The following is a 57,671-nucleotide window of genomic DNA, read 5'->3' on the forward strand; positions in this document are numbered from 1 at the left end:
GCGGACGGCGGTGCGCACTACGACCCGTACGAGGTCACGACCAGGACGATCCTGAGGCACATACGGGAGCGGGAACTGCCCGCCGACACGGCCTTGTTGTTCACGGGTACGGGGATGGGCACCCTCGCCACGCTCGACGAGCTGGCGCGGCAGGATCCGGGGCGCACGCTGCTGACCTCGAACCTCGCGTCGGCCTGGTGGGCGCGGCGGGTGGCGGGAGTCACCGAGGAGGCAGGCCACCCACTGCTGCGGAGGCTGGAGCGTACGTCGGTCCGCCCGGCGTGACGGTGGGGGCCCGGGAACGCGCCGCACGCGTTCCCGGGCCCCCACTCGGCAGCTCTCAGCCGGCGGACGCCTCGGCCATGCGCCAGGCGTACCCCATGCGGTAACCGACACCCCGGACCGTGATGATCCAGCCGCTGGAGCCGAGTTTCGCCCGGAGACTGCTCACGTGCGTGTCGATCGTACGGCTGGTGTGCCCCCAGTTGCTTCCCCAGACCCGGGCCATGAGCTCCTTTCGCGTCACGACGGTTTCAGGGGTGGCCGCCAACGTGTAGAGCAGCTCGAATTCCTTCGACGTGACGCCGACGAGCCGGTTGTGCAGACGCACTTCACGCAGGCCGGGATCGATATGCAGATGGCGAAGTGAAATGGCGTCGGGAAGTACCTGCCGGGGTTGGGAACGGCGCAGCACCGCCTCGATGCGGGCCCCGATCTCACGGAATCCCCAGGATTTCACCACGCAGTCGTCCGCACCCGCGTTCAGGGCGAGAACACGGCCCAGTGCGTCGTCGGCATCGGTGACGGCTATGAGCGCGGTCTCACCGCTGTTCCGCAGTTCTCTGCACAATTCCAGTCCGTCGATATCAGGCAACTCCAGGGCGAAGAGCAGCAGATCGGCGTCACCGGACGCGCGCAGGGCCCGCTCTCCGGTGCCGACGCTGCGGGCTGTGAATCCCTGGCGCCGGAGATCGCTCACCATGGTCGCGGCGCTCTCGGCGTTCTGCTCCACCACGAGTACTTGTCGCACGTGCTCACCCCTGTTCCTCGGCTTCACGTCAGTTCGAGGCGCCGGCGAGTGCGCCGGCCGGTGCGCGGGGCGGGTCGGGTGGTACGGCCTGTCCGCCGCGGGCGGTGGACAGCCGCTGGTAGATGTAGGCGGCCGAGGCCATGGTCATGTGATGGTGCCAGCCGGGGAAGGAACGGCCCTCGAAGTCGAGGGCGCCGAACCGCTGCCCGAGCGTGGTCACGGCGGAGAGCGCAGCGGCGTGGCTCCGGGCCAGGCGGAGGTTCTCCTCCATCCGACGGTCCGTGAGTGTCGTGAGCCAGTACCGGGCGGGGTGCCGGCCTTCCGGGTCGGGCCGTTCCAGGGTGCGGTACGGACGGGACCCGGCCTCGTCAGCGCCACCGGGTCCGGGGAGCCCCACCGTGTCCGCGTGCGTGTGGACCGGCACGGCCCTGACGGGGCCGTCGGGGGTCTGCCGCAGGAGCACGTGCGTCTGCCGGCCGTGCCGCACCTCCATGAGGGCGCTCACCGTCGTCACCACTCGGTTGTGTCGTCCCGTGACCACTTGCTGGTCCGGGGAGACCTCGCACACGACGTCGGCCCGCAGTCGGGCGAGACCCGCGAGGACCCCGGCCACGTCGTCGCACCGGGTGAGGTCCAGTACCCATGGCAGGCGCGGGAGTTGCGGCTGTTCGGCCATCTCGGTGGCGTACCGGACGACGTGATCGGCAGCGGTGCGTCCCGCCTCGGCCCCCGGGATGCGCGCACGACGCCTGCGCTCGCGGTCCGAGTCCCACGCTCCCCCGAGCACAAGGCTCCAGTCCACCGGGTAGGAGTGGGTACCCGAGGTGAGGAACAGGCCCAGTGCCCGCTGGCAGTTGACACTGCGGCCGGTTGCCGAGTCGACGCGCCGGTGCACGCCCGCCGAGTGCTCGCCCCGCTTGGGGATGACGAGTTCGGCGACGGTCCAGGCGTGCGGAGTGGTCCGCGCTGCCACCAGTCGGGCGAGCCGCCGGCGCACCGGAACCCAGTCCCACGGACTGGCGTTGATGAACTGGTGCAGACCCCGTGCGGCAGCCGTGGGTAAGGGGCTGGCCCGCGCGATGCGCCGCAGCGTCTTCTTGCCGGACACATGGATCAGGGCCCACAGATACGCCCGGGCCCAACGCCGCTGATCGGAACGCTGGTTCACCCCGAAGATCTCGTCCATGAACCTCTGCATGCGTGCGCCGTCGCCCGGCGCCCCCGCGCGTACCTCACTCGACGACATCCGACGCCACGCCCCCTCGATACCGGTCACCGCCCGCACCCCGACTGGATGCATGGCACATACGTACGAGGTGAAAGTACCGTCCGGGCCAGGCTTTGCCCGGGTCCGCCGTCTACTTTGCGAAGTCGCGGGCCGACCTGCGAAAACGCCTCTCGCGGGACCCGCGGTACGTGACCCGCGCGAACCAGAAAACGGGCTCCACCAGGGGTGAAGCGGTGCGACGGACATGTCAGGTGAAATATTAACAAGTCATGAACTTGCCTCAAGTGCCGTGCTGAGACACCCATTTCGGCGACCTTGCCCCGGTGGCCGCGAGGGTGTGTGGCACCCGCGCACCGGTGTGATCACGGCTGCACGACGACCGCCGCAGGAGCGCCGATGGCTCCGGCGGCCGGTCGTCGTGCCTCGGCGCGTCAGGCCGCCGGCTCCGTCACCGCCACCTCGGCAGGAGACACGGGCCGCCGGGCGGGGAAGCCCGCCCGACGGGCGTACAGGACGACCGCGATCACCGGCAGCAGGAGCAGCAGCACCGTCCAGGGGAAGGACTCGCTGCCGACCACGTCGAGCAGGATGCCTCCGGCAATGCCTCCGCCCGCCATCGCCACGTTCCACAGGGTGACGAGCATCGCCTGGGCCGAGTCGGCGGACTCGCCTCCCGCGTCACCGACGGCGGTCTGCAGCAGCGTGGGCACACCACCCCAGCCCAGCCCCCACAGCACCGCGGCGACGTAGACCAGGGCGGTGGTGTCGGAGAGGACGGCCAGGAGCGCGGCGGCGAGGGCGACCAGCAGCGCACCGCCGATGGTGAGGCCGCGCAGCCGTCGGTTGATCTGGGCGCCGACGATCCAGATGCTCGCCAGGGACGCGGCGCCGAAGACGAGGAGCACCAGGCCGGTGCTGCCGCCCAGTCCCAGGTCGTCGAGGTAGGTGGCGATGTAGGCGTACAGGATGGTGTGGGCCAGAACGAAGACGAGGGTGACGAAGAGGACCGGAGTCACTCCCGGGATGCGCAGGGTGGGCAGCATCTTGGGCCGTTCGCCGCGCTCCTGTCCGGGGAAGTCCGGGACGGCCGCGGTGATCCACGCCAGGAGCAGCAGCGTGAGCACCGTCATCCCGAGGAACGCCACGCGCCAGCCGAGCCAGTCGCCGAGGAAGGTACCGGCGGGCACACCGAGGGCGAGCGCTACGGGGATGCCCGCCATGGCGACGGCCATCGCCTTGCCCTGGAGGTGGGCCGGGGCCATGCGCCGCGCGTAGCCGGCGAGCAGGGCCCAGGCGAGACCGGCCGCGACACCGGCGACGAACCGCGCCGCCATGGTCAGTTCGTAGACGGACGACACGGCCGTGACCGTGTTGGCGAGGGCGAAACCACCCATGGCGGTGAGCAGCAGCTTCTTGCGCCGCCAGCCCGCCGTGGCCGCGGTGAGCGGGATCGCGGTCAGGGCGGTGCCGATCGCGTAGACGGTGACGGTCTGACCCGTCGCGGACTCGCTCACGTCGAGGTCCTGGCTCATCGCGGGCAGCAGACCGGCGGGGAGGGTCTCGGTCAGGCTGGTGATGAAGACGGCCGTGGCGAGGGCGAGCAGGGCGAACAGCGGCAGCTTCCGCTGTTCCTCGCTCTCGCGCTTCGGATCCGATTCCGCGGCGGCGGGCGCCGTGTCGGGTGCGGTGCTCATGGGGTGTGCTCCAGGTCTTCCGGAAGGAGGGTGTTGAGAGGCGAAGGGCGCGGGGACGGAGGTGGAGGCGGAGGGGCGGACGTAGTCGACGGTGGCCGGTTCACGGGAAGGCGAGGCCGCCGTCGACCGGCAGCCGCACCCCCGTGGTGAACGTCGCCTCCGTGGCCAGGAAGAGCGCGGCGCGAGCCACCTCCTCGGCGGCACCGAGACGGCCCAGCGGAGGCAGCGGGACGGCACCGGCGCCCGGCGCCTCGATACAGCCCGGGGCCACCGCGTTGACGCGGATGCCCCGGGTGACGAGTTCGGCGGCGAGCGCCCGTACGACGTCGGGGCAGGGAGTCGGGGCCGTGAGCACGATCGCGCTGCCGTCCTTGAGAAGGGGCAGCAGGGGCCGCGCGGTGGCCACGGCGTCGGAGAACAGGAGATCGAGGCTGCCTTCCGCGGTGGCTTCGGGACCGGTGCCGGCCTGGGCGACGAGGGCTGCTTCGACGGTGGACGGGGTGACGACGCGGGCGGCGGAGCCCAGTTCGGCGACCGCGTGGGCTCGTTCAGGCGCGGTGCGGACGGTCAGCAGGACCGTGGCCCCGCCCTCCACGAGACGTTTCGCGATGGCCAGGCCGATGCCGGTGACCTCGCCGACGACGAGGGCCTTCCTGCCCGCGTACCTCGTCATGGGTGCCGCTCCCTCCGGGGGTGCCCGTTCCTCGCCGGTGCGTGGTGCCTCCCCGAGGACGACTCTGCGCCGAGGCGCTTCGGGGAACCTTCCGGAAAACTTCGGGTCCGCAGGCGCCCCGACGGACGGTGGAGCCGGCGCCGTCGAGAGCCTGCCGGTGCCGGTTCCCCTGCCATGTACGGTGGTGACCATGCGGTTTGGGGTGCTCGGGCCACTGGTGGTGTGGGACGGCGAGGGCCGGGAGGTCAAGGTCCCCGAGGCCAAGGTCCGGGCCCTGCTGGCGGACCTTCTCGCGAACGACGAAGGGCCGGTGTCCGCCGACCGGCTCATCGAGGACCTGTGGGGCGACGCGCCTCCGGGCAATCCCCGCGCCGCCCTCCAGGCCAAGATCTCCCAGCTGCGCCGCGTCGTAGGCCGGGACCGCGTGGTGCGGCAGCCGCCGGGCTACGGGCTGCGACTCGACGGCGCCGACGAGGTGGACGCCGTACGGTTCCGCGCTCTGGTGACCGACGCCCGCCCCGTCCAGGACCCGCGCACCCGGGCGGCCCTGCTCACCGAGGCGCTCGATCTGTGGCGGGGCCCGGCGTACGCGGACTTCGCGGACGACGGGTTCGTGCAGGGGGCCTCGCAACGCCTGGCGGAGCAGCGGCTGTCCGTGCTGGAGGATCAGGCGGAGGCGCGTCTGGAGGCACAGGACCACGCGCTTCTCGCCGGGGAGCTCGCCGACCTCGTGGCGCGCCACCCCCTGCGGGAGCGTCTGCGCGCCGTCCAGATGAGGGCGCTGTACGCGGCGGGTCGGCAGAGCGAGGCGCTCGCCTCCTACGACGACCTGAGGTGCCGCCTCGTCGAGGAACTGGGGGTCGACCCGAGCCCCGAACTGGCCGCCCTGCACGGGGCGGTGCTCCGGCAGGACCCCGGACTGAGCGCGGGGACTTCCCCGAGGGAGCCGCAGGGCCAGGCAGCCGGGGTGGACACCGGCGCGACGAGCACCACGGCCGCGCCACCCGGCAGGGGCACAGTCGTCGCCACGGAAGCTCCCGGACCAAGCTCCCATTCGAATCTTCCCGTCCCCCTCACTCCCCTGATCGGCCGCCACCAGGCCCTCGCCCAGTTGTCCCGGCTCCTCGCCGAGAAGCGTCTGGTGACGCTCACCGGCCCCGGCGGCGTCGGCAAGACCCGGCTCGCCGTGGCAGCGGCCACCGCCGAGCGGGAGAACACCGAGGCCGGTGAACCGGCCGACGGGGTTTGGCTCGTGGAGTTCTCCGGCATTCGCGCGGGCACCGCGGCGGATCTGGCCCAGGTACTCGCCGCCACCCTCGGCATCCGGGACGACACCCCTCGCTCGCTGCCGGGCACCGGCACCTCGTCCGCTTCCCTGCCGCACCGGCTCGCCGCCGCCCTGCGCGACCGGCGCACCCTGCTCGTCCTGGACAACTGCGAGCACGTCGTCGACGCGGCCGCCGAACTCACCGAGCTGCTTCTGAGCACCGCTCCCGGCCTGCGTGTCCTGGCCACCGGGCAGCAGCCACTGGGCCTGGCCGGCGAGGCGGTGTTCCTCGTCGACCCCCTGCCGTCGGTCGACGCCGTCCGTATGTTCATGGAGCGTGCGGCCGCCGCGACGCCCGGATTCCCGCGCGACCCGCACGCCCCGGACGAGACCGACCGGCAGGCCGTCGCCGAGATCTGCGGCCGCCTCGACGGCATCCCGCTCGCCCTGGAACTCGCCGCCACCCGCGTACGGGCCCTCGGAGTGAAAGGGCTGGCCGCCCGGCTCAACGACCGCTTCCGGGTACTGACCTTCGGACAGCGCGGCGCGCCGGCCCGCCAGCAGACCCTGCGGGCGGTCATCGACTGGAGCTGGGAGCTGCTCAGCGCGCCCGAACGCATCGTCCTGCGACGCCTCGGCGCGCACAGCGACGGCTGCGACCTGGACGCCGCCGAAGCGGTCTGCGCGGGTGACGGCGTCACCCGGGACGAGGTGCTCGACCTCGTCACCCGGCTGGTCGACCGGTCCCTGGTCGTCGTGGTGGACGGGCCCACCGGCCCCCGCTACCGCCTGTTGGAGTCCGTCGCCGCCTACGCGACCGAACAGCTCCACGAGATGGAGGACTTCACCGCCGTACGGGACCGTCAGCTGCGCCACTACCGGGCCCTTGCCGAACACGCCGAGCCACACCTGCGAGGCGCCGCTCAGCAGTCCTGGCTGACCCGGCTGGACGCCGAGGCCGGCAACCTGCGTACGGCGCTCGACGAAGCGCTGCGCCGCGCGGGCACGGGGGACCCGGAGGAAGCCGTGCGGCTGACCACGGCTCTGGCCTGGTGGTGGCTGTTGCGTGGCCGCCTCAACGAGGCCCGCCGCAACCTCGGTTCGGTGCTGGCCACCATGCCCACCCCCTCCGTCCCCGCCGAACTGGCCCTGCTCCACGCCGCGTTCGCCTTGCTCACTGGAGACCCGACAGCGGTCGCCGCCCCGTCCGCGAGCAGGTGCACCGCCACGGAAGGCAGCCTCGACGCCAAGAACGATCTCGCCGCCGGCGCCGAGGCGATCCCCGACCCCGCCCGACGCGCCCGCGCGCTCTGGCTCTGCGCGTACGGGCTGTTCAGCGCGGGTGACACAGCCGAGGGCAATGAACTGAACAGCCGTGCCCTCGTGCTGTCCACCACCGCCGGGGACCCATGGGGCATCGCCGCCGCGCTGGGCCTGCGCGCGACCCTCGCTCTGGTCCGCGGCGATCTCGCGGGGCTGGGCCGTGATGGACTGCGAAGCGCCCAGCTTTTTCGCGAACTGGGCGACTGTTGGGGCGAGTTGCAGACCGTGTCGCCGCTCGCCGCACTGGCCGAGATCAAGGGCGCGTACACCGACGCGGAACGCCGTCAGTACGAAGGCCTGCGGATGGCCCGGGAGTTGGGCCTGGAGGCGGAGGTGTCCGCGCGACTCTCCGGTCTCGGGCGCCTCGCGTTGCTCGCCCGCGACTGGGACCGCGCCCGCGACCTGCACGAACAGGCACGTCGGATCGCCGCCGAGCAGGGCTACAAGTACGGTGAGATCCACTCGGGGATGGGCCTCGCCCTCGGCGCACGCCGCTCCGGTGACCTCGACGAGGCCGAGAGGCACCTGCTGCAGATCCGCGACGGCTACGCCGACGTGTCCTCCCAGGCGGGTGACCACCTGCTCCTCGCCGAACTCGGTTTCATCGCCGAACTCCGCGGCGACGCGAAGGGTGCTGCGACGCACCATCTGGAGGGGTTGGAGATCGCCCGCCTCCTCGCCGAACCCCGTGCCCTGGCACTCTCCCTGGAAGGTCTCGCCGGTGCGGCGACCCTGCCCGGCCAGGCGCCCACCGCCGCTTGCGCGGCAGAGCTTCTGGGCGCGGCGGCAGCCGCCCGCTCCCGGGCCGGGGCCCCGCTGCCGCCTGCCGAGCGCGCTGATGTCGACCGCATCACCGCTGCGGCGCGGACAGCCCTGGGCACTCCCGCGTTCACGGAGGCGTACGAGCGGGGCGCCCTGCTGACGGCCGAGGAGGCAATGCACCACGCCTGCACGGCACTTGACCGGTCCGGGCGGGTATCGGATTGACCGCGGGGAGCTCCTAGCCCTGCCAGGCCGGTGGGCGCTTCTCGGTGAACGCGTTTGCCCCCTCGGTGGCAGCGGTGGTGGTGAAGACCGGGGCGCTGAGGGGGTCCTGGACGGTGTACGCGGTCCGGTCGTCCAGTCCGCGGGTGTCCTGGACGATCTGCTTCGTGACCAGGACCGCTTCGCCGGAGTTGGCTTGGACACGGTCGGCCAGGGCGAGCGCAGCCTGTAGGGCTTCGCCTTCGGGGGTGAGCCGGTTGACGAGTCCGTAGCGAGCCGCGTCCGAGGCGGGGAGCGGCGCGGCCGTCAGGAGCATCTCCATGGCCACGTGGTACGGAAGGCGGCCCGGGAGGCGGACGGCTCCGCCTTCGGCGGCGATGAGCCCGCGGGCGACCTCAGGCAGGGCGAAGAACGCCGTGTCGGCGGCGGTGATGAGGTCACAGGCGAGGGCGAGTTCGAAGCCGCCGGCGACGGCCGCACCCTCGACGGCGGCAATGAGCGGCTTCCGGAGTCGCGCGCGGGTGAGCCCTGCGAGCCCACGGTCGGCGACAAGGGGGACGCCGTCGGTGGGGAAGGCCTTGAGGTCCATACCCGAGCAGAAATGCCCGCCCGCGCCGGCGAGGATGCCGACAGCCAGGGAGGGATCGGTCTCCAGCCGGGTCAGGGCCGCGTCCATCGCCTTGGCCAGCCGGTGGTCGATGGCGTTACGGACATGCGGCCTGTTGAGGGTGACGAGCAGGACGCCGGGGCCTGGCTCGGTCACCACCACGGGGTCTTGACTGCCCATTCGGTGTGCTCCTCCTGCTGGGGGTGTTTCCGCGGGGTGGGCGGCGGACGTGGTCAGTTCCGTACGACAGGCAGCGCGGCCAGTCCGCGCATCACCCGGGCCGGCCGCCAGGGGAGCTCGTCGACCGGTTTGGCCAGTTGCACGGATCCCAGGCGTTGGAGCAGCAGGGGGAAGGCGACCGTGCCTTCGAGGCGGGCCAGGGCGGCGCCGATGCAGAAGTGGGGCCCATAGCCGAAGGCGAGGTGCTCATTGGGCGTCCGGCCGACATCGAGCCGGTCCGCGTCCGCGAAGCGTGTCTCGTCCCGGTTGGCGGAACCGATCAGAAGGCTGACGATGTCCCCCTCGTCGATCAGCTGCCCGTGGAGGCTGATCCGTTGCGCGGCGCACCGGAACGTCGCGTCCCGTACCGGGGAGTCGTAGCGCAGCAGTTCTTCCACGGCGGTGCCGACCAGACTCGGCCCGGCCTCCGGTCCGGTGAGACGCGCGGCCTGGCCGGGGTGGCGGAGCAGGGCGAGCGTGCCGTTGCCGATGAGGTTCATGGTGGTGTCGTGTCCGACCAGGAGCAGGAGGTAGGCGGTCGAGCGCAGTTCCTCCTCGCTCATCGCCCCGCTGTCGTCGCTGGCCTCTACGAGAGCGCCCAGCAGATCCACTCCCCCGCGCTCGCCACCTGCACGTTTCCCGGCGATCAGGACATCCAGAAGAGCGTGCAGATCGCCTTCGACCCGGGCCGGGTCCATGCCCTGGGCCGGCGCGATGGTGGCCATCAGGGTGTCCCGGGTGACAGCGTTGTCCAGCTCTCGGGGGACGCCGAGGATCCCGCAGATCATCCGGAACGTCAGCGGCGCCGCGAACGCCGCGATCACATCCACGTGAGTGTGCTGCTCGACCCGGTCCAGCAACCGGTTCGCGACCTCCTCGATGAAAGGTTCCAGCTGCGCGATACGGCGGGGTACGAACGCCGCGTTCACCAGGGTCCGCAGCCGGGTGTGGTCCGGAGGATCGGCATGGACCAGATGCCGGTTCAGCCCGGCCGGTCCCGGGACGTAGCCGGGCACCCTGCCGGGGTCCTTGCTCAGCCGCCCGTCGGTCAGCAGAGCGCGGACATCGTCGTAGCGCGCGATCTGCCACACGGTGGGCCGCCCGGCTCTGCGGTCCGGGTGGGCAGGCGCATGCTCACGCAGCCACGCGAAGTAGGGGTACGGATCCTGTACCCGAAGGGCCAGTAGTTCTGAAGGCGGGGACGGCACAGCAGGAGCGGGCACTGCGACTCCGGGATCGAGAACCGGCACGGACACCGCACCAACGACCAGTGGCAATCGAAGGATGCGGAACCCCTGGTTCCAACCTGGGGAAACAGCCTTCAGGATCGGAACGGCCGTCGCGCACCCAGGGTCCGAGAAGGGCGGCTACGCGCTCAGGCGCCGGAGCCCGCTGACGGCGTGACGGACGCGCCCACGACACCGTAGGCACGATCGCCGATGGTGAACTCTCCCATCGGGGACATACCGAAGCCGTCGACGTGCACTCTCCACGACGGCTGGTTGGCCAGTTCGATGAAGGCCACCATCACGTCGGCCCGCCCTGATGCCGCGTGGAGGGCCGCCGTGAACAACCCGCGGGCCACGCCCTTCCCGCGATAGGCGGCGGCGACCACCACAGGCCCGTAGAACAGCCACGGCGTGGCGCGGAGCGGCTGCCCCTGCCACCGCAGCGAATCCTGTGCGTCCAGGACCGCCTTGGCCGGTGGCGGTGGACCGGTCATGTTCTCCGGGGAGACCAGACCGAGCAGGCCGGCCAAGCGACCGTCGTCGTCCGCGACGAGAAAGCTCCGTTCCTCGGCCATCGAACGCAGCGTGCCGGCATCGAGGCCGCCCTGGACAAAGCCCTGTTGAGCCCGCTCCCGCTCAGTGAGCGCGTCGTGGTGATTGGCCTCGAAGAGTTCGGCCATGGCCGGGGCATCAGCCGTGGCGGCGAAGCGGTAGTCCACGGCACCGGCCTTTCAGCGCGGGGCGAGTCGAGTCCCGCCGCGTTCAGTGGGGGCTGCCCATCGATGAGTTGTCGTAGGTGCCGTTCCGCTTGGCACGGTATTGATAGCGGCCGAGCTTCCGGCCACGCCGTACTCGGCGCCCGCACAGTACGAGCACGAGAGAGATGACCAGGATGAGCAGCGCGACTCCACTGCCGCCGAGTATCAGTGCCGTCTCCACCGACTGAGCATATGGGGCCGGAGCGCGTCACGACAGCGGGATCGGCGGACCCTGGGCTGCGTCAGGAGAGCCAGTCGGTGTAGCGAGTGGCGGCCAGGTGAGCGTTCTTGTCGGTGAGGACGTCGCCCTCGACGGCGGCGAACATGCCGGCGGTGGGGTCGGTGACGACGGTCCTCGGGTCGCCCTGGTGGGACAGCGTGATCCGGCCCAGCTCGTCCAGGTTGAACACCTCGGGCCCGCCGATGTTGCGGATGGCGTTCAGCGGCGTGCCCACGGCGACCTCGGCCACGGCCTCGGCCACGTCCTTGGCGGCGATCGGCTGGATGGGCGTGGCGGGCAGACGGACGGTGTCCTTGTCCGCGGTCCAGGACAGGACGGCGTCCATGAACTCCATGAACTGCGTGGCCCGGACGATCGAGTAGGGAATCGGGCCGGCTTTGAGGACCTCCTCCTGGAGGACCTTCGCGCGGTAGTAGTCCAGCTGCGGCACTCGGTCCACACCGACGATCGAGAGGATCACGAAGTGACGGGCGCCGCCCTTCTGGGACGCGGTCAGGAGGTTGTCCATCGAGGTCTGGAAGAAGGCCGGTGAGGCCTCGTCGAACGTCGGCGAGTTGGTCAGGTTGACGACGGCATCGGCTCCCGCGACCGCCTGATCGAGTCCGTGGCCGCTGATCACGTCGATGCCGGTGGACTGCGAGTGAGGCACCGCCTCATGTCCGGCGGCCTTGAGCTTCGTGACGACCTGCGAGCCGATCAGCCCGGTTCCGCCGATGACTGCGATCTGCATAGCGCGCCTTTCGTCGATGGATGGCACAAAACGAGACATAGTATGCATCCGCGATGGGGCCCAGAAGCGGTGCCACCCTCGACGGAGACGCATCAGCGGGACGAATCGTGGACCGGCGGCCATTCCGGGTACGGAAGCGATGCCGCCGTTCCCGCCCGCCGCTCAGCAGCGGGGAGTGCCGGCGAGAGGCGGTGCGAACCTCCGTCGGCCGACTGCGAGCATCTCCCCAGTTGTGGGTACTCGCCCACCATGACGTTCGAAGCGCGACGCGCACTGTCCTCCGAGACCGGCACGGCCGCAGGCGCCGCCGTATCCGCGGCCACTCCCCCGTCCCGGATCGCCGCGCTGGAGGAGGAGCCGCACGCCTTGGCGGTGACCGGGACGTACCGCGCCCTTCCAGCACCGGCACGGTGAGCGGACCGGTGCGCCCCCTCCGGCCCGGACCGGCGACGGCTGCGCGAGCCGACGGAACCGGCGTGAGACCGCGGCCACCAGGCGAGTGCATTTTGAGCGACACCGGCACCCGGCGGGCATCCCTCTAGAGATCGGCCCGCGGGGTCCGTCCGTACCGACGATGAAGGAGCAACAGCATGGCAAGCGAGCAGTCCGGCACGACGAATCGGCGCACCAGGTCCGTGGCGAGTCCGGTGGCTCAGCGTGCGGGATGGGACGACGTCGACGTACGGGCGGTGGACACCGTGCGGCTCCTGGCAGCCGACGCGGTGCAGAAGGTCGGCAACGGCCACCCCGGAACGGCCATGAGCCTGGCCCCTCTGGCGTACCTGCTGTTCCAGCACGTCATGCGCCATGACCCGAGCGACGACCAGTGGCTCGGGCGGGACCGCTTCGTCCTTTCCTGCGGGCACTCCAGCCTGACCCTCTACATCCAGCTCTACCTGGCCGGGTACGGGCTGGAGCTGTCCGACCTGGAGGCGTACCGGACCTGGGACTCGGCCACTCCCGGTCATCCCGAACACCGGCACACCCGCGGGGTGGAGATCACCACCGGGCCGCTGGGACAGGGCCTGGCGAGCGCGGTGGGCATGGCGATGGCGGCGCGCCGCGAACGCGGCCTGCTGGACCCGGACGCGGAGCCGGGCAGCAGCCCCTTCGACCACCACGTCTTCGTCGTCGCTTCCGACGGCGACATGATGGAAGGGGTCACGAGTGAGGCCTCATCGCTGGCCGGACACCAACGGCTCGGCAACCTCACGGTGTTCTACGACTCGAACCACATCTCGATCGAGGACGACACGGACATCGCCTTCAGCGAGGACGTCCCCGCCCGCTACGCCGCCTACGGCTGGCACGTGCAGACCGTCGACTGGACGGTCACGGGCGAGTACGTCGAGGACATCGACGCGCTCCTGGCTGCCGTTCGCGCCGCGCGGGAGGAGAGCGACCGCCCCTCGCTGATCATGCTGCGCACGCTGATCGGCTGGCCCGCGCCCACGAAGCAGAACACCGGCAAGGCCCACGGCTCCGCGCTGGGGGACGAAGAGGTCGCCGCGACGAAGGACGTGCTCGGGTTCGATCCCGACGAGGCCTTCGTCGTCGAGCCGGAGGTCCTGGAACGGACCCGTGGGATCTCCGAGCGCGCCTCCCGGACGCGCGCCGAGTGGGACGAGCAGTTCGCGGCCTGGCAGGCGGCGAATCCCGACCGCGCGAAGCTGCTGGAGCGCCTGCGGGCGCAGCGTCTGCCCGACGGCTGGACCGATGTCCTGCCCGTCTTCCCGGCTGACGAGAAGGGCATGGCCACCCGAGCCGCCTCCGGTGAGGTCCTCAGCGCGCTGGCACCCTGTCTGCCCGAACTGTGGGGCGGCTCGGCCGACTTGGCCGGCAGCAACAACACCACCATGAGCGGGGAACCGTCCTTCGTCCCGGCCGACCGGCAGACCAAGGACTTCAAGGGCGGCCCTTACGGACGCACTCTGCACTTCGGTATTCGGGAACACGCCATGGGGGCGATCCTCAACGGAATCGCCCTGCAGAGCCTCACCCGCCCCTACGGCGGAACCTTCCTGACCTTCTCGGACTACATGCGCCCCGCGGTGCGGCTGGCCGCGCTGATGAAGCTCCCCGTCACGTACGTGTGGACGCACGACTCCATCGGCCTCGGCGAGGACGGACCCACGCACCAGCCTGTCGAGCACCTCGCCGCGCTGCGCGCCATCCCGGGCCTGGACGTGGTGCGTCCTGGTGACGCGAACGAGACCACAGCGTGCTGGGCGGCCGTCCTCGAACACAAGGACCGCCCCGCCGCGCTGGTCCTGACCCGGCAGAACGTGCCCGTGCTGGATCGCGACAGTGACGCCTACGCCGCAGCGGGTGAGGCCGCCCGGGGTGCGTACGTCCTCACCGACACGGCCGACGGCGGCTCGGAGCCGGACGTCATCCTCATCGCCACGGGGTCCGAGGTGCAGATCGCGCTGGACGCCCACGCGCTGCTGACGGCCGACGGTCTGGCCGTGCGGGTCGTCTCGATGCCCTGTCAGGAGTGGTTCGCCGCCCAGCCCGTGGCCTACCAGGACGAGGTCCTTCCTCCTGCCGTACGAGCCCGGGTCAGCGTGGAAGCCGCGGTGGGCCAGGGCTGGCGCGAGGTGGTGGGCGACGCCGGACGCATCGTGAGCCTGGAACACTATGGGGCGTCCGCCGACTACCAGCGCCTGTACTCCGAGTTCGGCATCACGCCCGAGGCGGTTGCCGCCGCCGCCCGCGACAGCATCCAGGACGCCGACCGCACCCCGCGACCCGGTGGCCACCGACAGACCTCCGCTCCCACGAGCGGCGGCACAGGCGACCGCCCCTGACTCCTCCTTCAGGGCTCGCGCGGGAGGGGGCTCGCTTGCCGGATCGGGCCCCTGTTCGCGATCGGGGACGGGGGATTGCTGCCACGCGCGACGGGCAGTGGGTGTCAGGGCGCCATGCGACGTCCGGACACCCACTGCCGCGGAGGAGCGGTCAGCGTCCGCGGAACGTGTTGTGGACGGCCACCGTGGACCGGTTGTCCTGCTGGTCGACCACCTCGGCGCGGAGCGCGACACCCTTGCCGTTTGCGGGAGCCTTCAGTGACGCCTCTCCGTGCTTCACGATCAGCTTCTGCCAGGTGGCGCCGTCGTCGTACGAGGCCTCGACGGAAAGGGACTTGAGGTTGTCGCCGGCGGCGGCCCCCTGCACCTCGACCGGCATCCTCAGCTTCTTGCCGGCCCTGGCCCGGGACTCCAGGTCGAGTTCCGGGTGGAAGCGGCCCGATCCAGCGGATGGACAACGTCCCCATCGTCGTCGAAGACCTTGACGCCGTCATTGCGTTCCTCGTCGAACTCGGCAGGGAACTCGAGGGCAAGGGGCCACTCGAATGGCGTGGGGCGGAGCGTGTCATCGGACTCGATGACGTCCGGCAGGACATCGCCATGCTGCGGGTCCCGAACGGCCACGGGCGAGTGGAGCTGGCACATCGTCGTCGGACTCGCCGAGGAGCTCGGCTGAAACCGCCGAAAGAGCCATGCACACTCAAGGCGAGCACCCTCAGCGCCGCCTGGGCACATGCTGCTTCGCGCGTGTCGGCGCGGCCTGGAGGGCGCTCTTCGATCAGAGTCTTAGTAAGCGCCACGTCACAGGCGGGAGCACGATCACCCGGCCTCTCTGGCGTCCGAGTGCTTCTGCGTGAGGGAAGGGTGCGGGGATGAAGCGTGGTGACGTCGACAACCTCCGCTGCTCGACCCACCGGGTGACGGGGAGGTGGACCTGATGGGCTTCAGCCGTGCCGAGCTCGAGCGATTCCGAGGCGGATCCTTGCCCGACCTCCTCGGCCCGCGTACGAAGCTGCTGTTCGTGGGCGTCAACCCTGGGCTGTCGGCCGTGGCCTTGCAGGCACACTTTCCCGGGCGCACCAACCGCTTCTACCCGGCCTTGTTCAGGGCGGGCATCACCGATCGACTGATCGACGCCTCCTCCGGTTTCGCGCCGGGCGACCGGGAATACCTCGCCGGGCGGGGCATCGGGATCACGGCACTTGTCCCGAAGGCCACTGCGCGTGCCGACGAACTGGCGCCGGCCGAACTGGTGGCGGGAGCAGAGGCTCTGACCGGGGCAGTCGGGCGCGTCAGGCCACACGTGGTCGCCATGCTCGGGATCACCGCCTACCGCATCGCGTTCGCGATGCCCAAGGCCCACGTCGGACGGCAGCCGAGTCTGTTCGCCGGAGCACAGCTGTGGGTTGTGCCCAACCCGAGTGGTCTCAACGCCCACTCCTCACTCGCGGACCTGGCCGTCGCCTACCGCGAGGTCGCTGTCGCCGCTGGACTCGAACTCTCACCTCCACCAGCGTAGAAGCCCTCCGTCCAGCAGGGTGGAAGCACCTCGTCGTCGCTCTGCATCGCCTGCGCGAAGCCCTCGACTTCGGGGCGCCGCCCACTCACGTCGGCACAGTGGACGTGCCGCGACGCGGATCGAGTCGCCGCGGGCTTCGCAGATCGGGAGCGATGCGAGGACACGAGACGCGATCCTGCGCGCGGCGCTGGAGCGAGGGTGAACTCGGGCCTCTGCCGAGGACCTTGCGCAGGCCCTTCCATTCTATGTATCGTTTTTCGATAACATCGATAATCGATACGGGGGCTGTCATGGCGAGGGTGAGTAACCCACTGGAGCCGATCTCGAGCGCGATCAAGGTCGTCGTTACGGTGATCGCTGCGCTGTTGGTCGCAGGCGTACTCGGCGCGATGACTCTGGACGGTGTGCACCTGCGCGTTCTTGGCGTCGGCGACAAGAACTTCTGCGCCACGGACACGTCCACGACGGTGGGTGGCGGCGAGGTGCCGGATCCGGAGTTCAAGCCCGCACCAGGCGCGACGGTCGAGATGGATGCCCATCCGAGCTACTGCACCGAGGACCCCACTGCGACCCAGAGCCTGCTCAACATCGCCAAACAGATCCCTTCATCCGTCTTCACCGTCGGGGCGCTCCTGCTGGTCCTCTGGTTGATCCGCGGGGCGGAGGGCGACGGCCTGTTCACCGCGCGAACCGCGCACCGCCTGCGCACGCTCGGCTGGTGGCTGCTGGCCGGCGGCGTACTCAGCGCGGTGGCCACATCCGTGGCGGAACAAGCCCTCGTCGGCTCCCTGAGCCGGAGCGGCGACGCCAGTGCCCTGACCGGCCTGCTGTCGTGGGACATGCCCTATATGGCGCTCCTCACCGGCCTCGGCGTCCTGTCCTTCGCCCGTGTCATGCGCATCGGTATCACCATGCGCGAAGAGCTCGACGGAACGGTCTGATGTCCGAGGACAAAGAAGAGCACGCGATCGAGGTCCATCTCGACCGCCTGCTCGAAGAACGAGGGATGACCCTGGCCGAGCTCGCCGATCGTGTCGGCGTCACTCATGTCAACCTGTCCATCCTCAAGAACGGCCGAGCGCGTGCCGTACGGTTCACCACCCTGACGCGGCTCTGCGAGGTACTGGAGTGCCAGCCCGGGGATCTCCTCAGCCACCGCACACAGGCGGAACCGCCTTCGAGTGATCTCGCGTAGCCAGTCTGCGTTCGTGATGTCGGGCTCGGCTGAAGACACGCGATGGCCGGTCAGACGAGGTACGGCGGCGTGGTCCTCAGTGGACGACGGACACGATCCGACAGCCGGCTTCGGCCAGCACACGGCGTCCCTCGATCCGGGCGCGCGCGAGGGCAGTCGTGGGCTCGATGCCGCGGGTGCACAAACGCCAGGCAGTCGGAGCAGCTCCAGGAGCGACGCCAGCTCCCGCCGGAAGAGAGGCCGGGCGTCGATGGGTTGGCCGAGCCAGGAGGCGTCGGACACGCCGTAGGTCTGCGGACTCATAGGCTGAGCCTGGCAGTTGGTGGGCCAAGCCTGCCGACGAATACGTCGATGCGGACAGTGTCACGCTCCGCAGCCGAGTACGAAGGTGACGGCGGCGCCCTCCCGGTCCGGCACAGGGCCGACTCACGGTTGATCACGCCGGCCGACCTCCCGGCCGGAGTGCGGAGGCGCCCCGCCGCAACGACGACAAGGGATACAGCTCCGCACTTCGCCGGTTCGGGAGATGTTCAGTCGACGCAGAACTCGTTGCCCTCGACGTCCTGCATCACGATGCAGGAATCGTTGCCGTCATAGAGGAGGCGCACCCGCACCGCACCGAGCGGAAGCAGCCGCGCGCACTCGGCTTCGAGCACGGCAAGGCGTTCCTCACCCACGAGCCCGGTGCCGACCCGCACGTCGAGGTGCACCCGGTTCTTGACGACCTTGCCTTCAGGGACGCGCTGGAAGAACAGCCGCGGGCCCACACCCGAGGGATCGCTGCACGCACACCAGGAACCCTGCTCCTCAGCGGACTGGGAGCGGTCGAACTCCTCCCACGTGTCGAACCCCGCCGGTGGCAGGATGACGTACCCCAACACCTCGCACCAGAAGCGAGCGACGCGCTCCGGCTCAGCACAGTCAAAGGTGACTTGGAACTGCTTGATCGATGACATCGGCGCACCATAACAGGGGAGCCTCCAGCTCGTTCAGCGGTTCCGAGTCCCCGTCACCTGCGGGTTCTTGTCGGCTGGAGAGTGCCGAGGGGAGGCAGCGGACGATCGCGAAGAGTCTCTCGCCCGCGAGGGCCCTCTCCATGCTGCCCAGGGCCGACATCCCGCCGGCCAGGCGCATTTGGGCTTCAGCAGCGCGGAAGCGGATTGGTCTCGTCAATGACGTCGCTGTCCTTCACGAAGCCCCAGCCGCCATGACTGAGGTGCGGAGTGTCGGCGAGCGTATAGAGCCAGCGGTTGGGATGCGGACCGCCGCCGCCTGTGGGATCACCCTCGTATCGGCAGGTGAACCAGTTGGTGTCGGAGTTGAGGTAGCCGACGGTCTGCCCGGCCCACTGGACGCGGATCCCCGGCTTGTTCTCGCACCACCAGTGGCCGTTGAGGGCATCACCCACACAGGTGGACACTACGGCGCTCCCCGAAGGCTGGGCGACCGCCACGCTCGACACGGTGCTGACAAGGATGAACGCGCAGGCTACAGAACCCGCGAGACGGCCGACGCGCGGCGAGGTCTTCTTCATGAGCACATCCCGGAAGTCGGTGACCTTGAGTGCTCCAAACCTCACAGGCCCGGGGACGAGGTGCCATCAATTCCATCACCATCGAAACGCCGGAGGCCGCCGGGCCTGGCCCACCCGGGACCCGGAGAGGACGTCAGGAACGCCGGGTCGGCAACCAAGCCCGCCTCCCGCATCGCCCCGATCCCCCGGCGGCACCCGCCACCGTGAGCCGGCAGCCGGCCTCGCGCTGCCTACGGCACCGGCCTTGCCCCCGTGCCCCCGGCACTCACCCTGCCCTACACAGGGTGCACAACGTACAAGGCCAGGTGAGACAACGCCTGACGGTCGCTCACCCGGGAGTCGCATGACCGCTCCCCCGGCGGACCGCCTGCACGGCGTCCGACACGCCCACTCTGTTCGAATAGTGTTCGCGCGCTGTACGTTTTCTGCGTGTGTCATGGCGGATGGTCGTGAACGCGGCGGGTGCAATCTGATGATCAGGTGCAATCCTGGGTGCTCACTTCCGTCTCACTCTGGGTTGCACGCCCGGCGGCCCGGACTGACAACGTTGTCTAAGGACGGGGCCGAACGGTGCGTGCGTATAGCGACGCTGGAGAAGTCACGTGCCGATCAGATCCCATCCCCCCTTCGCCCGGGTGGTCCTTGCGAGAACCGCCCGGCGGCGTCGCCGACCGTTGCGCGCGACGGTCGCCCTGCTGCTCACGGGAGCCCTAGGTGTCGCCGCGCTGGCGGGTGGCGGTGCGGCCGCAGCGGTGCCCGCCTCTGCCCCGTCCGCAGGATCCGGAGCCACGGACTACACACAGCTCGTCGACCCGTTCGTGTCGACCGCCGGCGACGACGGCAACGACCTGCCGGGAGCCCAGGCGCCGCACAGTCTGGCCAAGGTCAACCCGCTGACCACGCCGGACCGCAACCACACCGGGTACGACCACAACGAGGACCACATCGCCGGGTTCACCGCGACGAACCTCGACGGGGTCGGCGGCTCGGGAGGCGGTGGCGACCTGCTCGTCGTGCCGACCTCCGTGCGGTACGACAAGCGCCCCGCCCCGAGCACGTACGCCCACGCGTACAGCCACGACGACGAGAATTCGACGCCCGGCTCCTACCAGGTGGGCCTCGGGGCCGTCTCCGGTACCGGGTCGTCGGTGCAGCAGGACTCCGGCACCATCAAGGCCGAGATGACCGCGACGACGCGAACGGCGCTCGAGCGGTACAGTTTCCCCGCCGGGTCGGAACCCGAGCTCGTCCTGGACCTGGCGAACAACTTCACCAGCCGCACCCGCTCGACGATGAAGGCGACGCAGCTCCCGGACGGGACCACCTCGATCGCCGGGCTCGTCGCCGGATCGTTCAACGGCGCCTCGTACCAGCTGTATTACAACGCCACCACGAATGTCCCCGTGACCTCCCTGAAGAGCTGGGGCAGCGACGGCAAGCTCGGTGACGCGACCACGCAGGACGGGTCCGACACCGGCGCCGTCCTCGGGTTCGACAAGTCCTCGGGGAACGACGTCGAGTTGCGCATCACGCTGTCGCCGATCAGCGCCGAACAGGCCGCGACCGACCAGCGGAACGAGGTGGGCCACCTCACCTTCGACCAGGCGCGCGCACAGACGAAGGCGGACTGGAACAGGGCGCTCGGCGCCGTCGACGTCCGCTCCTCGGCGAAGTCCGACCCCGGGTCGACGCTCACCAAGGAGTTCTACACGCACCTGTACCGCATGTACGCGCTGCCGGTGAACGCCACCAGTACCAGCGGGACGTACCGCGGTGCCGACGGGGCGGTGCACAAGGCCAACGGCTTCACGTACTACGACGGCTGGTCCACCTGGGACGACTTCCGCAAGTACTCCGTCGAGGCGTACATCGACCCGTCCACCTACCGGGACATGGTGCAGTCGCTGATCGAGCTGTTCGCCGACGCGCGCGCCTCGGGCAAGAGCCTGGGCAGCCTCACCCACTCGGTCCCGACGGTGCGCTGGGAGCGCTCGGCCGTGCTGGTCGCCGACGCGCTGTCGAAGGGCTACAAGAACTTCGACCGGCTCGACGAGGCGTACCCGGCGCTGCTGTCGTACTCCGGTTACTACACGGGGGCCCAGCTGCGGCAGGGATACGTCACGGGAGATCCCGGCACGACGGTTCAACGCGGCTACGACCAGTGGGCGTTGTCCGTCATCGCCGGCGCCCTCGACAAAGAGGAGGACGCGAAGAAGCTGCGTACCCAGTCGACCATGGCGATCGACAACCTCGTGAAGTCGGGCGCCTGGACCGCGGCCGACGGAACGAAGGTCGGTCTGCTCACCCCGCGTGCCACGGGCGGTGAATGGCAGAGCGCCGACTACGAGAAGTTCGAGGCGGCCGGTCTCTACCAGGGCACGCTCTGGCAGTACCACTGGTACGACGCGTACGACATGGGCGGGCTCATCAAGGCCATGGGCGGCGACAAGGCCGGCAAGGCCGCGGTCAAGCACATGTTCGGTGAGGACTCCAGTGTCGACGACGGCTCGACGATGCTGCACTCCAACGCGAACGAGATCGACCTGCAGGCCCCGTACCTCTTCAACTACGTCGGTGAGCCCAGCCTGACGCAGAAGTGGGTGCGCGCCATCTACACCGGCACGACCTGGAACCGCTACATCGCGACGGGCTCAACGAACGAGGCGCCCAGCTCGGGCGGCCAGTTCACTCCGCCGGTCAGGACACAGGTCTACAAGCTGTCCCCGAACGGCTTCCTGCCGACGATGGACAACGACGCCGGCACCATGTCGACGATGTTCGTCGGCGCCGCCCTGGGTCTGTTCCCGGTGACCGCCGGTTCCAGCCAGTTCCAGATCGGCAGCCCGTTCTTCGACTCCACGACGATCACCTACGGCAACGGCAAGCAGTTCACGGTGAAGGCCGACGGGGTGTCGCCCAGCAACTACTACGTGCAGAACGCGACCCTCAACGGCAAGCGGTTCGACAACACGTGGCTCGACTACTCCCAGATCATCTCCGGCGGAACGCTGGACTTCACCATGGGCTCCAAGCCCTCGCAGTGGGGCGCCCGCACGGAGGCGGCGTACTCGCTGAACACCGACTCGGGCGACGCCGGTGACGGCGACATGGGAGCCGGCCGGGGCGACACCGTCGTCTCCGCCCGCCCGGGCACCGTCGACACCGACGCGGACGGGGCCGTCGACGCCAGTGTGAAGCTCACCCTGTCCGGCCCGGCGTCGTTCGCCGCCCGCAAAGGAACCAGCCTGACCAGGACCGGGGCAGCGACCGTGACCGGGCTTCCGGGCGGTGTCACCGCGGATCTGCGCGTCACCGGCTCACGCACGGCGACGCTGTCGCTCACCGGCAGCACGCGGGTCGACGCGCGCTTCGGCATCACGTTCCAGGACGCGGCCTTCGCCCACGGTGTGCCTGCCTCGACGGTGCGCGGCACCGGGATATCCCCGACCGACCCACTCGTCGTCTCCGCGGCCGCGGTGCAGCGCAAATCCCTTGGCGCGCTCGTCGACCAGGCGTCCCTGGTGCGCAGCGGCAACTACGCGGACGGCTCCTGGACTCTGTTCCGTGCGGCGCTCGAACGCGCGCGGACCGTCCTCGCGGACACCGCTTCCGCGACGGGCACCATCATGGCCGCCGACGACGCGCTGCGGTCCGCCATCGACGCACTCACCATCGACGAGGGCGGCTACGCCGTCCTGCAGGCCGAGTCGCCCGACCAGAAGGAAGGCCCCAGCCTCACCAGCGAGAAGAACAACTCGGACGGCAACCTCGGCGGCGTCACCGAAGGATCGTGGGAGCGGTTCACCAAGCTGGACTTCGGAGGCGTCTCGCCCCGAAGCATCTCGGTCCGGTACGCCAACTCGCAGGCGACGAACGCGAAACCGAGCAGCGTCGACATCCACGCCGGCGCTGCCGACGGCCCTGTCGTCGCCACCGTCCAGCTCCCCGGAACCGGCGGCTGGCAGTACTACTCAACGGTGCAGGCGGCCGTCACCGACCCGACCGCCCTGCTGGACGCGTCGAGTGCGACGTTCGTGTTCCATGCCCCGTCCGGCCAGCAGTGGGTGTCGAACTTCGACTGGTACCAGGTCTCGCCGTACGAGGTCTCCTCGTCGCCCTCGACCACGCTCGCCACGCTGACCGCGGTGAACAGCACCACGACCGGCGGCGGCGCCTCCCCGCTCAGCCTTTCGAACGGCATCTTCGAGAACGTGACGAACGGCGCGTGGGCCGAGTGGAAGGACACCGACCTCGGCGACGGCGCCGACACCGTCACCGTCCGCTATGACAAGCCCCAGTCGCGCGCCGCGTCGGACTCGCACATCGAGCTGCACCTCGGCTCGAAGGACGGAACGAAGAACGTCGACATCCCCCTCGACTACAGCGGATCGGGCTGGGGAACGATCGCCACCACCAGCGTGCACCTCGACCCGGGTGTCTTCACCGGTGTCCAGGACATGTACGTCGACTTCGTCTCCAGCACGCAGTCCGCGTCCCAGCCGTACGTGGGCAATGTCTACTCGCTGAGTCTAACGCGGGACACCGACGCCCCCGTGGGCTTCGACGCGACCGCGTTCCACTCGAACAGCGGCGGCGGGCTGAAGAACGAGCCGGTCGGCTGGACCGGCGCGGGTTCCACCACCGACCTCGGGGGCACCTACAACGGAGCCTGGCTCACCTACGGGGACATCGACTTCGGCAACTCCCCCAAGAGCACCGTCACGGTCACCTACGCCAACAACTCCGCTCGCTGCGGCACCGGTTCGGCCGTGCAGCTCTACCTGGACTCCTTCGACGCGGCCGCCCCGGGAACGCCGGACGCGACTGTCCCGCTGCCGGTCACGGGAGCCGCATGGTCGTCAGGAGGCACGACAAGTCTGACTCTGCCCAAGGCGATCACCGGCACGCACGCCGTCGCCCTGCGACTGACGACGAACCCGGACTCCTCGCACCCCTACGTCGCGAACATGGGCCGGATCACCTTCAACCACGTCGACACGCCCGCCGTCACGGACAAGTCCGCCCTGCGCAAGGCGATCGACCAGTATGCGGGGCTCTCCGACGACGCGGCACGCTACGACACGATCGACTTCGGTGTGTACCGGCGCGAACTCGCCGCCGCCCGCGCCCTCGTCGACTCCGACAGCGCGTCCCAGATCGAAGTCGACACCCGGACCCGCAGCCTCACCCTCGCCGCCAAGCAGTTGATCCCGGTTCCGAGGCTGCGCCTGGAGGACCTGGTCACGACCGCGTCGGCCCTCCAGGACGCGCGCTACACGGACAGCTCGTGGAAGACGTTCACCACGGCACTCGCCGAGGCGAAGACCGCGATCGCGAGCGACACGGCCACGGACGAGACCCTCTCGGCGCGGTACGACACCCTCCACCACGCCAGGTCCGCGCTCACCACGAAGCCCAGGACGGTACCGGCCGCGCCTGACGCGGTGTCGACGACGTCGTCCGGAACGAGCGTGACCGTCGCCTGGGCCGCGCCCAAGGACACCGGCGGCGCACCGGTCACCGGCTACAGGATCACTCTGAACGACGGCCACCAGGTCGAGATCCACGATGCCGACAGCCGCAGCACGACCTTCACCTGGCTGCGACCGGGCACGTACACCGCGCGCGTACGGGCGGTGAACGCCGTCGGCACCTCGCACCCGAGTACGGCCACGGCACCCGTGGTGACCGGCGGCGGCAAGCCGCAGCGGCCGACCGTGACGGGTGTGATCACCGACGGCAAGCAGGTCCGCGTGACCTGGCGGCCGGCCGGCGACGGCGGGCTCCCGATCCTCGGCTACACCGTGGCCCTCGGCGACGGCACTGTCACGCACGTCTCCGCCACGACCGACACGGCACTGCTCACCACCGCGGGCAAGGCGAAGGCTCACACCGCCACCGTCACCGCGGTCACCCTGGCCGGAACCTCCGACGACTCCACCACGACCACGTCGGCGAGCAGCCCGGCGAGTGAGTCCGACCCGACGTACGTGCCGTCACCCTTCCCGGACGAGACACTCAACGCTACCTACCCGTCGGACAGTTGGCCGGGGACCGGCGACGGGACCGACTACTTCTACAACCTGCTCAACGGCATCGAGGACCTCGACTCCGACATCCTCGGCGCCAACACCAAGGTGCCCCAGAGCACCGCGCCGACCGCCGAGAACGACCAGATCGCCGTACGCATCAACAACGCCGCGACGCAGAAGGAGGTGGACCGCGCCGAGGTCGACGCGACCAACAGCTCCACCGTCACGATGGCCGACGGCCTGGGCTCCCAGCTCGGCAAGATCTACAGCGACGCCCTCAACGGCGGCCAACTGCCCAAGACGAGCGCACTGTTCTCCCGCGTCACCAAGAGTCTCGACAAGGTCGACGCGGCGAAGAACCACTACGGCTACCAACGTCCGTACGTGCGACTCGGGTTCGTCGGCGACGGCGGCCGGATCTACGAGTCGCAGGACGGCTCGTACGGCAGTCTCACCACCAGCGGTTCATACCCCAGCGGCCACACCTACGGCGGCTACGAGGCCGGGACCATCCTCGCCACGCTCCTGCCGGAGCTGGCACCGTCGATCCTGGCACGCACCTCGGAATACGGGGACAACCGCATCGTCCTCGGGTTCCACTACCCGCTCGACGTCATGGGCGGCCGGATCTCCGGGCAGGCCACCGTGGCACACCGGTGGGCCGACCCCGACTTCGCGAAGCTGCTGACGCAGGCCCACACCGAGATGGAGAACGTACTGCTCGACCAGTGCGAGGGGCAGGGATACGGGGACACGCTCGCGTCCTGCCAGGGTGCCGCGTACGCCGGTCTGAGCACGGCGCAGGACGTCGATCTGTACACGCGGCGCCTGACCTACGGGTTCTCCCAGGTGGGCAAGGCAGGGCAGGCCGTCGAGACGCCGTCGGACGCGGCAGCGCTGCTGATCACGGCCTTCCCGGATCTCACCACCGAGCAGCGCACTCAGGTCCTGGAACAGACCGCGACGGACTCCGGGTACCCGCTCGACCTCACCGCTGACGGGCAGGCGAGCTGGCAGCGGATCAACCTGGCGGCGGCGATGGCGGCGCGTGTCGTCGTGGGCGCCGACGGGTCGGTCACGGTGCAGAACTTCTCGGACGCCACCAAGGCCAGTGTCGCCGACGCGAAGGCGATCACTGTCGGAGGTGTCGCGGTCGACGGGTTCGACGCGGACGTGTCCACGTACGTCGTCGACTGGCCGAAGAACGCGAGGATCCCGGCCGTCTCCGCCGCACCGGCCCAGTCCGGCGCGCGGGTGAAGGTCACCGACGGCAGTTCCATCCTCTCGTCGACCGGGTCCCGGTTCACCACCCGCACCATCAGGGTGACCTCGGCCAACGGCTCGGTAACCCGTACCTACACGGTCGGGTTCCAGTCCACGGACCGCGACGACCGACCGGTCGCGGCCGGCGGAAACGGCGGTGACCGCGCTGCCGGTGCGGCCAACCTGTGGGACCCCGCGGGCAGTGGACCTGGCTCCCCCGGCGGCGCCGGACTCTGGTCCCCGGCGGCGGAGTGGGCGCAGCCGGTGAGGACCGCCGTGGCCGAGGGAAGGCAGTGATCGGTGACCGCTGACACGTCGCTGCCGAGTCGGCGCCAGGATCCTTTCAGGTAATCCTCGCGAGGCAGGACGGGCAGCGGTCGGCCCCTCTGGATGAACCATCACGGTCCGTCCAGAGGGGCCGTCGGCGTCACGGCACAGCTGTGCACGGCGGCTGCGCGGCAACGGTGCACCCCTGGCTGTGCTGTTGCGGGGCGGGACGTGAGTCTGCCCGGCCGCAGAATGTTCGCGACCCTGGACGAACGCCTCTAGCCTGCGTCAGGTGATGACAGCTGAGGACGTGGTGTCCGTCCTGGCCCTGCTGCGACAGGCTGAGGTGGACGTCTGGGTCGGTGGAGGGTGGGGAGTCGACGCGCTGATCGGCGAACAGACCCGCGACCACCGGGACCTGGACCTGATGCACCGGCAGGAGCACGAAGGCGCTGTGTTGGCCGTGCTCCACACGGCCGGATTCGTCGAGACCCTGAACTGGCGACCGGTCCGATTCGTCGTGACGGCACCGGACGGACGGGAGATCGACCTTCACCCCCTCGTCTTCGCCGACGACGGCTCAGCACTGCAGGCGTCACCCGAACCCGGGCGTCCCTTCACGTACCCGCCCTCGTGCTTCGAGACGGGCACCGTCCGGGGCACGCCGGTCCCGTGCCTGTCCGCCGAACAGCAAGTCTCCTTCCACCAGGGCTACGAGCCCTCGGAACGCGATCGGCACGACATGGCAGAACTCCGGCGTGTCTTCGGTATCGCGACACACTTTTGATCGGCGTCGGCACGCACATCGCCGTAGCCTCGACCGGAGTTGGAGGGGTCAGCCCTTCCGCAACGCCCGGGATCCCGGCGGACACGCGGCGCGCACGCCTTGGCGTGTTGCCTCGACGAGTGAAGCCCCCTCCTCCTTCTCGGTCTTGACGTCGAGCGTCTCGGTGCAGTCCAGAGTGCTGCCGGCGTAATCGCCGATGCCGACGGCATGCCCCCGGGACGCCGGGACGCCTCCGCGACAGGTTCGCCTGAAATCGGCTTCCACCAACTGCCCGAACTTCAGTTGCACGAAAATCCCGGACTCGCGTACCTCGTACGACAAGGTCGATCCGTCCGACCTCCCGGGCTCGATCTCGCCCGGCCCGTACAGGAAACCCCAGCTGCTGTGGCGTCGAGCTCCTGCACGACCAGCCGTCCCCCAGAGAAGTGCGCAGACGGACAGCGCGACAAGCGCCGGCTGCTTGCAGGTCATACTCGGCCCCCCGGTAAAGAGCATGGCTGCGGCGGTACTGGTCCCAGCGAGCTTCATTGGTCGTTGAGTTGACAGCACTCTGCCTGCGCAAAACTCGGCCGCGCAACGGACTTGAGCCACCTCTGATGTTCACGGCAGCGACGCCACGGAGGTGGATGTCCGCGGCGCCACCGAGCTGATACACCCCGGCCATGCGGTCCAGCGTTTCCCGCGTTCAGATCGCGCAGTTGGGCTCCGGCGCCTCGACGTTGTCCGGCTCCGGTGACCGGCCCGCGCTGCACCGCCGGGCGGTCGTGACAGCCGTCGGAGTGGTCACCGCACCGTGAGGTACGTCAGGCGGCCTGCGGTCAGCCCGAAGCAAGGCGGTTGATGTCGGGGTTGCGCAGCACCGTGGGACCGGTGCCGTGCTGCCGGGCGACGGCGAGCATGGCGCGTCCGACGGCGTCGGTATTGGTGACGTACCGGGGGAAGGCGCGCCGCAGGAGGGGGTACGGGGCGGCAGTGACGCGGTACATGACGCGGTAGAGCCGGGTGCGTGAGCTGGCACCGTCGACGGGCTGGATGTAGCCGGGGCGGAACATGTACGCCGCCATCGGCATGGCCAGCAGTTCGTTCTCGGTACGGCCCTTGACGCGGGCCCACATCTGGCGGCTCTTGCCGGTGCTGTCCGTGCCCTCGCCGGAGACGTAGACGAACGTCATGGAGGGGCTCGCAGCATGGAGGGCGCGGGCGGCGGCAAGCGTGTAGTCGTGCGTGACGCGCGTGTACTCCTTCTCGCCGCGTCCGACGGCGGAGACGCCGAGGCAGAAGAAGCAGGCGTCCAGATCCTTCAACTGGTCCTGCACGGCCGCGTAGTCGGTGAAGTCGGTGTGGACGATCTGTCGCAGCTTGGCGTGGGTCGGAGCGAGCGGGCTGCGGACGACGGCGAGGACTTCGGTGACGGTGTCGTCGCGGAGGCAGGCATGCAGTGCTCCGTGTCCGACCATTCCGGACGCTCCGAAGATGATGACGCGCACAGTTCTCCAAGGGGTGAGGTTGTGGGGCCGGGACCGGCGCGGTCAGGATGAAGGGCGGGCGAGCGTGCCCGCGGTGAGGGTGGCCAGCGTCTGGCGAAGTGACACGGCGAAGTCCATCTTGAACACGGCGAGCGTGGGATCGACGTCGTACGCGGCGAGCATCGCCTGCGAGGGACGGGCGTGGGTCCACACGGCGCCGATCACCATGACTGCGGCAGCGGCGAGTTGGCCGGCTCGCTCACCCAGCTCGGGCAGGTGGAGGCGTGCGAGTGCGGCGAGCTCGCCGACGTTGCCGACGGCGGCCCTTTTGTAGCGGGCGGCCACCTCCGGCGACACGTTGTGCTCCAGCACCCCGGCCTGCGCGCTGAGCAGGTCGCACAGCACCTGGCGTTCGGCCAGTGATGCGGTGAGAGTCGCAGCCAACTGGTCGCCGCGCACGTCCACCGTTTCCTCGGCGTCGACGCCCGAGGCCAGTTGGTCCGGCAGGTCGGCCGACCACTCCTTCCATGCCTGGTCGAGCAGTTCCAGCAGGATCGCCTCGCGGGAGTCGAAGTACCGCAGTACGTTCGACTTGGCGAGCCCGACGCGGCGGCTCAGCTCGTTGAGGCTGACCGCACTCACCGGCATTTCGTCGAGCATGGCCGCGGCGGTGTCGAGGATTGCCCGGCGCCGCGATTCCCGTTGCTCCTCGCTGCGAGCGCGCTGGAAGGTAGTCATACGGCCATCGTACAGACTTGCGGTCTTTTGACATCAGACCAGTGGTGCCTTACGTTGGGACGGAAATAACGGACTGGCGGTCTGAAATGGCGGGTCCGTATCGATGCGGCCTGCGCGGGACCTCGCGCCGCTGCCGCCGACAGGAATCGAGCAGCCTCATGTCCAAGGTCTGGTTCGTCACCGGAAGCTCCCGCGGCCTGGGCCGCGCCATCGTCGAGAACGCCCTGGAAGCAGATGACCGGGTGGTCGCCACGGCCCGCAACACGGTGACGCTCGACGACCTCTCCGCGCGCTACGGCGACAAGATCCTCGCCCTGCCGCTCGACGTCACGGACGTCGACGCCGTACAGAAGACGGTCCAGGAGGGCCTGAAGGCGTTCGGCCGCTACGACATCGTCGTCAACAACGCCGGCTACGCCGATCTCGCCTCCGTCGAAGACATCTCCCTGGACGACTTCCGTCGCCAGGTCGACACCCTCTTCTACGGCACCGTCTAGGTCACCAAGGCCGTCCTGCCGGCGATGTGGGAGCAGGGCTCCGGGCACATCTTCCAGATCTCCTCCCTCGACAGCCGGCTCGCCGGCCCCGGCCTGGCCGCTTACCAGGCGTCGAAGTGGGCGGTCAGCGCCTTCTCCGTCGGACTCGCCCAGGAAGTCGCCCCGCTCGGCATCCAGGTCACCTCGGTCGAGCCGGGCGGCATGCGCACCGACTGGGCCGGATCCTCCATGGCCATCCCGCCGATCAGCGAGCCGTACCAACAGACCGTCGGACAGTTCGGCGACATGCTCCGCAAGGCGTCCGGCCGGGAACCCGCGATCCCGGCCAAGGTCGCCCAGGTCATCACCGACCTCGCCGGCCACAAGGACGCTCCCCGGCGTCTCCTGATCGGCAAGGACGCGGTCCAGTACGCCGCCGCGGCAGCCGGCGCCCTCGCCGAGTCCGACGCCGCGTGGCGCGAGGTCTCGGAATCCGTCACGGAGTAGCCCGTGACCGGTCGAGTCCGTCGGCCGCGTTCAGCTCCGCGAGCGAGACTCGATGCGGGTGACCGAAGACCTCTGCCTTTGCCCCCGGTCCAGACGGTGACACCAACAAGATCGCGTCACGAACTCGAGGCGACCGTGAGCACGATCTTGCCCTGGATGTGCCCTTGGGCGGCGCGCTCGTGGGCCGCGCGGGCGTCCGCGAGGTCGAAGGTGCTGTCGATCGCGACACGGACCGTGCCGGCGTCGAGGAGCCGTCCCAGTTGGGCGAGTTGTGCGCCGCTGGAGCGGACCTGGGCGCTCGAGACCGTCACGCCCAGCTTCGCGGTCTCTTCCTCGTCGAATTCCCCGGGCAGCACCGCGAACTGGGCGCCACCCCGCTTGAGCGTACGCAGGAAGCGCCTGCTCTCGGGGCCACCGACGGTGTCGAGTACCAGGTCGATGTCGTGGGCGAGTTCCTCGGCGCGACTCCTGGTGTAGTCGATGAACCGGTCGGCGCCGAGCCGGCTCAGGAACGCCTCGTGCGCGCCCGACGCCACCGCGATGACGCGGGCACCCTTCCACTTGGCCAGCTGCAGCGCGAAGTGCCCCACACCGCCCGCGGCGCCGTTGACGAGCACCGTCGTGTCCGCGTCGAGCGCCGTCGGGCGGTGCCCCGCCTTCTGGAAGGGCGAGGGGTGGTCGTGTCCGACGTCGATCAGGAACTGCCACGCCGTCAGCCCCGCCATGGGCGCCCCGGCGGCGTGCACGTGATCGATGCCGGCGGGCTTGAGGGCGAGGTCCGACGCCGGCGCGGCCACGTACTCGGCGTACGCCCTGCCCTGGAAGCTGGGGAACCGCAGAAGACCGAAGACTTCGTCACCGACCGAGAAGCCCTCCACGTCCGCGGCGACGGCCTCGACGACACCTGAGACATCCGTCCCCGGAATCACCGGCAGACTCACCGTCGACTCCGTCTCTCCGGGCATCGTGGTCAGCCCGCCCCGCAGGTACCAGTCCGGAGGATTGACGCCGACCGCGCGCACGCGAACGAGCACCTCACCGAGCCCCGGTTCGGGAACGGGCACCTGCTCGTACCGCAGAACCTCCGGACCGCCGTGCTCATGGAGCCGGACCGCCCTCATCGTGTCTGTCGACATCTCTCTCCTGCCCGAGTCGCGGGATACACTCATCCGGATCGGCGATCCACATAAATGGACCACTGGTCCGAATATATGGACCACCGATCCGGATAGTCAAGGAGGACAGATGCGCGCCGACGCCAGGAAGAACCGCGATCACCTGCTCGCAGTAGCGGGCGCCGCCATCGCCGAGCAGGGCGTCGACGCATCGATGCGCGACATCGCACGCCGGGCCGATGTCGGGCTCGCGACTCTGCTGCGGCACTACCCGACCCGAGAGGCACTGCTCGAGGCCCTGCTCCACACGAGCTTCGCCGAGCTGACGGCAAAGGCGGGCGAGCTCGAGACCTCGAACTCGCCCGCGGATGCCCTCGTTTCGTGGTTGCGCGACTGCGTCACATGGACGACGGAGTACCGGGGCGTGACCGTGCTGATGGCGGCCGCCATCGAGGACACCGAGTCCGCACTGCACACGTCATGCGTCACCCTGCGGGCAGCCGGAGCGCGGCTCCTCACCCGGGCCCAGGAGGCGGGCGTGGCGCGGACCGGCATGGACGGCACAGATCTGTTCGCGCTGGTGGCCGCGCTCGCGTGGCTCGGCGACCAGCCCTCGCTCGCGCCGCGCGCCGATCACCTCTTCGGTTTCGTCGCGAGTGCCCTCCTGACGGATGCGGCGGGCACCGCTTCCGGGCAGGCGCCGCCCCTGGGTTAAGGGATCGCCATTCCGGGGCCGTTGTCGCCGCTCAGGTTCAAGCCGAACAGCGCCCTGGATGCCGGCGCCCCGATGTCCGTCGGGTTCTCCGCGACCGACTTCGAGGCCGTCAGGCCGGAGGCGATGCCGCGCAGCAGCCACACGGCGCCACCGTTCACGACGGTGCCCAGGTCCTCGCCCGGCGCGCCCGCGACCAGGTCTGCCTTGCCGTCGCCCGTCACGTCGAGCAGTCGGGTCGAACCGCCGAACAGGTCGCCGGCCTCGGCGACACCCGGTACGCCCGTCGTGTCCTGGTGGAAGGCCTGCGCTCCCGTGCCGGTGAGCCCGCCCCTGCCTCCCTTGAGCAGCACCACGGCGCCCGCCTTCTTCTTCGAGCCGATCGCCTCGCCGGGGACGCCGACGACCAGGTCGGGGTATCCGTCACCGTTCACGTCGCCCGCGCTCAGCCGCCCGCCGAACTGATCGCTCTTCTCGCTCACCCCGGGCACGCCCGACGTGTTCTGTGTGATCGTCTTCGTCCGGGTCTGACTGGGGCCGGCGGGTGAGCCGTAGTAGATCTTGACGGTGCCGGGGTCTTCCTCGGTCTCGGTGTCGCCGTCGGGGAAGATCCGGGTGGCGAGGTCGGCGTAGCCGTCCTGGTCGAAGTCGGCGACGGCGGTGCTGGACGCGGAGGTCAGCCGCTGCGGGACGGTGGACAGGCCGTCCTTGGTGCCGAGCCAGAGCTTGCCGCCCTCGGCGTGGTTCTCGTAGACGTAGAAGGTCGCGAGGTCCTCGATGCCGTCGCCGTCGAAGTCGCCCGTGGCCGTGGAGTCGATGGTGTTGTCCGTGCTGTACACCTGCAGGCGCTGCTCGCGGGCGGGAGCGCCGTCCCGGCCGAGGGGCCCGTAGAGCACGTCGTGGTAGTCGTAGGAGTCTTCACTGTTGCCCATGAACAGGTCGACGTGGCCGTCGCTGTCGAAGTCGCCCGCGGTGATGTCTTCGCCGACCTGTGCGTTCGCCGGGGCGCTGACGCGGACCGCGCCGTCGCCGGAGAGGCCGGTCCTGCGGCCCCACAGGACGATCACCGAGCCGCTGACGTTGTTCTCCGGCTGGTAGTCGCGGGTGACGACGGCCAGGTCGGTCAGGCCGTCGCCGTCCAGGTCGCGCGGGATCATCGCGTAGCCGAAGACCTCGTTGTCCCCGGATTCACCGGGCACGCCGGGGGTGTCCTGGTCGATGACCGTGGTACGCGCCGGGTCGAGGCCCTTCGCCGATCCGTAGTTGATGGTGATGTAGCCGGCCCACGTATGGCCGCCGACCTTGGCGCCGGGGGCGGCGACGGCGACGTCCTGATAGCCGTCGCCGTCGAAGTCCTCGCGCACGGTGGTGGTGGCGCGGTCCTTCGCGGATGCGGTGCCCGCGACGATCGGCACGCCGAACGACCCGATCAGGGCGGCGGCTACGGCGGTCGATATGGCGGGTCGGCGGATGCCCACGGTTCCTCCTAGAAGCGCGAGCGACGTCGAGACGCGTGCGCGCGGCGGTGATTCACCTCTGAGACACGCGGAAACGGCTGATGGTTGTGCGCTGAACGGCACTTGAACGGGCGGAGGGCGGAATGCGGATCCGACCCGACGTGTCGCACGGGAACCAGGCGCGCCAGGTGCGGAACCGTTTCCACGGTCACCTTGACCGTCGAGACCGGGCGCGGCGCCTCGGGCAGGACGGCGGAGTGGGTTCTCGGGCGCCGGTGTCGTCGGTACTCGACCGAAAGGGAGAGGGCATATGCCTGTCTATATTTACCCCTTATGAGAGCTATCGGTTTCGGTGTCAGTCGCTCATTGAGCCGCGCGCGCAACGAGCCCGTGCTGGTCTCGCCGCTGCTCCTGACCGTTCTCCTCGGTGCGCTCGCCCTGCTGACGCCGCCCGAGGTACCCATCACCCAACTGCTCCCGACCGCGCCCGCACTCGCGGCTGCCCTGTGGCCGGTCGGGCCGACCTTGATCCTCGGTCTGGTCTGCCTGCTCGGGGTCACCGCTCACTCCCTTCTGTCGTCAGACCATTCGGTCATGTTCACCGCGGGAGCGATCGGCGCAGTCGCCGTGACCGCTGCCTACGCGAGTCACGTGCGCCTGCAGCGCGAGGCCACGCTCACCGAAGTCCGCACCGTGGCGGACGCCACGCAGCAGGTTCTCCTTCGCCCCGTCCCACGACGCCTCGGGCCCCTGAAGATCGAGAGCCTCTATCTGACCGCCACACCGCACGCACGGGTGGGCGGTGACTTCTACGCCCTGGCCGACACCCGATTCGGAATCCGTCTGATCCTCGGCGATGTCCGCGGAAAGGGACTCCCCGCCCTGGCCGTGGCCGGAGCCATCCTCGGCTCGTTCCGGGAGGCGGCCTACGAGAGCACGGATCTCGCCCAGCTCGCCGGGCGCCTCGAGGCCACTCTGCTGCGTGAGGATGCGGCTTCTCTGGCCCAGGGAGATCCCGCGGAACTCTTCGCCACCGCCGTCCTGGCGGAAATCCCCCACCAGGGGAACGCCGCCAGCATCCTCAGCTGCGGGCATCCCCCGCCCCTTCTCGACCGACAGGGCGACATCGGCTTCCTGTCGACAGCGGATCCCGCCCCGCCCCTCAACCTCGGCGGCCTGCTCACCACCACCTGCCGTCCCAGCCGATTCGTTTTCCGGCCCGGCGACCAACTGCTCTTCTACACCGACGGCGTCAGTGAGACCCGCGACGCGACGGGCGCGTTCTTCCCTCTCCTTGCCTGGGCCCGGAACCAGATGACCGCTCCGCCCCAGCCACCGCTCGACGGCCTCCATCGCGCCCTGCTCAAGCACAGCGGGAACAACCTGAACGACGACATCGCGGCCATCGCCATCCTGAAGACGAGCTGACGGCATGGATCAGTCGTGAGGTCCGACAACCCGCTCGCAGTTCGCATCGATGTGCCGCGCCCTCACGTCGCTCGCGGCAGCGCCGTGGGCCGGAGCGGTGGCACAAGGACGACCTTGCCGAGGTTGCGCCGCAGTTCGATGAGGGCGTGGGCTCGGGCGGCTTCGGCGAGGGGAATCACCTCGTGCACGGCGACGCGCAGGGTGCCCGCCTCATGCAGTTGCCACAGTTCACGCAGCCAGCGGTCGTACAGCTCGGGCTTGCCGACGGCGACGGCACGCATCTGGAATCCGATCAACGAGGCACCACGGACGAGGAGTTCGTGCGCCTCCACCGTGCCGCCACCGGAGCTGAAGGCCACCAGCCGCCCACCCGTGGCCAGGGCCCGCACGGCGGGGCCGAGGAGGTCGCCGCCGACTCCGTCGAGTATCACGTCGTACCGGGCACCCCAGTCGGCGTCCTTGTACAGAACGACCTCGTCGGCTCCCAAGCCCCGGAGGAAATCGGCCTTGTCGGCGCTGCTCACAGCGGCCACGACGCGTCCGGCAGCGCCGGCCTTGGCGTACTGGACGGCGAGCGTGCCCACCGCACTGGCGGCTGCCGTGACGAGGACCGACTCTCCGGGCCGCACGCGCGCGGCCTCGTAGACACCGCGCGCCACCATCCCGCTGCGGACCAGGGCCACCGCCTCCACGTCACTGACGCCGTCCGGGATCCGGGTGATCATCGCGGCGTTCAGGACCGCGAACTCCGCGTAGGCGTCGGCGAAGCACAGGCCGGTGACGCGGTCTCCGATGCCGAACGCAACAATCCCGTCACCGAGGCCGGCGATCTCCCCGGCGACTTCGCCGCCGAGCGTGACCGGTTCTCCGGCGTCCCGGAGCTTGCGCACGGCGGGAAGGGTCACGCCGACCGCCCGGGTCCGGATCAGCACTTCACCGGCTCCAGGCCCGGGACGATCGGCCTCCTCGGCGACCAACATGGTGGGCTGTCCGACCTGGTGGCGGATCCGCAGCACAAGGACCTCCCTGTCCAATCTCATTGGGGAGCCCAACGGTAACGGACATTCGTAGGGAGGTCCCATGACTTTCGGGATAGGTTGAGCACATGACCGCAGCCCTTCAGCGCATCCAGTCCCTGCCGAGTTGGCTCGTCGGCCGCGTCGCGGCGCGCGCCCGCGGTCTGGTCGCCCAGGCGCTCACCGCGGAAGGGCTCAAGCTCATGCATCACGCGGTGCTCGCCGCGACGTCCGAGTACGGGCCGGTCGCCCAGGCCGAGTTGGGCCGTCGGGTCGCCGTCGACCCCAAGGACATGGTCGGCATCCTCAACGACCTCCAACAGGCTGGACTTGTCCTGCGCGCCCCGGACCCGGACGACCGCCGCAAGAACGCCATCACGGTCACACCGGAAGGCACAGCCGTCCTCACCCGCTGCGCGGCGCTGGCCGAAGCAGCCAACGCCGAGCTGCTGGCACCGCTCACTCCGGACGAGCAGAGCCAGCTCATGGCTCTCCTGACGAAGGTCCACGAGGCCCCGTAGACAGGGCCCGTTGGGATCATGCGGCCCGGCCCGCGCGGACCCCGCACCCCTCCCCGACGACAGCGTCGACAGAGTGCCGCATCAGGCAACGTTCGCCCTGTCGATGGCTACTCTGACGACGTGGCCGATGAGAAGAACAGTGGGAGCGGCTCGATCCGACGCCCCTCGTGGAACCACCCGGTAGTGTCCACCGTCGCCCTGGAACTGGGCGGCCTCACTTTCTCCGGGTTGGTCGCTCTGGTGGGGTGGCCGTTCGGGTGGCTGCCCGACACTGATTTCGTCGTCCTCGTGACGGGCCTGATCGCGATCGGGCCTGCGGCTGAGTTGTACAGCGGGGCGGGCCCGCCCCGTCGGCTTGCTGTTGTTGCCGCTCTCCTTGCGCTGGCAACGGTGAGACTGCTCGTGGCTGCAGCAGTGAACTGGGCCCTTCCTGCGCTGGCTGATCCGGGCATCGGCGTCCTCGTCGGCTACCTTGTTGCGTTACCCATCGGCGTGGCCGTGTTGGCTTGGTTCCTCACCAGGGCGAACGTCGCCTGATCCGGCACCAGAGCCGTGCATCAGGCGTCGCAGCCGGCACTTCCGTAGGCCACGGCGCCTGGATCCGCGTCGGGGTCCGGTCGATCGCCCCCCCATGCGGCGATCGACCGGCAGTCCCACTCGTCCCTTCGGCGACGGGTGTCAGCCCCGTGCCACGGCGATCGAACCCTGGAGCCTTTCACCTGCCTCGTAGATCATGTAGGGCACGCCGTGGTCGGTCCCGAACGTCGGTGACGCGCTGCGGCCGTTGTCCGGAGCGGTGTCGGCCGAGTCGTGGAAGAGCCCGAGGTGGTTGCGTCTGGTGAAGTCGTTGCCCACCTCGGTGATCAGGAGATTGCCGCCGTTCTCTTTGCTGGTGTTGTAGACGACGTAGGTGCTGTTGTCGCGGGTCAGCAGGTGCGGGCCGCCGATGTTGTTCGCGCCGACGTCGGAGTGCCGGACGAGGGGTTGTTGGTCGAACGTCCAGGCGCGCCCGTCCGCCGACCAACCCCAGGCGATGCCACGGTGGTTGGACTGGTTGTTGAGCATGAAGAGCATGACGTAACGGGCGCCGCGCGACGGCAGGTCGTGCCGGAAGACCCGGGCGTACGAGGTCTCGGTGCTGCCCGCGGGCATCATCGCGGTGGTGAGCACCACCTTGTCGTAGGTGAAGGTGATGCCGTCCTTGGACCGGGCGAGGCGGGTCGTGCCGTTCTCGCCGTGGAAGTAGAGCCACAGCTCCTTGACGTCCTCGTTCCACAGGACGTGCGGTGAGGCGACGTGACTGACGCTGTAGTGCGGCTGCCAGTTGTTGGAGACGATCGGGTTGGCGGTGTACTCGGTGAAGGGCCCCTCCAGCGAGTCGCCGTAGGCCAGGCAGATGCCGCCGGGTGCGTCGTGCGGCCCGTAGTAGAGGTAGTAGCGGCCCAGCGGGTTCGCCAACTTGTCGTAGACGCCGCGGATGCACGGGAAGATGATCTCGCCGGTGGGGTTGTACTTGAGCTGGGAAGGCGTCAGGAGGGTCTTGAGGTAGCGGTAGTCGGGGAAGCCACCGGGTATCGCGGCCGCGACCGGAGCCGCTTGCTGGGCAGCGCCGGCTGCCGCCCCGGTGGTGATCACGCCGGTTGCCGCCGCGGCGGTCGCGGCCGCGGCGCGCAGGAACATGCGGCGGCCGGGGTGGCGCGGGTCATCGACCGAAGGCCGGTGGGCGCTGCTGTCGTGCTGTGTCATGTCGTACTCCGTCCCGGGAGTTGAGAGATCACAGGTAGGTGGCGGCGGTGACGCAGAATCCGCCCAGGGCTACGGCCCAGACGTAGGGCAGGGTGCGCAGCATCACCTGTTGCGGTGCGACCCCGGCGTACTGCGAACTCCACACCGTCTGGGTGCTGGTCGGGTCCGCCACGCCGAAGACCTGGTTGTACGAGGTGGCGATGCCCAGCACGGCGACTGCGGGGTAGATGCCCGCGGCGATGAGGACACCCGCGATGCCGGCGCCGAGGCCGTAGACGTTCAGCGGTCCCCGGTAGAGGCACAGCGGTACGAGGACGGTGAAGACGACCACGAACAGCACCGGGTTGTGGGGGCTGACGGCCTTGACCAGCGGTTCGAGGGCGTCCACCGCGCCGGGCAGCTTCACCGCGGCGAGGAGGATGCCGATGGCGATGAACAGCACGATCGGTGCCGCCGCGACCTCGAAGCCGGCGTAGAGGGTGCGCAGGAGTCGCTTGTTCATCTCGCCGGGCCGGGTGGTGGTGACGAGCGCGTACAGGACGCCGGCGAGCATCGACGGCAGGATCGCGATGTCGAATCCGAGGGCGAGGACCAGCGGCACGATCGGGGTCAGGAGGGCGTACCAGGGGGCGTCGCCCAGTTGCTTGCGGCGTGAATCGTGCTTCGTGGCAGGGGACTTGAGGGACCATGTGTGCTCGACGCCGCGTCGCCGGGTCTCGATGACGACGAAGAGGACGGCGGCGGCCAGCGCGAGCGGGAACAGTTTCATCATGAAGCCGCGCACGGTGTCGACCGGCAGTTCCAGCGCGGTGGAGAAGAACTGCCAGATGGGCAGTTCGAAGGGCATTCCGGCGGCGATGCCCATCAAGATGGTGCCGGCCGCGGTGACCTTGGGGATCCCGACCGCGATCATCGCGGGGATACCGATGATGCCGGCGAGCATCGCGGCGGGAGCGGAGCCGGTGACCGTCCCGACGAGAGTGGAGACGAGCAGGACGCCGAGGGCGACGACGACGGGGCGGTCGCCCCCGAACTCGACGATCTTACGTACGAGGGTTCCGGCTATGCCGGTCTCGTCGAGGAGTTTGCCGAGCCAGGAGCCCAGCAGGATCGCGATCATCGTGGAGGCGAGGGCGGGTGCGCCCATCTGGATGACCGTGTCCAGGACGCTGTTCTCGCCGGTCAGCGGGGCCCCGGCGAGCAGGGCGATGACGACGCCCAGGATGACGAGGGCGAAGGCGGTGGGAAGTCTGCGGGTGAGCATCGCGGCGACACCTGCCGCCATGACCAGAAGGATGACGACGCCCATGGCGTTACTTCTTTCTTCCGAGCGGGGACCCGTGCGGTGTTCGGACCGCGACGGTCAGGGCGGACGTCAGCAGGAGGGGACTGCGGCCGAGACCGCAGACCGTGCCGGCGTAGGCGTGGGCGGCGATCTCGTCGGCGCCCGCGACGTGGCCGTACAGGCGGTGGTGTCCCGCGTGCAGCACGACGTGACCCAGCGAACGCTTCAGGGCCTTCTTGACGGGCCCGTGGTGCAGTTGTTCGTGGACGGCCTCGTGGGCGATCGCCGCCGCCCGCAATGATCCGGCCGGATACCAGTGGCGCCAGTCCAGTCGGTCGATCAGTTCCTCGGCCAGGGCGAGGACGTCGGTGAACACCTCGACGGTGGGCGCCGGTCGGGAGGTGTAGCGGGCCAGGAGCCCTTTCGTCAGGCCATCGTTGCTCTCCACGACACGGGCGAAGGCTTCGACCTGGGGCATCGCGGAGCCGAACTCGGTTGCCGCCCTTGCCCATTGGCGCAGCAGGGCCGGATCGCGGCCCTCGTGCGTGGGCGTGTTCGCCAGGAGTCGTACGGCGAACTCGGCGTCGTCGCTCGCTTCGAGCTCCTTGATCCCCGCGAGCGTGGCGTGGTCGAGGAGGGCGGTCGTCATGAGCGTGTCTCCAGGACAGCCACCACCGGCTCGTCGGCGGCGCGTGCACGCAGTTCGCTGCGGGCGAGCGCGAGCAGGGGTTGCGGATCCAGTACGCCGGAGAGGTCGGCGATCCGGGTGCCGATCAGAAGGCGCAGGGCGGGGGCGCGGACGCCGCCGTCTCCGTAGGACGTGGCCTCGCGCACCAGTCGGGCGAGAACCTCGGGCGCGCGGGCGACGGTGGTCGTCTCGACGCGGGCGTCCGGTGCGTGCAGTCGTACGACGGCGTCACTGTCCACGACGCGCACCGGGTGGCGGTCGGCGCTGAACCGGCGCCGCACGTCGGTCCCGTACACGGTGTGGGAGTCGGTCCCCGCCAGGACACGCACCGATGCCGGGTCGGTCTTGAGGCTGTCGGCGGCGGCGCGCAGCCGGTCGCTGTCGCCGGCCCGACGGGTGCGGTCCTGTGTCCGCAGTTCGGTGGCGCCGGTGGCGACGGCGCGCACGGTGTTGGTCTGCGGGTCGACGGTGATCTCCACCTCGACGCCCTCGGCTGCGGCGCCCTGGGCGACGACCGCGGCTTCGGCCTCGGCCCGTACGGCGAGGATCTGTTCCTGGCGGGCGCCGGGGATGATGCGCTCGACCTGTTCGCGTATGAGGGCGAGGGCGACACCGATGGGGCTGATGACCTCGTTGTGGCGCGCGATCCTGCCTTCCTGGCCGGAAACGGCCGCCAGGTGCGGGGTGACGGTGGCCGCTCCCCCGCCGCCTCCGACGAGGACGGCGGTGTCCTTGTCCAGCCGGTAGTCACGGATCATCGCGTCGACGACGGACCTGACCTGGTCGGTGCCGGCGTCCAGGACGCGGGCGGCCGCCGTCGCGACGTCCGTGCCCAGCGCGGCGGCCAGCGGGGCGATGGCGGCCTCGGCCACGGCCGGGTCGCAGTGCGCGAAGTCCCCTTCGGGGACCCGCCCCAGGGCATTGGCCGCGCAGGTCATGGTGATCGCGAAGCGTCCGCCGGCGGCGTCGAGTACGGCGTAGTCGGCCGGGTCGTCGTCCATCGGGCGAATCGTCGTGAGGCGGGCGTCCCGGAGGTCCTGCGCGGTCGCGAAGCAGGCGTAGGGCAGGCCCGCGATGTGTGCGCTGCGCGGTCCGACGCCGGTGACCCTGCCGCCGTCGACGCGGACCATCGAGCCGCCGCCGACGCCGACGGTACGCACGTCGAGCGCGGACAGATAGGACGTCTTCCCGAGGATGGTGGCGTGCCGGACAGCGACCTTGCCGCGTCGTACGACGCTGATGTCGGTGGACGTGCCGCCGGTCTCCAGGAAGACGCCGTCGCTGATGCGCTCCTGCATGAGTGCGCCGGCGACGCCGGCCGCCGGGCCCGACAGCACGGTGAGCAGCGGCCTGCGGCGCATCTCCTCCAGGGACATCACTCCCCCGTCGCAGCGCATCACCATCAGCGGAGCGCCGACACCGGCCTTGGTGATGGAGGCGTCGACGAGGTCGGCGGTGGCGAGCATGCGGGGCAGGATCGCCGCGTTGACGACGGCGGTCCGGGTCCGCTTGTGGAGGCCGTACAGCGAGGTGATCTCGTGGGCGGCGGTGGTCGGCAGGCCGCGTTCGGCGGCCGCCGCGGCGATGGTGTCCTCGCCTTCGGGGCGGTCGACGCTGAAGGGCTGGCTGGCGACCACGGCCTCGGCTCCCTGCCGGACGGCCTCGTCGAGGGCGGCGCGTACGGCGGGCGCGTCGTCGGGGTCGGCGACATGGACGTAGACGAGCGGCAGTTGCTTGCCGGGCGTGAGGTGCAGTTTGCGGAAGGCGGCGAGCCGGCGGGTGAAGGCGGCGCCGGGGCCGGCGCCGATGCCGATCAGGCCGACGGTGGCGACGTCGCCCTCCAGCAGGGCGTTGGTAGCCTGGGTGGTGCCGTGGGCCAGGAAGGCCACGTCCTCAGGGGCGTGTCCCGTCTGTTCCAGCAGACGATCGAGAGCTTCGACGATGCCGTGGGCGACGCCGTCCTCGTGATGGTGACTGGTGGGGACCTTTACCTGTCCCAGCAGTCGCAGGGTCGTGGCGTCGACCGCCACGGCGTCGGTGAAGGTTCCGCCCACGTCGATGCCGACGCGGATGCGGTGGGTGTTCATGGCTTGGGCACCTCCTTGTGCAGGGTGGGCAGGGCGCGGGCGGTGGGCCGGGCGGGGCAGGTGGAGCTGCACCCGCCCGGCCGTCCGCCGTTCTCGGTGTTCTCGGTGTTCTCGCTGTCCGCCGGTGTCAGTAGCCGCGGACGTCGGGCCAGTGGCGTTGGACTCCTTCGCGGTCGAGGAGCCGGGCGAACTGGTCGAACCGCTTGTCCTCGGCCTGGACTTGCCGCGGTTCGACCCCCTCGGCGACGCAGTGCGCGGCCAGTGCGCCCGCGACCTCGCCGATGTTCCACTCCACCGGGTGGAGCCGATAGCAGCCGTTGGTGATGTGGGTGGTGCCGATGTTCTTTCCCGCGGGCAGAAGATTGCGGACGCGGCGCGGGATCAGCGCGCCGAGCGGGATCTCGAAGGGCACCGAGCCGATGTCGACGTAGTTGTCGCCACCGGTCGAGGGGTGCAGGTCGATGCGGTAGTTGCCGACGCCCACGGAGTCCCGGTAGCGGGTGCCGCCTTGGGGGCCGACGATGTCGATGGCGACGTCGTGCTCGGTGATGGTGGTGACCGCCTTGATACGGCGCGACTCGCGGATGTAGGGCGCCTTGGCGAGGCCGTCGGGCGTACCGGTGACGTCGGGACGCAGCCGTAGTCCGGGGAATCCGGTGCCCCCGTCGGCACGCGGCGCCTCGGTCTGCAGCCAGTACAGAACCGAGAGGGACAGCTGCCTCGCCTCGGCGAGCGCGGCGTCCGACGTCTCCTGTCCGGCGCCGATCAGGGGCTTGAGCCAGTAGTCGTTGAGCGGCCAGTTGACCAGGGTGATGTCGGAGTCGAACGCCCCGGGCCGGTGCAGCTTGCGGGCCAGGATCCGGCGGAACCCGAACAGTTCCTTGTCGCCCGCGTCGGCGGACTGGTCGGCGGTCACGTCCAGCGGGTCGAGGTCCGGGTTGGGGACGAAGGTGCGGGGCACGGCCTCCAGGGTGCGGGGGTCGGGCGCGAGGAAGCCGAGGAGCGGTCCGGGCCAGAAGTCGGGCCGGTACGCGCGCCAGAAGTCGTAGTCGGCGGGCCGCTCGATGGTGTGGTCCTCGCCCTCGTGGTGGGAGAGCGCGAAGCACACGGTGATGCCCTGCTGGTTGAGGGGCTGCGCCTCGTCGGGCGCGTGCGGTTCGTCGAACTCGCCGCGCGCCTCGGCGCCGATCGCGTGCTCGACACCGGCGAGTTCGAGCAGTTCGCCGGTCTCGGTGGCGTCGATGACGTACCGGGCGTGGATCGTACGGCTGCTGCCGTCACGCAGACTTGTCAGGGTGACGGACCGAACGGTGTCGTCGTCTCCCGCGTCGGCGGCGACCGGGCGGTGCTCGGTCAGCAAGGTGAGCCGGCCCGAGGCGCGGTGCGGTGCGAGCATCGCTTCGAGAACGGCCAGGGCGACGCGGGGCTCGTGGCAGAGCTTGCTGACGCGGCCAGCGCCCGGGTTGAGGTCGGTCAGCGCCAGGGCCTGGGACCGCAGCGGATACCAGCGTCGGTAGTAGTCCCTGATGGACTCGCGCAGGGTGCGGTACGAGGCGGTGGTGCCGAACTGCTCGACCCATGGGTGCTCGTCGGGCGGGACGGCCTGGGAGGTGAGTTGGCCGCCGATCCAGTCCGTCTCCTCGGTGAGGACGACGGTGCGTCCGGCCCTGCAGGCGGCCAGGGCGGCGGCGACGCCGCCGAGCCCGGAGCCCACGATGAGGATGTCGGGTGCGGATGTCACGGGTCTCCTTGAAGTGCTGTGCGTGCGGGACGCGTTGGGCGCCCGGCGCCACGTCTGCGAAAGGCGATCAGGTGCAGCTCAGGGGTGCGCGGGCGGTGCTCCTGCCGATGTGCCGGGCCGGAACGTGCAGGCCACCAGCGGTTCCGTCGCCTGCTCCCCCGCCACGAGCGCGGCGAGCATCCGCACGGCGGCGGCGCCCAACTGCGGCCGGGGGATGTCGAATCCGGTGGGCGCGGGGCCCTCCGACAGGTCCGGCGGCGGGCTGCCGAGCAGCGCGAGCGAGGCATCGCGGGGGCAGTCGAGTCCGACGGCGTGTGCCGCGCCTCGCAGCACGCGCCACGCGTCGCCGGTGTCGGTCTCCTCGGCGACGAACGCGGTCACGTCGTCCTGGAGCCAGCCCCGCAGCCGATCGGCGGTCAAGTCACGCTGCAGGTCGGCCGATCGAAGGACGGCATCGGGTCCGCCCGGCAGACCCGCTTCCTCCAGGCCTTTGAGGAAACCGTGCTCGCGGTCGCTGGAGGCGGGTGCCTCGTCGTCCTCGCGTACGAGGACGATCCGCCGGTGGCCGAGGCCCGCGAGGTGGGCGACGACCTCCTTGCTGGCGCTGATGTAGTCGGCTCCCACCCAGGCCAACCCCTCCAGTTCGTCCCTGCGGCCGAGGTGGACCACGGGAAAGCCGTCGGCGACCAGCCGCTGAAGCTCCTCGGCCGGCGCGTGACGGCCCAGGAAGAGGCAGCCGTCGGCGAGACGAACCCGGTTCAGCGCGTTCGGTCCCGCCGCTCCCGCCCCGCCGGAGCTGGAGCCGGTGAACAGCACCAGGTCATAACCACGTGCGGCCGCTTCCTGCTCCACGCCGACGAGGAAGGGGTAGTAGGAGTGCTGCACGTCCGTCGGAAACGTCGAGGTGAAGCTGAACACCCCGAGCAGGTTGTTGCGCGCCGCGGCCAGCCGGCTGGCCGCCGGATCAGGGACGTAGCCGAGGCTGCGTACCGCGTCGAGGACCTTCTGCCGCGTCTCCTCCGAAATCGAGGCGCCCTGCTTCGAGCCCCCCAGCACCAGCGAGACCGTGGCCTGCGAGACGCCGGCGAGCCGGGCGACCTCGGCCTGACGCGGCCGCGACGTACGCCCCGCGGGTGCGGGCGCCCGCCCCGGCCGGGCGCGCTTCCTGGGTTCCTCCACCGTGCTCCTTCGATCGTTAATGCGTATTAGTAATGCGCATTAACGACACTGTGAACCTCTGGCCGGCAGGGGTCAAGACACTGGGTGGGACTTCTTGGGTGCGCGTGTGCGGCGGGGCTTGGGTGGTGGGCGGCTTGTCCGGCAGATCCGGATGTACGGCGGGCGCCCGCGACCGCGGTGACGCGCTCGACCCGCTGCAGGAGGGCTTCACGACCTCCGCGCGCCAGGACTCGCGAACCTTGGGGGTGCCGGTCGTACGCGATGCGGGCGGATCCCTCGCCTCGCAGCCGACCGCCTCACAACCGACCGCCTCACGGCGCCATGCGGTGCTCAGCCCGAAAGCTCCCACAGCAGTCGGTAGTAGAGGATCCGTTCCCGGTCGGGCTCGACTCCGTACGCTTCGAGCAGCGGCTCTTCCCATCCCGGACCGTAGTTCCACCGCGTGCTCCAGGTGGCCACGGCGAGGTCGGCCCAACGGTCGGCGACTCCGAGCGTGCCGAGGTCGACGTGTCCGGTGCACGTGCCGTCGTCACCGACCAGGGTGTTGGGAGCGCAGGCGTCGCCATGGCAGACGACGAGCCGGTCGACGGGCGGAATGTCGGCGAGTTTGCCGAGGGCGCGCTCGACCGTGCCCAAGTGCTGAAGATCTTGATGCCAGTCCGTCGGATGGAGCCGTCCCTCCGCCGCTCTCGACCGGGCGCCCTCCAGTCGCTGCGCGGCCGACCAGTCGAACGGACAGTCCTCGACGGGCAACGTCTCATGAAGCGCCCGCAATCCGGCGCCGATCGCGCGTACCGCGGTGCCCGGATCGCGCTTCCAGTGGTCATCCACCGCCATACGTCCGGGCAGCCCACGGGTGACGATCCAGGACCCGGTCTCGTCAGCCCCCTCGCCGAGCACCAGCGGCACCGTGGTGTAACGCACCGCCCATCGCAGCCGTGCCACCTCAGCCGCGAGGTCGATACCGCCGTCGGTCGGGGTCCACTTCACGAACTGCCGCGCATCACCCACTCCGACCTGGAACGTCAGCCCGCCGACCTCGTTCTCCCAGACAGCCCGCACCGGCCGACCCGCCGCGAGCACGGTGACCGCACGAGGAGGCTCGACAGGTCCCTGGGGCGAGGTGGCGATCATGCGTCCATTCTCACCAGGCCGTCCGGCCGCGGGCCAACCGATGTGAGGGGCTTACCAGTCGTGGCTCCGAGAAGCTCACTTTGCCGCTCACGGCCCGGTCCGCGTGCTCTGGCCATAGCGGGTCTCACCGAGAGGGCCCTGCTGCCCTCGCCGTCCGCTCGTGGCAAGCGGCGCGCGAGACACTCGGCCAGCGGCGGACTGCGTCCGCCGAGAGACAGGGAACCGCCACTCGCCCCGCCGATGGCCCCTGCCATCGACGCGGGGCGTGCGCGGGTGCTGTTACTCGTTGAGGGTGCAGGGTGCGAGTGCCTCCAGACCCTCAGGCTTCGCCGCGGTGCGGCCGATCGCCGTCTCGATACGGTTCAGCGTGGCGACCCGCTTATCCTCGAGCGGGCCAAGGATCGCGTTCTGAACGAAATTCGCCCCACCCTGACCCACCGTGTCCACCAACCGCTTGTTCGCCTCCCCGACCTGCGTATCCAGCAGCTCAAGATTGCGCGCCACCTCCGCCTGCGCGGAAGCGGGAACAGCCGGCAGACTCCCCTCGACCGCAGGGCAACTGATCGCTCCCGGGGAGGCGTACGTGGATGCGGACTGGCCCTTGTCGGGCGTCTCGCCCGCCAAGGCCGAGCCGGCGATGACCGCGCCCGACACCACCAATGCGGCAGCGCCGCCAATCACGACGACACGGCCCTTGTTGTACTTCGGAAGTGCCCTGGACATGCAGACGCCTCACTCGGGTCGGGGTACAGAGCCGTCCCGTCTCGCAAGGGGTGGGACGGCACGGTGCGTTGATTCCTGTGCCGGCGCTCGGGGATACGTACGCGAATTCGCGGCGGGCCGTTCAAACACATATCGCTCGCTCGCCGGTGATGTTCGTGCCCGTCCGACAGCTCGTCGGCGCGCCGCCACGGACCGAGCACGCACCGACGTTTCCTCACGGCTTGCGAGCGGTGGTTCTCGCTGGTCCGGCGCGCCGTCGCCACGATCGACGGCGACCTTCGAACCCCCGTAGACATTGACCGCATGGGTGTGTGCACACCCGCAATTCGGCGACTCGCTGCGTGAGTTGGAGCATTACGAGAGTCTGACGCGACACGTGACAGCACCCACAGTCGCCACAACAGGCGTCACTCTGTTCACTCAAGTCCCCGGACGTGAGGAGTCGAGGAGCAGACACAACAGGCGCAGGTCGCGGCCGCGGAGGAGGGCACACGCCCTCGGCGGTGGAACGGCACCGACGATGACTTCCGGATCGGACGCGATGGCGCCCGCACCGGAGTCACGGCGGTAACCAGGCTGCCCGCCTTCGCCGATTCCGGCATGGAGGGCATCGCCGCGGTGTAAGAAAGCGGCCACCGCGGCGGAGCGCCCCGGACATGCTCATCGCATGTCCGGGGCGTGGTGGCACACCAGACACCTCGGTGACTGGTGGCACACCACACACCTCGGTGACTGGTGGCACACCACACACCTCGGTGACCGGGGGCACACCACACACCTCGGTGACCGCCTCGTGCCGAACGGCCCGGGTCGGCTCCGTTCAGGGCTTGGCGGAGTACACGACACCCGTGAGGTTAGGGCCGCAGAGCCCCACACCTGGTCGTACAGCGATGTGTCGCCGCCGAGTGTGTAGAGAAGGTAGGAGGTGGTGACGCCCTGGGTCAGTCTCTGCTGTGCGGCGCGGGTGATGGTGCCGCTGTCACACCCGAATCCGGAGCTGTCCTCGAAGCCGCAGTGGAATCCGCCCGTGATGACACGTAGTTGGGTGGGGGCCGGCTTGGCGGCGAACATTTTGCGCTGGTTGTCGGCGACTCCCGCGATCGTGTCGGCGCTGCCGCCCACGTACTGAGCCGGCACCGTGAGGGCTGCCGAGGCGGCGACCGCCGAGGGGTTGGTCTCCGCCGCTGCGAGGGTGGAGACGCTCTTGACGGCCGGTTGCGGCCGGCGGCGAGCAGTGCCGCCCCGCCGCCCATGGAGTGGCCGGAGAGGCCGAGGCGATCGGTGTCGACCGCGCGGGCGAAGCGGGACCCGCTCGTGGTGTTCTGGTTGGTCAGCCAGGTGAGGGCGGCATTGAGGTCGTCGGCGAAGGCGGAGTGGCTGGGGAAGAGGCCGCCCTGCGATGTGGGTGTGACGGTGATCAGGCCCCAGGACGCTAGTGCTTGGGCAGGCTTTCGTACTGGGTGATGCCCTGGAAGAAGCCGTGGCCGAAGGCGAGGCCGGGGTGGGCACCCGGGGCGACGGGCGCGTTGGACCCGGTCGTGCCGCCCGGGTACCAGACACGGGCGCCGAATGACCGGCCGGAGGCCGACACGGTCACATCGGAGTAGGCCACCGCGTAGGGGCCGGTGGTGGACGGGTCCGTTGCCGCTGGGGTGTTCGCGGTCGGGAGCGCTCCGGCTGCCGGTGCCACGGTGAAGACGGCTGCCGCGGTCAGCAGCAGGGACATCACTACGCGCAGGGGGTGACGCAACACAAGATCACCTTCTCCTTCTTGGGGGGTCGGTGGCTGCCAACGGGGCAGAGCCTTCGTCCGTTGTGGGACGAGCACGCGTGGCCGAGGCACGGCGGCATGACGCCGGTGTCCGCCGCTCGGCGCTACGTGGTGGAGCGAAACGTCTTCGGAGTGCGGACGGCCGCAGAGGCGGACCGTCTTGGACTGCCGCGTTCCGGGTGGCGCCGGACGGTCCGGGCGCGCTCAGGAGCCCCTGGGGGCGGTTGCCCGGCTGCGCGCGCTCGTCAGGCGCCGAAGCGCAGACTGAAGTCCCGCAGGGCCACGCTGACCAGCGGAGGGCGGCGTCCGAGCGAACGGAGTGGACTGTGCGTCGGTGCCGTCCAAGTGGCGCGGGCGAACCTGAGGGTGGCCTTGCTACTGGCCCTGCTCGTCTTGAGCCTGCCGTCCAACGTCTGTGCCACCTTGTACGTCAACGGCCATTGGCCGGGCAACCGCCAGCTCTGGCTGAAGCGGGTCGCGGCCAAGGCGCGCCGCCCGCTGCTGGCGGTCGCCTCGACGACGTCGGCTCGTCCGACCTCGAAGTCGGCCATTTCCTTCGGGATGCCCCACAGTGCGCGGCCTCCGGACAACGAGGCTTCGCTGTCCACCCAGATGTCCGTGATGCATGCGCGAGGCCGGCTGCCGTCGCGTACCAGCACGGCGCGGAGGAGTTCGTTGTAGTGCAGGTCGCTGTCCTGCTCGTAGACCACCCAGGCGGCGCCGACGACGCCTCGGCCGAAGGCGACGACGGGCTGTGTGCCGGCGGCGACCGCGGGCAGGTCACCGCGCGGCGCGAGCCAGAGCGACAGATACATCTGACCGGCCAGGTGCCAGGGCTGTTCGGGGTACGGAGTCATCGCGCGTCCTTACCGGTGGGGGGCGAAAGGTGCAGGGCCCCAGGTGCACCGGCCGGGACCACGGGCCGTAGCGGCGGGACGGGTTCGAGCGAGCGGTAGCGCTGACCTGGGGCTGGACGGGGGTCGGGGTCGCCCTTGTTGGGCCACAGGGCGGTCGCGCGTTCGGCGAGCGCCGTGATCGTCAGCGAGGGGTTGACGCCCAGGTTGGCGGAGACGGTTGAGCCGTCCACGATGTGCAGCCCCGGATATCCGTGCACCCGGTGGTACGGGTCGACCACTCCGGTCTGTGCGTCCTCGCCCATGGTGCAGCCTCCGAGGAGGTGGCCCGTCGTCGGCACGTTGAGGAGGTCTCCCCACGTTCCGCAGGGCCGACCTCCGATGCGGGATGCCGCGATGCGGGCCGCGCGGTGTCCGGCGGGAATCCAGGCCGGGCTGGGAGCGCCCTCGCCCGGGCGGCTGGTCAGGCGGCGCCGGCCGGTCCGAGTGCGCCGGAGGTAGGTCGTCACCGAGTTGTCGACGGTCTGCATGACGAGCAGAACCACCGACTGATGGGACCAACGCCTCGGATTGTGCAGAGCCGGCAGATCGCGCGCGGCGCGCGCCATGGCGGCGAGTCCCACCAGGAGACGGGACCGCCCGGGGACCGGGTCGATCAACAGCGCGCCGAGCAGGGCGAGCAGATTGCTGCCGGGCCCGTACCGGACCGGTTCGACATGGGTTGTCGCGTCGAGGTGAACGGAGGACGTGATGGCGACGCCGTGTGTGTAGTCCGCGTCGCGGCTCTTGGAGCGAACGCCGAGGATCGCCTCCGAGTTGGTGCGGGTCAGCCGCCCCAGACGGGGTGAGACGTCGGGAAGGTGACCGTCGTCCCGCATCCTGTGCAGCAGTTGTTGTGTGCCCAAGGCGCCTGCGGCGAGGACGACATGGCGCGCGGTCAGGGTGCGCCGACGGCGTCCCGGGATGACGCCCGTGCGCGTATGGGTGACGGCCCAGCCCTGTCCGTGTCGGGCGAGCCGGGTGACCGTACGGCGTGCCAGCACGGTGGCTCCGGCCCGCTCGGCCAGCCCGAGGTAGTTCTTGGGGAGGGTGTTCTTGGCGTTGTGACGGCATCCGGTCATGCAGGCGCCGCAGTTGAGGCATGCATTGCGCTCCGGCCCGGCACCGCCGAAGTACGGGTCGGCAACGGCGTCGCCCGGATCCGTGCCGGGTGGGCCGAAGTGGACACCGACCGGGGTGGGCCGAAAGGTGTCCGCGCAGCCCATCTCCGCAGCCGTGTCCTTGAGTAACCGGTCGGCCTCGGTGAACACGGGGTTCGTCGTGACACCGAGCATCCTGCGCGCCTGCACCAGATACGGGGCGAGTTCACCGCGCCAGTCGGTGATCGCGGCCCACGCCGATCCCTCGTAGAAGGCGGCGGGTGGCTCGTAGAGGGTGTTGGCGTAGCCGAGGGAACCGCCGCCGACGCCTGCTCCGCTCAGGACGATCACGTCGCCGAGCAGGGACATGCGCAGGATTCCGTTGCAGCCGAGGCGGGGTGCGAAGAGGTAGTCCCTGATGTGCCAGGAGGTTTTGGGGAAGTCGGTGTCGGTGAAGCGGCATCCGGCCTCGAGCACCGCCACGCGGTAGTTCTTCTCCGTCAGGCGAAGGGCGGTGACGCTGCCGCCGAAGCCCGAACCGACGACCAGGACGTCGTAGTCGAAGCCGGTCACTGGTCGTCCCTCGTGACGAAGCCGGCCAGCAGGGGTGTGACGAGTCGGTCGAGGTTCTCGCGGCGGGTCCGGGGATTCTTGATGGTGAGCGCGACGGGGCCGTCGAGTCCTGGGGAGTGGGTGACCAGGGCGAGGTGCGGGAGCATGACGAGCAGGATGGAGAGGAGGGCGTCCAGGTCGGCGTCCTTGCGCAGGTCGCCGGCGTCGACGGCGCGTTCCAGCAGCGGGCGCAGGCCGGTCTCGTATATCTCGTTGACCGGGGCCAGGACCGCGTCGCGCACGGCCTGGTTCATCTCCCTGTTGGTGGCGACGGTGACGCCTCGTTCGAGCGGGTGCGTCGCGAAGTAGTCCAGCCAGGCTTCCAGAGCGTCGCCGAGGTGGGCGCCGAAGAACCGGGTTCGGTCATAGCCGTCGAGCCAGGGCTGCATGTGGGCGTAGATGCGCAGTGAGGTCTGCTCGGCGACGTAGGTGAACAGGTCGAGTTTGCCGGAGAAGTACTGGAACAGTGAGCCCTTGGCGACGCCGGCCTCGCGGGCTATGACGTTGAGGCTGCCCGTGGAGTAGCCGTGGGTGCCGAACTCGTCCATGGCAGCGACGAGCACGCTCTCGCGTCGGGCCGGTGAGAGCCGGGTCCAGGTGGATGTGGGCATGGGCACTCCCTGATGACCGGACGGTCATGTGACCGCCCGGTCATCGTGGAGCGACCGTCAGGGAGTGTCAACGCGTATGACAGAAAGGGTTGTTGGGAATCTCCGACGGGCCGCAGACCGTGTATCACCCATTGACACGGCACATCGCGGGCCTCAGCCTGTGACCACCTGGTCATACGGCCGGACGCACACGGGAGGTGCAGGGACATGCGCAGGGTGTGTGTGCTCGGGGCGGGCTCTTCCGGGATCGCCGCGTGCCAAGTGCTCGCCGCACGCGGCATCCCGTACGACTGCTTCGAACTCGGGTCCCAGGTGGGCGGGAACTGGAGGTACCTGAACGACAACGGCCTCTCGTCCGCCTACCGTTCGCTGCACATCAACACCTCACGTCAGGTCATGGAGTACGCCTCCTACCCGATGCCGCAGGACTCTCCCGACTACCCCGGCCACGCGCACATCGCCCGCTACTTCGACGCGTTCGTGGACCACTTCGGGCTGCGCGAGTCCATCGCCTTTCGCACGGAGGTCATCGACGTCGCACCCGGTACGGCCGGCCGGTGGACGGTCCGGTGCCGTCACCGTGACACGCAGCGGGAGACCGCGGGAACCTACGACGCCGTCCTTGTCGCCAACGGACATCACTGGAAGGCCCGTTGGCCGTGTCCGTCGCTGCCGGGAACGGAGACGTTCACTGGCACTCAGACACATGCGCACGACTACCGGACACCCGAGTCCTTCACCGATCAGCGTGTCCTGGTCCTCGGTGTCGGAAACTCCGCCTGCGACATAGCCGTGGAGACGTCCCGCGTGTCACGACGGACGGTCCTGGCGATGCGTCGCGGTGCGCACATCATCCCGAAGTACCTGTTCGGGCGGCCTACCGACCATCTCACCAACTCATGGCTGGCCAGGGCGCCCCATCGCGTGCAGGGCCTCGGCCTGGAGCTCCTGTTGCGCCTGAGCCGGGGCCGCCTGAGCGACTACGGGCTTCCCACACCGAGCCATCGCGTCATGGCCGCTCACCCCACCATCTCCGACGACCTCCTGACGCGCCTCGGGCACGGAGACATCGTCGTGCGACCGGCCCCGCTACGCCTGGAAGCTCACCGCGTGGTCTTCGAGGACGGCACGGCGGAGGACATCGACGCGATCGTCTACGCCACGGGCTACGACATCTCCTTTCCGTTCCTCAAGGCCGAGCTGATCGACCCCGGTGGCAACGATCTGAACCTGTACCACCGGGTCGTCGCTCCTGATCAGACCGGCCTCTACTTCATCGGTCTCATACAGCCGCTCGGAGCGATCATGCCGCTGGCGGAAGCGCAGGCGCACTGGGTCGCCGACCTGCTGCTCGGCAGTTGCACCCTGCCCCCGCTGGAGGAAATGCTCAGCGAGATCACCTCCTACAAAGGCCGAGTCGGGCGCCGCTATGTCGCGTCTCCCCGGCACACGATCCAGGTGGACGCGCGCGCGTACACGAGGGAACTGGCGAGGGAGCGCACACGAGGGGCTGCACGAGCGGGGAAGCGCGCGGCCCACTGAGCCCCGGTGCACCCGTCCTCCCGCATCGGACGACGTGGCCCAACGCCCGCTGCCGGAAGGGCACATCGACCCCGAACGTCCAGCCCGACCCGGTACGACACCCCTCTCCACCGCGGGGAGTCCGAGCGCGAGCAGGCTACGGCCAGGTGTACGCGGGGCTCCGCCTGCGCGGCTCGTGCGGCCGGTGTATGGGATGGGCTCGGAACTGCATGCTGTGCAGCGCGAAGGACCGGTCGAGCTTGGGCACCCAGTACGCATCCTCGTGGCGACCGGGGCCACCCTGGTAGTCGTAGGCGATGCCTTTGGCCGCCAGCTCGGCGCCCATCTGGATCGCGGCCTGGCCGAACCCGAAGTCGTCCGACGAGCCCCCGTCGAAGTAGTAGCTGTGACGGCGCAGTTGGCGGGCGCTCATGGAATGGACCAGGGTGAGTGGCTCCAGTGAGGCATGGCCGGCCTGCTCCTCGGCCGTGCCGGCCAGCGGTGGCAGACTGAGCGCGCCCATGTGACTGGCGATGGAGCTGAACAGTTCAGGGTGTTTCAGTCCGATGGTGAACGCACCCTGTCCGCCCATGGACACGCCGGAGATGTTCCTTTCTTCAGAGATTCCGCGGCAAGCGCGGCAGGGGGACGCAACAGTGCGGCGGCTCTCCGAGGAGACACGGCCGACGAGTTCTGCGGGTTTCCTCACTCCGGACGAGCGCCGCTCGACTCGCCGAACGGGACCGTCGAATGCGGACGCCTGCGATGCTCCTGGCGGGGGCTCACGTGCTTCACCAAGACCTCCACGGCGGTCAACGGAGCATGTGTCGGGGCACGGCAAGGTCATTGGTCGAGAAGAGGCGAGCCAGATCGGCGGTGTCGCCTCGTGAGCACGCGGAGGCGGTGACGTCGATCAGGTTGTCGTAGGCGGCCGGCATACGGCCCTCGTGGACCTGCGCCATCCGGCCCCACACGTCGTCGGGCAACATCTCCACCTGGCAGAGAGCCGCCAGGTCTCGGACCGTGGCGCAGCTGATCTCGACCGGCCCCCAACTCCGCCCGGAACCGGCGCTCTTGGGTGGCTTCCGCGTGAGCAGCCCCCCGCGATACTGCTGCCATGCCTCACCGGCGGACAGGAATTTCGCCGGACCCGAGTCGATGGCGCCGGCTCCATCGCGCGGCATGTGCGGGTGTGTTCGTATCCAGCGCTGCTCGGCGCCGGACCAATACTCCGTGATCCACAGATCCTCACCTGTCAGGTGGCCGGCGTGAACGACGAACCCGGCTCTCACCCGTGCGGGAAAGCCTCTCGCCCGCAGCAGCGTGCAGGCGAGAACGGCCGCATGCCGGCTCGTTCCCACGACACGGGCGCCGGGCGGACGAGGGCGGTGCAAGCGTTCCGGGTAGAGCTGGGCCAGAACCGCGATGAGCCCTCGCACTGGCCTGACGCCCTGCTCCTCGATCCGGTGCGCGGGCAGGCCCAGCGCTTGGGCATCCACGGGCGACACGACCAGCGCTCGCGCGATGGCGCATATGTCCGCGGGGTCGGCCGGTAGTTCCTGCATCACCCATGCATGAGCGGCGTCCACCCCGGTCAACGGACCAGGCTGGAGGTAATCGATTACGTGGGTCATGGGCCAACACCATAGGTGCCGCCCTCGTGCCGGAACATGGTTACGGTGAGGCTGGCTGAAATTTGACCGACCGATTGGTATGCACCTGTCGCCGAGCCCGCCGCACCGCATCTCGCAGACCCCCGGAGGGCCGCCACACACCCCCGCCGGACAGGTCAACGGTGCCGCGACCGCCACACCGGCCCGAACCCCGCGGGCCAGGGCGACGCGCCAGTCATGAACCTGACATTCCGTTAGTCGAGTCGTCGCAGTCCGCTGAGTACCTTCTCGAGCAGAGTCACGTGAGGCCTGCCCCCACTGGCTTCGTCTCCCTGGGACTGCTGCACGACCACGAGACCCGTCTCCGCGAGATCCGCCACGAGGATGCGGGCGACGCCGAGCGGGACCGCGAGGAGTGCCGAAATCTCGGCGACCGACTTGACCTCTCGGCACAGCACGCAGATCCGGTAGGCCTCCGGCGGTTGACCCTGCGCCTGGGACAGGTCGACCGCGGTGCTCACCAGGGCCTCGATCGCCAGCTGGTGACTCGGCCGGGTACGACCACCGGTCATCGCATAGGGCCGCACCAGCGCGGAAGGCTTCTTCCCACCGCGGCCCGAGGCGGCCTGAGGCGGCGGCCCGTTCGACGGTCCCGGCGGGTGATGGTACGTGCCGTACTGGTCTCCACCTGGCGACGTCACCGTTCCAGCTCCATTCGAGTAGCACGCCCGACCCTCGGGCTCCGGCCACGGCTCGCACCGGTGGACGCTGCGCAAGTGTGCAGGCACGACCCGCCTCCGGCATAAGCGGCGCGACCGACCACCCCCCGGCACGGCTCACGCCTGCCGGGAGGGTCGAGGCGCTCCGGCTACACGCACTCCCCCGGTGCCGTAATCGATTACGGCACCGGCCACAGGAGGACTGTAAACGGTGACTGTCCCAAACGGTCGGCCTTCAGTCAGTTCACGCCATGATGCGGAAATCGGCATATGCCAGGACCTCTGTTCCACTGACGACGCGGCCACGGCGCAGCCCGGACAGGAGCCGGTCACGCTCGTGTCAAGCAGCGCCTGCTTCGTCCGGACGCGGTACGCGAACCACGGCTACGTCACCAGCGGGCACGCTGACGGAACCCTGGATCCGCTTGCCTGTCAGGAGTTCCGTCGTCCCCGGTGGAACGGGCAACTCGGCGCCGTCGCCTGCGTGATCGATCAGGAAGACGTAGTCGGCGTCCTCTCCACGCCGTCGCACGATCTCGACTCCGGGCGGGCCCGCGAGCGGTGCCACGACACCTGCCTCCGAGCACATCCGATCGAGCAGCGTGGCGAGCGTGTCCGCGTCGGGGTGCGTAGCCAGGTACCAGGCGCTGCCCGTCCCGTATGCGTGCCGCGTCACCGCCGCACAGCCGCCGAGCGGTCCGTCCGTGTAGCCGGCGATGGCCTCGGCACCCTTCAGATACAGCCGCTCCGACCACAGCGTGCCCGTAGCACCCGGAGGAACCTGCCCGCCCAACGCGGCTGTTTCGCCGGGGAGAAGAGGGAAGAGTTCGTCACTGCGGACGCCGAGCGCCTCACGGAAGGCGCCGGGATAGCCCCCCAGCCTGACGTGACAGTTCTCGTCGACCGCACCGCTGTGGAAGCCGACGGCGAGCGTGCCGCCCCGCTCGGCATACCCGGTGAGATTCGCGGCACCGGCGTCGTCCACCAGATAGAGGCTCGGCACAAGGACCAGCCGGTAGTGAGACAGATCCGCGTCCGGGCGTACGAAGTCGACCGCGTGGTTGGACCTCCAGAGCGGCTCGTACCAGGACCGCACGAGATCCAAGTACCTCAGGTCGCTGCTGGGTTGGGAGGGCAGTTCGAGTGCCCAGCGGGCATTCCAGTCCCAGACGACGGCGACTTCTGCCGTCCCGATGCTGTCGCGGACCTCGGCCAGGGCTTTCAGGTCGCCGCCGAGGCGGACCACATCGTGCCAGATGCGGCTTTCCGTTCCGGCGTGCGGGAGCATGGCCGAGTGCCACTGCTCGGCACCCGCTTCGGCGGCCCGCCACTGGAAGTAGGCGATTCCGTCCGCGCCGTGCGCCACGTGGGCCAAGGCGTTGCGCCGGAGTTCGCCGGGGCGCTTGGCGCGGTTGACGGGCT

General features: G+C 69.9%; 48 protein-coding genes and 3 pseudogenes (2 of these 51 running past the window's edge). 17 read left to right on the forward strand and 34 right to left on the reverse strand.

Features of this window, described 5'->3' with window-relative positions; all coding sequences use genetic code 11:
• A protein-coding gene (locus ACIRQH_RS01185) for an arylmalonate decarboxylase (protein WP_404223493.1) crosses the window boundary here: on the forward strand, positions 1-285 show its end. The gene continues 477 nt to the left of window position 1, outside the view; 285 of the gene's 762 nt are visible here — the last part of the coding sequence; its start codon lies off the left edge, out of view; its stop codon occupies positions 283-285.
• Between the two features lie 55 nt (positions 286-340).
• Here ACIRQH_RS01185 and ACIRQH_RS01190 read toward each other — a convergent pair whose 3' ends face one another.
• The 4 genes from ACIRQH_RS01190 to ACIRQH_RS01205 all read right to left on the reverse strand — a co-directional run bounded on the left by ACIRQH_RS01190 (position 341) and on the right by ACIRQH_RS01205 (position 4,625).
• Positions 341-982, reverse strand: a complete 642-nt coding sequence (locus ACIRQH_RS01190) for a response regulator transcription factor (protein ID WP_388878951.1) — start codon at positions 980-982, stop codon at positions 341-343.
• Positions 983-1,058: 76 nt separating this feature from the next.
• On the reverse strand, positions 1,059-2,330 hold the full coding sequence (locus ACIRQH_RS01195) for a transposase (protein ID WP_404223495.1): 1,272 nt from the start codon (positions 2,328-2,330) through the stop codon (positions 1,059-1,061).
• A 359-nt stretch (positions 2,331-2,689) separates the two neighbouring features.
• Positions 2,690-3,952 carry an MFS transporter gene (locus ACIRQH_RS01200; RefSeq protein ID WP_358816435.1) on the reverse strand — a complete coding sequence of 421 codons (1,263 nt, stop codon included), beginning with the start codon at positions 3,950-3,952 and terminating at the stop codon, positions 2,690-2,692.
• 100 nt (positions 3,953-4,052) lie between these two features.
• On the reverse strand, positions 4,053-4,625 hold the full coding sequence (locus tag ACIRQH_RS01205; protein WP_358816436.1) for an SDR family oxidoreductase: 573 nt from the start codon (positions 4,623-4,625) through the stop codon (positions 4,053-4,055).
• 190 nt (positions 4,626-4,815) lie between these two features.
• Here ACIRQH_RS01205 and ACIRQH_RS01210 point away from each other — a divergent pair, with 190 nt between their 5' ends.
• A complete protein-coding gene (locus ACIRQH_RS01210) occupies positions 4,816-8,202 on the forward strand; it encodes an AfsR/SARP family transcriptional regulator (protein ID WP_404223498.1) in 3,387 nt (1,128 codons plus the stop codon).
• 13 nt (positions 8,203-8,215) lie between these two features.
• On the opposite strand, the gene ACIRQH_RS01215 is transcribed toward ACIRQH_RS01210, so the two are convergent.
• From ACIRQH_RS01215 to ACIRQH_RS01235, 5 genes are all read right to left on the reverse strand, one after another.
• Complete coding sequence (locus tag ACIRQH_RS01215; RefSeq protein WP_404223500.1) at positions 8,216-8,986, reverse strand: crotonase/enoyl-CoA hydratase family protein; 771 nt, start codon at positions 8,984-8,986, stop codon at positions 8,216-8,218.
• Between the two features lie 53 nt (positions 8,987-9,039).
• Complete coding sequence (locus ACIRQH_RS01220; protein ID WP_404223502.1) at positions 9,040-10,281, reverse strand: cytochrome P450; 1,242 nt, start codon at positions 10,279-10,281, stop codon at positions 9,040-9,042.
• Positions 10,282-10,400: 119 nt separating this feature from the next.
• Positions 10,401-10,973, reverse strand: coding sequence for a GNAT family N-acetyltransferase (locus tag ACIRQH_RS01225; protein ID WP_404223505.1), 573 nt, complete (start codon positions 10,971-10,973; stop codon positions 10,401-10,403).
• 43 nt (positions 10,974-11,016) lie between these two features.
• Positions 11,017-11,193 (reverse strand): hypothetical protein, encoded by a 177-nt coding sequence (locus ACIRQH_RS01230; RefSeq protein WP_388878841.1) that lies wholly within the window; start codon positions 11,191-11,193, stop codon positions 11,017-11,019.
• Positions 11,194-11,254: 61 nt separating this feature from the next.
• Positions 11,255-11,983: an SDR family oxidoreductase gene (locus tag ACIRQH_RS01235; RefSeq protein ID WP_404223507.1), complete on the reverse strand. Its 729-nt coding sequence runs from the start codon at positions 11,981-11,983 to the stop codon at positions 11,255-11,257.
• Positions 11,984-12,232: 249 nt separating this feature from the next.
• On the opposite strand from ACIRQH_RS01235, the gene ACIRQH_RS01240 reads away from it, so the two are divergent.
• Together ACIRQH_RS01240 and tkt are read left to right on the forward strand one after the other, a co-directional pair.
• Positions 12,233-12,397, forward strand: coding sequence for a hypothetical protein (locus ACIRQH_RS01240; protein WP_358816444.1), 165 nt, complete (start codon positions 12,233-12,235; stop codon positions 12,395-12,397).
• Between the two features lie 176 nt (positions 12,398-12,573).
• The gene (gene tkt, locus ACIRQH_RS01245) at positions 12,574-14,793 is read left to right on the forward strand and encodes a transketolase (RefSeq protein ID WP_404223509.1); all 2,220 of its coding nucleotides are present in this window, start codon (positions 12,574-12,576) and stop codon (positions 14,791-14,793) included.
• Between the two features lie 151 nt (positions 14,794-14,944).
• Here the strand turns inward: tkt and ACIRQH_RS01250 are convergent, their stop codons facing one another.
• Entirely contained in the window at positions 14,945-15,172 is a 228-nt protein-coding gene (locus tag ACIRQH_RS01250; protein WP_404223511.1) for a hypothetical protein, read from the reverse strand.
• Between the two features lie 71 nt (positions 15,173-15,243).
• Between ACIRQH_RS01250 and ACIRQH_RS01255 the strand changes: the two are divergent.
• The 4 genes and pseudogenes from ACIRQH_RS01255 to ACIRQH_RS01270 all read left to right on the forward strand — a co-directional run.
• Positions 15,244-15,444, forward strand: a pseudogene (locus ACIRQH_RS01255) (VOC family protein); the annotation flags it as partial.
• 331 nt (positions 15,445-15,775) lie between these two features.
• On the forward strand, positions 15,776-16,312 hold the full coding sequence (locus ACIRQH_RS01260) for a mismatch-specific DNA-glycosylase (protein ID WP_404223513.1): 537 nt from the start codon (positions 15,776-15,778) through the stop codon (positions 16,310-16,312).
• 290 nt (positions 16,313-16,602) lie between these two features.
• Complete coding sequence (locus tag ACIRQH_RS01265; RefSeq protein ID WP_404223515.1) at positions 16,603-17,253, forward strand: DUF2975 domain-containing protein; 651 nt, start codon at positions 16,603-16,605, stop codon at positions 17,251-17,253.
• Positions 17,253-17,507 (forward strand): helix-turn-helix transcriptional regulator, encoded by a 255-nt coding sequence (locus tag ACIRQH_RS01270; RefSeq protein ID WP_358816450.1) that lies wholly within the window; start codon positions 17,253-17,255, stop codon positions 17,505-17,507. Before ACIRQH_RS01265 ends, ACIRQH_RS01270 begins: the two co-directional genes overlap by 1 nt.
• 530 nt (positions 17,508-18,037) lie before the next feature.
• Here ACIRQH_RS01270 and ACIRQH_RS01275 read toward each other — a convergent pair.
• Together ACIRQH_RS01275 and ACIRQH_RS01280 are read right to left on the reverse strand one after the other, a co-directional pair.
• Positions 18,038-18,463 carry a VOC family protein gene (locus ACIRQH_RS01275; protein WP_388878863.1) on the reverse strand — a complete coding sequence of 142 codons (426 nt, stop codon included), beginning with the start codon at positions 18,461-18,463 and terminating at the stop codon, positions 18,038-18,040.
• 185 nt (positions 18,464-18,648) lie between these two features.
• A complete protein-coding gene (locus ACIRQH_RS01280) occupies positions 18,649-19,041 on the reverse strand; it encodes a hypothetical protein (RefSeq protein WP_404223517.1) in 393 nt (130 codons plus the stop codon).
• 602 nt (positions 19,042-19,643) lie between these two features.
• On the opposite strand from ACIRQH_RS01280, the gene ACIRQH_RS01285 reads away from it, so the two are divergent.
• On the forward strand, positions 19,644-26,633 hold the full coding sequence (locus tag ACIRQH_RS01285; protein ID WP_404223519.1) for a glycoside hydrolase domain-containing protein: 6,990 nt from the start codon (positions 19,644-19,646) through the stop codon (positions 26,631-26,633).
• Positions 26,634-26,898: 265 nt separating this feature from the next.
• Positions 26,899-27,390, forward strand: a complete 492-nt coding sequence (locus ACIRQH_RS01290) for a nucleotidyltransferase domain-containing protein (protein ID WP_388878872.1) — start codon at positions 26,899-26,901, stop codon at positions 27,388-27,390.
• A gap of 48 nt (positions 27,391-27,438) precedes the next feature.
• Here the strand turns inward: ACIRQH_RS01290 and ACIRQH_RS01295 are convergent, their stop codons facing one another.
• Positions 27,439-27,861, reverse strand: coding sequence for a hypothetical protein (locus ACIRQH_RS01295; protein WP_404223521.1), 423 nt, complete (start codon positions 27,859-27,861; stop codon positions 27,439-27,441).
• A 191-nt stretch (positions 27,862-28,052) separates the two neighbouring features.
• Between ACIRQH_RS01295 and ACIRQH_RS01300 the strand changes: the two genes are divergently transcribed.
• Positions 28,053-28,187, forward strand: coding sequence for a hypothetical protein (locus ACIRQH_RS01300; RefSeq protein WP_358816454.1), 135 nt, complete (start codon positions 28,053-28,055; stop codon positions 28,185-28,187).
• 21 nt (positions 28,188-28,208) lie between these two features.
• Here the strand turns inward: ACIRQH_RS01300 and ACIRQH_RS01305 are convergent, their stop codons facing one another.
• Both ACIRQH_RS01305 and ACIRQH_RS01310 read right to left on the reverse strand, forming a co-directional pair.
• A complete protein-coding gene (locus ACIRQH_RS01305; RefSeq protein ID WP_404223523.1) occupies positions 28,209-28,877 on the reverse strand; it encodes an NAD-dependent epimerase/dehydratase family protein in 669 nt (222 codons plus the stop codon).
• A gap of 42 nt (positions 28,878-28,919) precedes the next feature.
• A complete protein-coding gene (locus ACIRQH_RS01310; protein WP_358816456.1) occupies positions 28,920-29,594 on the reverse strand; it encodes a TetR family transcriptional regulator in 675 nt (224 codons plus the stop codon).
• Positions 29,595-29,752: 158 nt separating this feature from the next.
• On the opposite strand from ACIRQH_RS01310, the pseudogene ACIRQH_RS01315 reads away from it, so the two are divergent.
• Positions 29,753-30,577, forward strand: a pseudogene (locus ACIRQH_RS01315) (SDR family NAD(P)-dependent oxidoreductase).
• Between the two features lie 116 nt (positions 30,578-30,693).
• Here ACIRQH_RS01315 and ACIRQH_RS01320 read toward each other — a convergent pair.
• Complete coding sequence (locus ACIRQH_RS01320) at positions 30,694-31,713, reverse strand: NADP-dependent oxidoreductase (RefSeq protein ID WP_404223526.1); 1,020 nt, start codon at positions 31,711-31,713, stop codon at positions 30,694-30,696.
• 109 nt (positions 31,714-31,822) lie between these two features.
• On the opposite strand from ACIRQH_RS01320, the gene ACIRQH_RS01325 reads away from it, so the two are divergent.
• Positions 31,823-32,407: a TetR family transcriptional regulator gene (locus ACIRQH_RS01325; protein ID WP_358816459.1), complete on the forward strand. Its 585-nt coding sequence runs from the start codon at positions 31,823-31,825 to the stop codon at positions 32,405-32,407.
• On the opposite strand, the gene ACIRQH_RS01330 is transcribed toward ACIRQH_RS01325, so the two are convergent.
• Positions 32,404-33,882, reverse strand: a complete 1,479-nt coding sequence (locus ACIRQH_RS01330; protein ID WP_388878891.1) for an FG-GAP and VCBS repeat-containing protein — start codon at positions 33,880-33,882, stop codon at positions 32,404-32,406. The genes ACIRQH_RS01325 and ACIRQH_RS01330 overlap by 4 nt on opposite strands.
• 312 nt (positions 33,883-34,194) lie before the next feature.
• Between ACIRQH_RS01330 and ACIRQH_RS01335 the strand changes: the two genes are divergently transcribed.
• The gene (locus ACIRQH_RS01335) at positions 34,195-35,289 is read left to right on the forward strand and encodes a PP2C family protein-serine/threonine phosphatase (RefSeq protein ID WP_404223529.1); all 1,095 of its coding nucleotides are present in this window, start codon (positions 34,195-34,197) and stop codon (positions 35,287-35,289) included.
• 62 nt (positions 35,290-35,351) lie between these two features.
• Here the strand turns inward: ACIRQH_RS01335 and ACIRQH_RS01340 are convergent, their stop codons facing one another.
• Positions 35,352-36,305, reverse strand: a complete 954-nt coding sequence (locus ACIRQH_RS01340) for a zinc-binding alcohol dehydrogenase family protein (RefSeq protein ID WP_404223531.1) — start codon at positions 36,303-36,305, stop codon at positions 35,352-35,354.
• Positions 36,306-36,394: 89 nt separating this feature from the next.
• Here ACIRQH_RS01340 and ACIRQH_RS01345 point away from each other — a divergent pair, with 89 nt between their 5' ends.
• Both ACIRQH_RS01345 and ACIRQH_RS01350 read left to right on the forward strand, forming a co-directional pair.
• On the forward strand, positions 36,395-36,826 hold the full coding sequence (locus tag ACIRQH_RS01345; RefSeq protein ID WP_358816462.1) for a MarR family transcriptional regulator: 432 nt from the start codon (positions 36,395-36,397) through the stop codon (positions 36,824-36,826).
• 120 nt (positions 36,827-36,946) lie between these two features.
• Positions 36,947-37,363, forward strand: coding sequence for a hypothetical protein (locus tag ACIRQH_RS01350; RefSeq protein ID WP_404223533.1), 417 nt, complete (start codon positions 36,947-36,949; stop codon positions 37,361-37,363).
• Positions 37,364-37,504: 141 nt separating this feature from the next.
• On the opposite strand, the gene ACIRQH_RS01355 is transcribed toward ACIRQH_RS01350, so the two are convergent.
• The 12 genes and pseudogenes from ACIRQH_RS01355 to ACIRQH_RS01410 form a co-directional block, all read right to left on the reverse strand.
• Positions 37,505-38,572 (reverse strand): hypothetical protein, encoded by a 1,068-nt coding sequence (locus ACIRQH_RS01355; RefSeq protein WP_404223535.1) that lies wholly within the window; start codon positions 38,570-38,572, stop codon positions 37,505-37,507.
• A gap of 28 nt (positions 38,573-38,600) precedes the next feature.
• Positions 38,601-39,881, reverse strand: coding sequence for a TRAP transporter large permease subunit (locus tag ACIRQH_RS01360; RefSeq protein ID WP_404223537.1), 1,281 nt, complete (start codon positions 39,879-39,881; stop codon positions 38,601-38,603).
• A gap of 4 nt (positions 39,882-39,885) precedes the next feature.
• The gene (locus tag ACIRQH_RS01365; protein WP_404223540.1) at positions 39,886-40,506 is read right to left on the reverse strand and encodes a hypothetical protein; all 621 of its coding nucleotides are present in this window, start codon (positions 40,504-40,506) and stop codon (positions 39,886-39,888) included.
• Positions 40,503-42,632 carry a hydantoinase/oxoprolinase family protein gene (locus ACIRQH_RS01370; RefSeq protein ID WP_388934582.1) on the reverse strand — a complete coding sequence of 710 codons (2,130 nt, stop codon included), beginning with the start codon at positions 42,630-42,632 and terminating at the stop codon, positions 40,503-40,505. The genes ACIRQH_RS01365 and ACIRQH_RS01370 overlap by 4 nt, the downstream gene beginning before the upstream one ends.
• Positions 42,633-42,759: 127 nt before the next feature.
• On the reverse strand, positions 42,760-44,373 hold the full coding sequence (locus ACIRQH_RS01375) for an FAD-dependent oxidoreductase (protein ID WP_358816468.1): 1,614 nt from the start codon (positions 44,371-44,373) through the stop codon (positions 42,760-42,762).
• Positions 44,374-44,451: 78 nt separating this feature from the next.
• On the reverse strand, positions 44,452-45,552 hold the full coding sequence (locus ACIRQH_RS01380; protein ID WP_388878912.1) for a LacI family DNA-binding transcriptional regulator: 1,101 nt from the start codon (positions 45,550-45,552) through the stop codon (positions 44,452-44,454).
• Between the two features lie 330 nt (positions 45,553-45,882).
• On the reverse strand, positions 45,883-46,686 hold the full coding sequence (locus ACIRQH_RS01385) for an aminoglycoside 3'-phosphotransferase (protein WP_404223544.1): 804 nt from the start codon (positions 46,684-46,686) through the stop codon (positions 45,883-45,885).
• A gap of 285 nt (positions 46,687-46,971) precedes the next feature.
• Positions 46,972-47,409, reverse strand: a pseudogene (locus tag ACIRQH_RS01390) (hypothetical protein); the annotation flags it as partial.
• Between the two features lie 1,432 nt (positions 47,410-48,841).
• The gene (locus ACIRQH_RS01395; protein ID WP_404223546.1) at positions 48,842-49,162 is read right to left on the reverse strand and encodes a hypothetical protein; all 321 of its coding nucleotides are present in this window, start codon (positions 49,160-49,162) and stop codon (positions 48,842-48,844) included.
• A gap of 263 nt (positions 49,163-49,425) precedes the next feature.
• Positions 49,426-50,037 carry an acetoacetate decarboxylase family protein gene (locus tag ACIRQH_RS01400; protein WP_404223548.1) on the reverse strand — a complete coding sequence of 204 codons (612 nt, stop codon included), beginning with the start codon at positions 50,035-50,037 and terminating at the stop codon, positions 49,426-49,428.
• Positions 50,034-51,746, reverse strand: coding sequence for a GMC oxidoreductase (locus ACIRQH_RS01405; RefSeq protein ID WP_404223551.1), 1,713 nt, complete (start codon positions 51,744-51,746; stop codon positions 50,034-50,036). Before ACIRQH_RS01405 ends, ACIRQH_RS01400 begins: the two co-directional genes overlap by 4 nt.
• Complete coding sequence (locus tag ACIRQH_RS01410) at positions 51,743-52,396, reverse strand: TetR/AcrR family transcriptional regulator (RefSeq protein WP_388878930.1); 654 nt, start codon at positions 52,394-52,396, stop codon at positions 51,743-51,745. Before ACIRQH_RS01410 ends, ACIRQH_RS01405 begins: the two co-directional genes overlap by 4 nt.
• Positions 52,397-52,603: 207 nt before the next feature.
• Between ACIRQH_RS01410 and ACIRQH_RS01415 the strand changes: the two genes are divergently transcribed.
• Positions 52,604-53,938 carry an NAD(P)-binding domain-containing protein gene (locus tag ACIRQH_RS01415; RefSeq protein ID WP_404223553.1) on the forward strand — a complete coding sequence of 445 codons (1,335 nt, stop codon included), beginning with the start codon at positions 52,604-52,606 and terminating at the stop codon, positions 53,936-53,938.
• A gap of 136 nt (positions 53,939-54,074) precedes the next feature.
• On the opposite strand, the gene ACIRQH_RS01420 is transcribed toward ACIRQH_RS01415, so the two are convergent.
• The 4 genes from ACIRQH_RS01420 to ACIRQH_RS01435 form a co-directional block, all read right to left on the reverse strand.
• Positions 54,075-54,764: an alpha/beta hydrolase-fold protein gene (locus ACIRQH_RS01420; RefSeq protein ID WP_404223555.1), complete on the reverse strand. Its 690-nt coding sequence runs from the start codon at positions 54,762-54,764 to the stop codon at positions 54,075-54,077.
• A complete protein-coding gene (locus ACIRQH_RS01425; RefSeq protein WP_404223557.1) occupies positions 54,730-55,551 on the reverse strand; it encodes a transglutaminase domain-containing protein in 822 nt (273 codons plus the stop codon). The genes ACIRQH_RS01420 and ACIRQH_RS01425 overlap by 35 nt, the downstream gene beginning before the upstream one ends.
• A gap of 233 nt (positions 55,552-55,784) precedes the next feature.
• Entirely contained in the window at positions 55,785-56,318 is a 534-nt protein-coding gene (locus tag ACIRQH_RS01430) for a DUF742 domain-containing protein (RefSeq protein WP_404223559.1), read from the reverse strand.
• Between the two features lie 271 nt (positions 56,319-56,589).
• On the reverse strand, positions 56,590-57,671 hold the 3' portion of the coding sequence (locus ACIRQH_RS01435) for a beta-galactosidase (protein ID WP_404223561.1). Its footprint extends 955 nt past the window's final position; 1,082 of the gene's 2,037 nt are visible here — the last part of the coding sequence; the start codon falls outside the window, past its right edge; its stop codon occupies positions 56,590-56,592.

It is taken from the genome of Streptomyces sp. NPDC102279, assembly GCF_044766365.1.
Taxonomy (GTDB): Bacteria; Actinomycetota; Actinomycetes; order Streptomycetales; family Streptomycetaceae; genus Streptomyces.

Bases quoted from the DNA above. Each gene is read 5' to 3' on its own strand.
- ACIRQH_RS01190 (WP_388878951.1), bottom strand. From the start codon at position 982: ATGGTGAGCGATCTCCGGCGCCAGGGATTCACAGCCCGCAGCGTCGGC.
- ACIRQH_RS01195 (WP_404223495.1), bottom strand. From the start codon at position 2,330: ATGCATCCAGTCGGGGTGCGGGCGGTGACCGGTATCGAGGGGGCGTGG.
- ACIRQH_RS01200 (WP_358816435.1), bottom strand. From the start codon at position 3,952: ATGAGCACCGCACCCGACACGGCGCCCGCCGCCGCGGAATCGGATCCG.
- ACIRQH_RS01205 (WP_358816436.1), bottom strand. From the start codon at position 4,625: ATGACGAGGTACGCGGGCAGGAAGGCCCTCGTCGTCGGCGAGGTCACC.
- ACIRQH_RS01210 (WP_404223498.1), top strand. From the start codon at position 4,816: ATGCGGTTTGGGGTGCTCGGGCCACTGGTGGTGTGGGACGGCGAGGGC.
- ACIRQH_RS01215 (WP_404223500.1), bottom strand. From the start codon at position 8,986: ATGGGCAGTCAAGACCCCGTGGTGGTGACCGAGCCAGGCCCCGGCGTC.
- ACIRQH_RS01235 (WP_404223507.1), bottom strand. From the start codon at position 11,983: ATGCAGATCGCAGTCATCGGCGGAACCGGGCTGATCGGCTCGCAGGTC.
- ACIRQH_RS01240 (WP_358816444.1), top strand. From the start codon at position 12,233: ATGACGTTCGAAGCGCGACGCGCACTGTCCTCCGAGACCGGCACGGCC.
- tkt (WP_404223509.1), top strand. From the start codon at position 12,574: ATGGCAAGCGAGCAGTCCGGCACGACGAATCGGCGCACCAGGTCCGTG.
- ACIRQH_RS01250 (WP_404223511.1), bottom strand. From the start codon at position 15,172: ATGCCGGTCGAGGTGCAGGGGGCCGCCGCCGGCGACAACCTCAAGTCC.
- ACIRQH_RS01265 (WP_404223515.1), top strand. From the start codon at position 16,603: ATGGCGAGGGTGAGTAACCCACTGGAGCCGATCTCGAGCGCGATCAAG.
- ACIRQH_RS01270 (WP_358816450.1), top strand. From the start codon at position 17,253: ATGTCCGAGGACAAAGAAGAGCACGCGATCGAGGTCCATCTCGACCGC.
- ACIRQH_RS01275 (WP_388878863.1), bottom strand. From the start codon at position 18,463: ATGTCATCGATCAAGCAGTTCCAAGTCACCTTTGACTGTGCTGAGCCG.
- ACIRQH_RS01280 (WP_404223517.1), bottom strand. From the start codon at position 19,041: ATGAAGAAGACCTCGCCGCGCGTCGGCCGTCTCGCGGGTTCTGTAGCC.
- ACIRQH_RS01290 (WP_388878872.1), top strand. From the start codon at position 26,899: ATGACAGCTGAGGACGTGGTGTCCGTCCTGGCCCTGCTGCGACAGGCT.
- ACIRQH_RS01295 (WP_404223521.1), bottom strand. From the start codon at position 27,861: ATGACCTGCAAGCAGCCGGCGCTTGTCGCGCTGTCCGTCTGCGCACTT.
- ACIRQH_RS01300 (WP_358816454.1), top strand. From the start codon at position 28,053: ATGCGGTCCAGCGTTTCCCGCGTTCAGATCGCGCAGTTGGGCTCCGGC.
- ACIRQH_RS01310 (WP_358816456.1), bottom strand. From the start codon at position 29,594: ATGACTACCTTCCAGCGCGCTCGCAGCGAGGAGCAACGGGAATCGCGG.
- ACIRQH_RS01320 (WP_404223526.1), bottom strand. From the start codon at position 31,713: ATGTCGACAGACACGATGAGGGCGGTCCGGCTCCATGAGCACGGCGGT.
- ACIRQH_RS01325 (WP_358816459.1), top strand. From the start codon at position 31,823: ATGCGCGCCGACGCCAGGAAGAACCGCGATCACCTGCTCGCAGTAGCG.
- ACIRQH_RS01335 (WP_404223529.1), top strand. From the start codon at position 34,195: ATGAGAGCTATCGGTTTCGGTGTCAGTCGCTCATTGAGCCGCGCGCGC.
- ACIRQH_RS01345 (WP_358816462.1), top strand. From the start codon at position 36,395: ATGACCGCAGCCCTTCAGCGCATCCAGTCCCTGCCGAGTTGGCTCGTC.
- ACIRQH_RS01355 (WP_404223535.1), bottom strand. From the start codon at position 38,572: ATGACACAGCACGACAGCAGCGCCCACCGGCCTTCGGTCGATGACCCG.
- ACIRQH_RS01360 (WP_404223537.1), bottom strand. From the start codon at position 39,881: ATGGGCGTCGTCATCCTTCTGGTCATGGCGGCAGGTGTCGCCGCGATG.
- ACIRQH_RS01365 (WP_404223540.1), bottom strand. From the start codon at position 40,506: ATGACGACCGCCCTCCTCGACCACGCCACGCTCGCGGGGATCAAGGAG.
- ACIRQH_RS01370 (WP_388934582.1), bottom strand. From the start codon at position 42,632: ATGAACACCCACCGCATCCGCGTCGGCATCGACGTGGGCGGAACCTTC.
- ACIRQH_RS01385 (WP_404223544.1), bottom strand. From the start codon at position 46,686: ATGATCGCCACCTCGCCCCAGGGACCTGTCGAGCCTCCTCGTGCGGTC.
- ACIRQH_RS01400 (WP_404223548.1), bottom strand. From the start codon at position 50,037: ATGACTCCGTACCCCGAACAGCCCTGGCACCTGGCCGGTCAGATGTAT.
- ACIRQH_RS01410 (WP_388878930.1), bottom strand. From the start codon at position 52,396: ATGCCCACATCCACCTGGACCCGGCTCTCACCGGCCCGACGCGAGAGC.
- ACIRQH_RS01415 (WP_404223553.1), top strand. From the start codon at position 52,604: ATGCGCAGGGTGTGTGTGCTCGGGGCGGGCTCTTCCGGGATCGCCGCG.
- ACIRQH_RS01420 (WP_404223555.1), bottom strand. From the start codon at position 54,764: ATGACCTTGCCGTGCCCCGACACATGCTCCGTTGACCGCCGTGGAGGT.
- ACIRQH_RS01425 (WP_404223557.1), bottom strand. From the start codon at position 55,551: ATGACCCACGTAATCGATTACCTCCAGCCTGGTCCGTTGACCGGGGTG.